Annotated in this window: 48 protein-coding genes and 1 tRNA gene (2 of these 49 running past the window's edge); 22 read left to right on the top strand and 27 right to left on the bottom strand. The window is 71.6% G+C overall.

The genetic code is table 11. From position 1 onward, the window contains the following. The 3 genes from ACZ5NH_RS20475 to polA all read right to left on the bottom strand — a co-directional run. Window positions 1-398 carry the 5' portion of a lytic transglycosylase domain-containing protein gene (locus tag ACZ5NH_RS20475; RefSeq protein ID WP_468777086.1) on the bottom strand. The gene continues 1,315 nt to the left of window position 1, outside the view, so the window shows 398 of its 1,713 coding nt (coding positions 1-398); the start codon lies at window positions 396-398; the stop codon falls past the left edge of the window. 618 nt (window positions 399-1,016) lie between these two features. Continuing rightward, a complete protein-coding gene (locus ACZ5NH_RS20470; protein WP_468777084.1) occupies window positions 1,017-1,463 on the bottom strand; it encodes a hypothetical protein in 447 nt (148 codons plus the stop codon). A gap of 286 nt (window positions 1,464-1,749) precedes the next feature. Continuing rightward, the gene (gene polA / locus ACZ5NH_RS20465; RefSeq protein WP_388621291.1) at window positions 1,750-4,476 is read right to left on the bottom strand and encodes a DNA polymerase I; all 2,727 of its coding nucleotides are present in this window, start codon (window positions 4,474-4,476) and stop codon (window positions 1,750-1,752) included. A gap of 180 nt (window positions 4,477-4,656) precedes the next feature. Here polA and ACZ5NH_RS20460 point away from each other — a divergent pair, with 180 nt between their 5' ends. The 8 genes from ACZ5NH_RS20460 to ACZ5NH_RS20425 all read left to right on the top strand — a co-directional run bounded on the left by ACZ5NH_RS20460 (window position 4,657) and on the right by ACZ5NH_RS20425 (window position 14,798). Then, complete coding sequence (locus ACZ5NH_RS20460; RefSeq protein WP_468777082.1) at window positions 4,657-6,969, top strand: FdhF/YdeP family oxidoreductase; 2,313 nt, start codon at window positions 4,657-4,659, stop codon at window positions 6,967-6,969. Window positions 6,970-7,030: 61 nt separating this feature from the next. Continuing rightward, window positions 7,031-7,522: a PaaI family thioesterase gene (locus ACZ5NH_RS20455; RefSeq protein ID WP_468777080.1), complete on the top strand. Its 492-nt coding sequence runs from the start codon at window positions 7,031-7,033 to the stop codon at window positions 7,520-7,522. A 125-nt stretch (window positions 7,523-7,647) separates the two neighbouring features. Beyond that, window positions 7,648-8,067 carry a hypothetical protein gene (locus tag ACZ5NH_RS20450; RefSeq protein ID WP_468777078.1) on the top strand — a complete coding sequence of 140 codons (420 nt, stop codon included), beginning with the start codon at window positions 7,648-7,650 and terminating at the stop codon, window positions 8,065-8,067. A gap of 920 nt (window positions 8,068-8,987) precedes the next feature. Beyond that, on the top strand, window positions 8,988-10,229 hold the full coding sequence (locus ACZ5NH_RS20445) for a branched-chain amino acid ABC transporter substrate-binding protein (RefSeq protein WP_388621298.1): 1,242 nt from the start codon (window positions 8,988-8,990) through the stop codon (window positions 10,227-10,229). A gap of 111 nt (window positions 10,230-10,340) precedes the next feature. After that, entirely contained in the window at window positions 10,341-11,273 is a 933-nt protein-coding gene (locus tag ACZ5NH_RS20440; protein ID WP_388621299.1) for a branched-chain amino acid ABC transporter permease, read from the top strand. A gap of 5 nt (window positions 11,274-11,278) precedes the next feature. Further along, complete coding sequence (locus tag ACZ5NH_RS20435) at window positions 11,279-13,120, top strand: branched-chain amino acid ABC transporter permease (RefSeq protein ID WP_468777076.1); 1,842 nt, start codon at window positions 11,279-11,281, stop codon at window positions 13,118-13,120. Between the two features lie 5 nt (window positions 13,121-13,125). Next, window positions 13,126-14,085, top strand: a complete 960-nt coding sequence (locus ACZ5NH_RS20430; RefSeq protein WP_388621303.1) for an ABC transporter ATP-binding protein — start codon at window positions 13,126-13,128, stop codon at window positions 14,083-14,085. After that, window positions 14,082-14,798, top strand: coding sequence for an ABC transporter ATP-binding protein (locus tag ACZ5NH_RS20425; protein ID WP_388621304.1), 717 nt, complete (start codon window positions 14,082-14,084; stop codon window positions 14,796-14,798). The genes ACZ5NH_RS20430 and ACZ5NH_RS20425 overlap by 4 nt, the downstream gene beginning before the upstream one ends. Before the next feature lie 60 nt (window positions 14,799-14,858). Here ACZ5NH_RS20425 and ACZ5NH_RS20420 read toward each other — a convergent pair whose 3' ends face one another. Beyond that, a complete protein-coding gene (locus ACZ5NH_RS20420; protein WP_468777074.1) occupies window positions 14,859-15,515 on the bottom strand; it encodes an ANTAR domain-containing response regulator in 657 nt (218 codons plus the stop codon). Between the two features lie 100 nt (window positions 15,516-15,615). Here ACZ5NH_RS20420 and ACZ5NH_RS20415 point away from each other — a divergent pair. Continuing rightward, window positions 15,616-15,690: transfer RNA gene (locus ACZ5NH_RS20415), tRNA-Leu, on the top strand. 81 nt (window positions 15,691-15,771) lie between these two features. Here the strand turns inward: ACZ5NH_RS20415 and pyk are convergent. From pyk to ACZ5NH_RS20380, 7 genes are all read right to left on the bottom strand, one after another. Next, entirely contained in the window at window positions 15,772-17,211 is a 1,440-nt protein-coding gene (pyk, locus tag ACZ5NH_RS20410; RefSeq protein WP_450980615.1) for a pyruvate kinase, read from the bottom strand. 135 nt (window positions 17,212-17,346) lie between these two features. Next, window positions 17,347-18,759, bottom strand: coding sequence for a lysine N(6)-hydroxylase/L-ornithine N(5)-oxygenase family protein (locus ACZ5NH_RS20405; RefSeq protein WP_468777072.1), 1,413 nt, complete (start codon window positions 18,757-18,759; stop codon window positions 17,347-17,349). Further along, complete coding sequence (locus ACZ5NH_RS20400) at window positions 18,756-20,132, bottom strand: pyridoxal phosphate-dependent decarboxylase family protein (protein ID WP_468777070.1); 1,377 nt, start codon at window positions 20,130-20,132, stop codon at window positions 18,756-18,758. Before ACZ5NH_RS20400 ends, ACZ5NH_RS20405 begins: the two co-directional genes overlap by 4 nt. 140 nt (window positions 20,133-20,272) lie before the next feature. Beyond that, window positions 20,273-21,103, bottom strand: coding sequence for an NAD(P)H-binding protein (locus ACZ5NH_RS20395; RefSeq protein WP_468777068.1), 831 nt, complete (start codon window positions 21,101-21,103; stop codon window positions 20,273-20,275). A 111-nt stretch (window positions 21,104-21,214) separates the two neighbouring features. Further along, window positions 21,215-23,728 (bottom strand): aminopeptidase N, encoded by a 2,514-nt coding sequence (gene pepN, locus ACZ5NH_RS20390; protein WP_468777067.1) that lies wholly within the window; start codon window positions 23,726-23,728, stop codon window positions 21,215-21,217. A gap of 254 nt (window positions 23,729-23,982) precedes the next feature. Continuing rightward, window positions 23,983-24,330 (bottom strand): chorismate mutase, encoded by a 348-nt coding sequence (locus ACZ5NH_RS20385; RefSeq protein ID WP_388621315.1) that lies wholly within the window; start codon window positions 24,328-24,330, stop codon window positions 23,983-23,985. A gap of 5 nt (window positions 24,331-24,335) precedes the next feature. Further along, window positions 24,336-25,253, bottom strand: a complete 918-nt coding sequence (locus ACZ5NH_RS20380; protein ID WP_468777065.1) for a helix-turn-helix domain-containing protein — start codon at window positions 25,251-25,253, stop codon at window positions 24,336-24,338. 150 nt (window positions 25,254-25,403) lie between these two features. Between ACZ5NH_RS20380 and ACZ5NH_RS20375 the strand changes: the two genes are divergently transcribed. Then, window positions 25,404-27,161 (top strand): glycoside hydrolase family 35 protein, encoded by a 1,758-nt coding sequence (locus tag ACZ5NH_RS20375; RefSeq protein WP_468777063.1) that lies wholly within the window; start codon window positions 25,404-25,406, stop codon window positions 27,159-27,161. Between the two features lie 58 nt (window positions 27,162-27,219). Further along, window positions 27,220-28,101, top strand: coding sequence for a hypothetical protein (locus tag ACZ5NH_RS20370; protein WP_468777061.1), 882 nt, complete (start codon window positions 27,220-27,222; stop codon window positions 28,099-28,101). A gap of 232 nt (window positions 28,102-28,333) precedes the next feature. On the opposite strand, the gene ACZ5NH_RS20365 is transcribed toward ACZ5NH_RS20370, so the two are convergent. Further along, a complete protein-coding gene (locus ACZ5NH_RS20365) occupies window positions 28,334-29,773 on the bottom strand; it encodes an MFS transporter (RefSeq protein ID WP_468777059.1) in 1,440 nt (479 codons plus the stop codon). A gap of 139 nt (window positions 29,774-29,912) precedes the next feature. On the opposite strand from ACZ5NH_RS20365, the gene ACZ5NH_RS20360 reads away from it, so the two are divergent. After that, the gene (locus ACZ5NH_RS20360) at window positions 29,913-30,395 is read left to right on the top strand and encodes a MarR family winged helix-turn-helix transcriptional regulator (protein ID WP_468777057.1); all 483 of its coding nucleotides are present in this window, start codon (window positions 29,913-29,915) and stop codon (window positions 30,393-30,395) included. Window positions 30,396-30,407: 12 nt separating this feature from the next. Here the strand turns inward: ACZ5NH_RS20360 and ACZ5NH_RS20355 are convergent, their stop codons facing one another. Both ACZ5NH_RS20355 and ACZ5NH_RS20350 read right to left on the bottom strand, forming a co-directional pair. Then, a complete protein-coding gene (locus ACZ5NH_RS20355) occupies window positions 30,408-31,019 on the bottom strand; it encodes a TetR/AcrR family transcriptional regulator (RefSeq protein ID WP_468777055.1) in 612 nt (203 codons plus the stop codon). 23 nt (window positions 31,020-31,042) lie between these two features. Continuing rightward, entirely contained in the window at window positions 31,043-31,768 is a 726-nt protein-coding gene (locus ACZ5NH_RS20350; protein ID WP_388621325.1) for a vWA domain-containing protein, read from the bottom strand. Window positions 31,769-31,903: 135 nt separating this feature from the next. On the opposite strand from ACZ5NH_RS20350, the gene ACZ5NH_RS20345 reads away from it, so the two are divergent. Both ACZ5NH_RS20345 and ACZ5NH_RS20340 read left to right on the top strand, forming a co-directional pair. Further along, window positions 31,904-32,770 carry a rhomboid family intramembrane serine protease gene (locus tag ACZ5NH_RS20345; RefSeq protein ID WP_388621327.1) on the top strand — a complete coding sequence of 289 codons (867 nt, stop codon included), beginning with the start codon at window positions 31,904-31,906 and terminating at the stop codon, window positions 32,768-32,770. A 55-nt stretch (window positions 32,771-32,825) separates the two neighbouring features. Further along, window positions 32,826-33,071, top strand: a complete 246-nt coding sequence (locus tag ACZ5NH_RS20340; protein ID WP_468777053.1) for a hypothetical protein — start codon at window positions 32,826-32,828, stop codon at window positions 33,069-33,071. A 158-nt stretch (window positions 33,072-33,229) separates the two neighbouring features. Here ACZ5NH_RS20340 and ACZ5NH_RS20335 read toward each other — a convergent pair whose 3' ends face one another. From ACZ5NH_RS20335 to ACZ5NH_RS20325, 3 genes are all read right to left on the bottom strand, one after another. After that, window positions 33,230-34,693: a glutamate synthase subunit beta gene (locus ACZ5NH_RS20335; RefSeq protein ID WP_388621331.1), complete on the bottom strand. Its 1,464-nt coding sequence runs from the start codon at window positions 34,691-34,693 to the stop codon at window positions 33,230-33,232. Beyond that, complete coding sequence (gene gltB / locus ACZ5NH_RS20330; protein WP_468777051.1) at window positions 34,686-39,278, bottom strand: glutamate synthase large subunit; 4,593 nt, start codon at window positions 39,276-39,278, stop codon at window positions 34,686-34,688. The genes ACZ5NH_RS20335 and gltB overlap by 8 nt, the downstream gene beginning before the upstream one ends. Window positions 39,279-39,736: 458 nt before the next feature. Next, a complete protein-coding gene (locus tag ACZ5NH_RS20325) occupies window positions 39,737-40,468 on the bottom strand; it encodes a VIT1/CCC1 transporter family protein (protein ID WP_468777049.1) in 732 nt (243 codons plus the stop codon). Window positions 40,469-40,727: 259 nt separating this feature from the next. Between ACZ5NH_RS20325 and ACZ5NH_RS20320 the strand changes: the two genes are divergently transcribed. Genes ACZ5NH_RS20320 through ACZ5NH_RS20290 form a run of 7 tightly spaced genes read left to right on the top strand, consistent with a single transcriptional unit; the run spans window position 40,728 to window position 48,475 of the window. Then, on the top strand, window positions 40,728-41,867 hold the full coding sequence (locus ACZ5NH_RS20320; RefSeq protein ID WP_468777047.1) for an ADP-ribosylglycohydrolase family protein: 1,140 nt from the start codon (window positions 40,728-40,730) through the stop codon (window positions 41,865-41,867). Next, window positions 41,864-42,982 (top strand): ADP-ribosylglycohydrolase family protein, encoded by a 1,119-nt coding sequence (locus tag ACZ5NH_RS20315; RefSeq protein WP_468777045.1) that lies wholly within the window; start codon window positions 41,864-41,866, stop codon window positions 42,980-42,982. The genes ACZ5NH_RS20320 and ACZ5NH_RS20315 overlap by 4 nt, the downstream gene beginning before the upstream one ends. A gap of 17 nt (window positions 42,983-42,999) precedes the next feature. Further along, window positions 43,000-44,193: an ADP-ribosylglycohydrolase family protein gene (locus ACZ5NH_RS20310; RefSeq protein ID WP_468777397.1), complete on the top strand. Its 1,194-nt coding sequence runs from the start codon at window positions 43,000-43,002 to the stop codon at window positions 44,191-44,193. Further along, on the top strand, window positions 44,181-45,563 hold the full coding sequence (locus ACZ5NH_RS20305) for an ADP-ribosylglycohydrolase family protein (RefSeq protein WP_468777043.1): 1,383 nt from the start codon (window positions 44,181-44,183) through the stop codon (window positions 45,561-45,563). The genes ACZ5NH_RS20310 and ACZ5NH_RS20305 overlap by 13 nt, the downstream gene beginning before the upstream one ends. Further along, on the top strand, window positions 45,560-46,453 hold the full coding sequence (rbsK, locus tag ACZ5NH_RS20300) for a ribokinase (RefSeq protein ID WP_468777041.1): 894 nt from the start codon (window positions 45,560-45,562) through the stop codon (window positions 46,451-46,453). Before ACZ5NH_RS20305 ends, rbsK begins: the two co-directional genes overlap by 4 nt. A gap of 13 nt (window positions 46,454-46,466) precedes the next feature. Next, complete coding sequence (locus ACZ5NH_RS20295; protein ID WP_468777039.1) at window positions 46,467-47,666, top strand: CaiB/BaiF CoA transferase family protein; 1,200 nt, start codon at window positions 46,467-46,469, stop codon at window positions 47,664-47,666. Further along, window positions 47,663-48,475: an HpcH/HpaI aldolase/citrate lyase family protein gene (locus ACZ5NH_RS20290; protein WP_388621346.1), complete on the top strand. Its 813-nt coding sequence runs from the start codon at window positions 47,663-47,665 to the stop codon at window positions 48,473-48,475. The genes ACZ5NH_RS20295 and ACZ5NH_RS20290 overlap by 4 nt, the downstream gene beginning before the upstream one ends. A gap of 76 nt (window positions 48,476-48,551) precedes the next feature. Here the strand turns inward: ACZ5NH_RS20290 and lgt are convergent, their stop codons facing one another. The 9 genes from lgt to ACZ5NH_RS20245 form a co-directional block, all read right to left on the bottom strand. Beyond that, window positions 48,552-49,532, bottom strand: coding sequence for a prolipoprotein diacylglyceryl transferase (gene lgt, locus ACZ5NH_RS20285; RefSeq protein WP_468777037.1), 981 nt, complete (start codon window positions 49,530-49,532; stop codon window positions 48,552-48,554). A 101-nt stretch (window positions 49,533-49,633) separates the two neighbouring features. After that, window positions 49,634-50,410 (bottom strand): DsbA family protein, encoded by a 777-nt coding sequence (locus ACZ5NH_RS20280; RefSeq protein WP_451556176.1) that lies wholly within the window; start codon window positions 50,408-50,410, stop codon window positions 49,634-49,636. 111 nt (window positions 50,411-50,521) lie between these two features. Further along, a complete protein-coding gene (gene trpA / locus ACZ5NH_RS20275) occupies window positions 50,522-51,340 on the bottom strand; it encodes a tryptophan synthase subunit alpha (protein ID WP_451556177.1) in 819 nt (272 codons plus the stop codon). After that, a complete protein-coding gene (gene trpB, locus ACZ5NH_RS20270) occupies window positions 51,337-52,620 on the bottom strand; it encodes a tryptophan synthase subunit beta (protein ID WP_388621353.1) in 1,284 nt (427 codons plus the stop codon). The genes trpA and trpB overlap by 4 nt, the downstream gene beginning before the upstream one ends. Before the next feature lie 117 nt (window positions 52,621-52,737). Then, window positions 52,738-52,926, bottom strand: a complete 189-nt coding sequence (trpM, locus tag ACZ5NH_RS20265) for a tryptophan biosynthesis modulator TrpM (RefSeq protein WP_388621355.1) — start codon at window positions 52,924-52,926, stop codon at window positions 52,738-52,740. A gap of 21 nt (window positions 52,927-52,947) precedes the next feature. Further along, on the bottom strand, window positions 52,948-53,757 hold the full coding sequence (gene trpC / locus ACZ5NH_RS20260; RefSeq protein WP_055708900.1) for an indole-3-glycerol phosphate synthase TrpC: 810 nt from the start codon (window positions 53,755-53,757) through the stop codon (window positions 52,948-52,950). A gap of 134 nt (window positions 53,758-53,891) precedes the next feature. Beyond that, entirely contained in the window at window positions 53,892-54,341 is a 450-nt protein-coding gene (locus tag ACZ5NH_RS20255; RefSeq protein WP_451004068.1) for a DUF2752 domain-containing protein, read from the bottom strand. Between the two features lie 127 nt (window positions 54,342-54,468). Beyond that, window positions 54,469-54,729 carry an HGxxPAAW family protein gene (locus tag ACZ5NH_RS20250; protein ID WP_468777034.1) on the bottom strand — a complete coding sequence of 87 codons (261 nt, stop codon included), beginning with the start codon at window positions 54,727-54,729 and terminating at the stop codon, window positions 54,469-54,471. Window positions 54,730-54,900: 171 nt separating this feature from the next. Continuing rightward, a complete protein-coding gene (locus ACZ5NH_RS20245) occupies window positions 54,901-55,539 on the bottom strand; it encodes a TIGR02234 family membrane protein (RefSeq protein WP_468777395.1) in 639 nt (212 codons plus the stop codon). 261 nt (window positions 55,540-55,800) lie between these two features. On the opposite strand from ACZ5NH_RS20245, the gene ACZ5NH_RS20240 reads away from it, so the two are divergent. After that, window positions 55,801-57,021 carry a S53 family peptidase gene (locus ACZ5NH_RS20240; protein WP_468777032.1) on the top strand — a complete coding sequence of 407 codons (1,221 nt, stop codon included), beginning with the start codon at window positions 55,801-55,803 and terminating at the stop codon, window positions 57,019-57,021. Between the two features lie 6 nt (window positions 57,022-57,027). On the opposite strand, the gene ACZ5NH_RS20235 is transcribed toward ACZ5NH_RS20240, so the two are convergent. Next, window positions 57,028-57,100, bottom strand: partial view of an anthranilate synthase component I gene (locus tag ACZ5NH_RS20235; protein WP_468777030.1) — the 3' portion only. The gene runs 1,406 nt beyond the window's last position; the window shows 73 of its 1,479 coding nt (coding positions 1,407-1,479); its start codon lies off the right edge, out of view; its stop codon occupies window positions 57,028-57,030.

The following is a 57,100-nucleotide window of genomic DNA, read 5'->3' as shown; positions in this document are numbered from 1 at the left end:
ACCTTGCCGATCGCGGCGAGCAGCTGCCAGGGCAGATTGCAGCCGGGCTTGGCGGACCGCAGTTCGGCCTCGGCCTTCTTGTAGGCGTCGAGGACCGTCGCCGGGATGCCGGCCTCGGCGTCGCCCTGGGCGACCGGGGTGCCGGTGGCGCTCGGCGAGGGGCTGGGATTCGGGCTGTTCAGCGGCGGCAGGTCCGTGTAGTACGGCGAGTTGCCGGTGGCGTTGCCGTCGGAGGTCGCGTCGGGCACGGGGGCGGAGGCGCCGGCCGTCGACTGTCTGCCGTGGTCCTCGCCGGGCACTCCCGGAGCCTGGGACGCGGACAGAGCCGCGACCGCCGCCGCGGCCACGGCGGTGGTCGCCGCCCCCTTGCGCAGCCGCCTTCCGAAATGCGCCGCCATCGAGTGAACCCCTCCCGTGGACTGCGTGAGTCCTTCTCCGTCTGTCTGCCTCGCACTGGTGTGACGGTTGACCCGGTGTTCCGGTTGCCCCTGTGGCGTCCTTCCATCCGTGCGACGTGTGTTCGGCGGTGTGCCTGCCAGGCACACCGCAGGTGACCCTACGACAACTTGCTTGAGGTCGGGACCCGTTCCCACCCGTTTTCACCGGTTGGCCAACTCCTGTTGTCGCGTACGCCCCACAAGCGGGTACCGGTCACGCTCGGCCATGCGGCGGCCGTTCGTGCCACGCGTCCGACATGCCCTGCTGAGCGACGAGTGTCCTGTCGGGTGGCGGGGAAGGGCACGTCCCGCCAACCGCTCCTCGCGCTGTTGCCCCGGGGTCGGCAGGGGCGGCCGGCCGTGGTGCCGCGCTGCGGTGCGGCACGCACGCGTGCACGCGGGGTCACGGTGGTGCGGAGGTACGTCTCCGCGGACGCGGCTGGTTCCGGCCGGCGGGGGCTGTGCACTGGCCGAGGCGGCGCGCCGCTGGGCGCTCATGGGTGCGCCGGAGCGGCCGTGGGATCCGGTGCCCACCGTGCGGCTTCGACGGGCGCCGGGCCGGTCCGTACGCCGTCGCGGTCAGGGGCCGGCGTCGGGGTCCGGTCCCGGACGGTCCTGGGCGTCTCGGTGATCGCGGTGATCCAGGTGATCCCGATGGGATGGCCGGTGCGGGCCGGGAGCGGCCGGCCGGTCGGTGAGGGACGCGACGAAGACGGTGAGGGTGCGCCGGGGGCGCGGTCTCGGGATCGCGGTGAGCGCGAGGGCGAGATAGCCGCGGGCGAGGTCGGCCCACTGGCGCCAGTCGGGGGCGCGGTCCACGGGGGCGGTCAGGCCGGTGAGTCTGTACCGGAGGTTCGTGGCGGCCCTGTGGACGGTCGCGGTCAGCTCGACGGGGATGCGGGCGGTGCTTGCGTCGGCCGCGAAGGCCGGGACCGGCGAGGCGGGCATGGCCTGCGCCGAGGCGGCGTCCGCCCAGGCCCGGGTGTCTGCCTCGGGCGTCCGGCGGTGAAGCATGCGTATACCCATGCCCGCAGTTTTGCGGCTGTGGGGGTGGGGGGCGTTTTGGCAGGGGCCACGTGAGTGACGGGGCCCTGCGGGGGTTCGGCCGACGTGCTCTGTGTGGGTGCCGGGTTCCTGTACTGGTGGGGCGGGGCGCGGGCGTGGACAGCGGTGGGTTCGGCACCGCCGGAGAGTGCCGGTGGGGCTGGGCGCCGTTGCGGTGGCGGAGGGGGCGTTGCGGCCGGGTCTTGGCTGCAACGCCCCCTCCGCCCGGGCGCCGCAGGCTGATGCCCCTCCGCCCGGGCGCCGCAGGCTAGTGCGCTGCCGACTCCCAGTCCGGGCCGACGCCGACCGAGACGTCCAGCGGGGCTCGGAGGTCGACGGCGTTGGACATCTCGTGGCGGACGATCCGCTCGGCCGCCGCGCGCTCGCCGGGGGCGATCTCCAGGACGATTTCGTCGTGGACCTGCAGGAGCATGCGGGACTTCAGGTCCGCTGCCCGCAGGGCGCTGTCCACCTTCAGCATGGCGATCTTGACGATGTCGGCGGCCGTGCCCTGGATGGGTGCGTTGAGGGCCATGCGCTCGGCGGCCTCCCGGCGCTGACGGTTGTCGCTGTTGAGGTCGGGGAGGTAGCGGCGGCGGCCGAAGAGGGTCGCCGTGTAGCCCGTCGCCCGCGCCTCGTCGACCGCCCGGCGGAGGTAGTCCCGGACGCCGCCGAAGCGCTCGAAGTAGGCGTCCATCAGGGCGCGCGCCTCGGCCGCCTCGATGTTCAGCTGCTGGGAGAGGCCGAAGGCGGAGAGGCCGTAGGCCAGGCCGTACGACATCGCCTTGATCTTGCGGCGCATCTCCGCGTCCACCGCGGTCGGCTCGACGCCGAACACCTGGGAGGCGGCCGTGGTGTGCAGGTCCTCGCCGGAGGTGAACGCCCGGATCAGGCCCTCGTCCTCGGAGAGGTGGGCCATCACGCGCAGCTCGATCTGGCTGTAGTCGGCGGTCATCAGGGACTCGAAGCCCTCGCCGACCACGAAGCCGCGGCGGATCGCCCTGCCCTCGTCGGTGCGGACCGGGATGTTCTGGAGGTTCGGGTCCGTGGAGGACAGGCGGCCGGTCGCGGCCACCGTCTGGTTGAACGTGGTGTGGATACGGCCGTCGCCCGCGATCGTCTTGATCAGGCCCTCGACCGTGACCCGCAGCTTCGCCTGCTCGCGGTGGCGGAGCATGATCACCGGCAGTTCGTTGTCGGTCTGGGCGGCGAGCCAGGCCAGCGCGTCGGCGTCCGTGGTGTAGCCGGTCTTGGTCTTCTTCGTCTTCGGCAGGGCCAGCTCGCCGAAGAGGACCTCCTGGAGCTGCTTGGGCGAGCCCAGGTTGAACTCGTGGCCGGCGGCCGCGTGCGCCTCCTTCACGGCCTGCTGCACGGCGCCCGCGAACGTCTGCTCCATCGCCTCCAGGTGCGCGCGGTCCGCCGCGATGCCGTGGCGCTCCATGCGGGCGAGCAGGGCGGAGGTGGGCAGCTCCATGTCGCGCAGGAGGTCGGCCGCACCGACCTCCTCCAGACGGGTGCCGAAGGCCTCACCGAGGTCGAGGACCGCGCGGGCCTGGATCATCAGGGCCTCGGCCTCGGCGCCGTCGTCCGCGCCGAAGGCGAGCTGGCCGTCGGCCGCGGCGGCGGGCGCCAGCTCGCGGTGCAGATACTCCAGGGACAGCGCGTCCAGGTCGAAGGAGCGACGGCCCGGCTTGACCAGGTAGGCGGCGAGCGCGGTGTCCATGGTCACGCCCTCGACGGACCAGCCGTGCTCGGCGAGGACGCGCATGGCGCCCTTGGCGTTGTGGAACACCTTGGAGCGGCCGGCGTCGGCCAGCCAGGCCGCGAACGCGTTCTCGTCGGCCTCGTCCAGCTCGGCCGGGTCGAACCAGGCCGCCGCTCCCCCGGCCGCCGCCAGGGCAATCTCGGCGACCGAGCCGGTGCCCAGCGCCCAGGTGTCGACGGTGGCGACGCCCAGGGTCTCGGCGCCGTGCTCGGCGAGCCAGGGGGCCAGCTCGCCGGTGCGCAGGATCTTGCCGTCCAGCTCCACGCCGTCGGTGGTGATCGGCGTGACCTCGGCCTCCTCGGCGCCGGGGTCGACGGCGAAGAGACGCTCGCGCAGGGACGGGTTGCGGATCTCCAGGGTGTCCAGGACCATCGTGACGGCCTTGCGGTCGTACGCGGCCCGCTCCAGGTCGGCGACCGCCTTGGGCAGCTCGACCTCCCGCTCCAGCTCGGTGAGGACGCGGTTGAGCTTGACCGACTCCAGGTGGTCGCGGAGGTTCTGCCCGGCCTTGCCCTTGACCTCGTCGACTCGCTCGACCAGCTCCGCGAACGAACCGAACTGGTTGATCCACTTCGCCGCGGTCTTCTCGCCGACGCCGGGAATGCCGGGGAGGTTGTCGGACGGGTCGCCGCGCAGGGCCGCGAAGTCCGGGTACTGGGCGGGCGTCAAACCGTACTTCTCGAAAACCTTCTCCGGGGTGAACCGGGTCAGCTCCGAGACGCCCTTGGTCGGGTAGAGCACGGTGATGTGGTCGGTGACCAGCTGGAAGGAGTCGCGGTCGCCCGTGACGATCAGCACCTCGAAGCCCTCGGCCTCGGCCTGGGTGGCGAGGGTGGCGATGACGTCGTCCGCCTCATACCCCTCCACGGCGAAGCGGGGCGCTTGCATCGCGTCGAGGAGCTCGCCGATCAGCTCCACCTGGCCCTTGAACTCGTCCGGGGTCTTGGAGCGGTTCGCCTTGTACTCGGTGAACCGCTCGGAGCGCCAGGTCTTGCGCGAGACGTCGAAGGCCACGGCGAAGTGCGTGGGTGCCTCGTCACGCAGGGTGTTGGCCAGCATCGACGCGAAGCCGTAGATCGCGTTCGTCGGCTGGCCGGTCGCGGTCGTGAAGTTCTCCGCGGGCAGCGCGAAGAACGCGCGGTAGGCCAGCGAGTGCCCGTCCATGAGCATCAGCCGGGGACGGGTACCGCCGGGGGTCTGGTCGGTCTTCTTCGATGCTGTCTCTGCCACGTCCCCGATCCTGCCACGCCGCACTGACACTCCGGTCCGGGACCGAGTGGAGGGCTGCGCAGGGTTGCCCTCGGTCACCGGGAGTGCCGGTGTTCTCGTATGCCCTCGGGCACGGTTGTCGGTGGCCCGTGGGAGGATCGGCACCGTACTTCTCACACGCAGTCGAAGGGGGAGCGTGCGATGGCGACGAAGCCGCCCAAGGGTGATCCGGTTCAGGACGCGCCGCAGGTCGCGGAGCCGAAGCACGCGGCGGCGGGGCTGCCCGCCATCGGGCACACGCTGCGCATCGCCCAGCAGCAGATGGGCGTGCGGCGCACGGCGCTGACCCTGCTGCGGGTGAACCAGAAGGACGGCTTCGACTGCCCGGGCTGCGCCTGGCCGGAGCCGGAGCACCGGCACAAGGCGGAGTTCTGCGAGAACGGCGCGAAGGCGGTGGCCGAGGAGGCCACCCTGCGCCGGGTCACCCCGGAGTTCTTCGCCGCGCACTCCGTGGCCGACCTGGCGACGAGGAGCGGGTACTGGCTGGGGCAGCAGGGCCGGCTGACACACCCCATGTATCTCGCCGAGGGCGGCACGCACTACGAGCCGGTCGGCTGGGAGCGCGCCTTCGACATCGTCGCCGAGGAGATCACCGCCCTCTCCTCCCCCGACGAGGCCGTCTTCTACACCTCGGGCCGCACCAGCAACGAGGCCGCGTTCCTGTACCAGCTCTTCGCCCGCGAGCTCGGCACGAACAACCTGCCGGACTGCTCCAACATGTGCCACGAGTCGTCCGGGTCGGCGCTCAGCGAGACCATCGGCATCGGCAAGGGCAGCGTCCTGCTGGAGGACCTCCACAAGGCCGACCTGATCATCGTCGCGGGGCAGAACCCGGGGACGAACCATCCGCGCATGCTCTCCGCCCTGGAGAAGGCCAAGGCGAACGGCGCGAGGATCATCAGCGTCAATCCGCTGCCCGAGGCCGGCCTGGAGCGGTTCAAGAACCCGCAGACCCCGCAGGGCCTGCTGAAGGGCGCCGCCCTCACCGATCTGTTCCTGCAGATCCGCATCGGCGGCGACCAGGCCCTCTTCCGCCTCCTCAACAAGCTCATCCTGGAGACGGAGGGCGCGGTCGACGAGGACTTCGTCCGTGAGCACACCCACGGCTTCGAGGAGTTCGCCGAGGTCGCGCGCGCCGCCGACTGGGACGAGACCCTGAAGGCGACGGGCCTCACGCGCGCGGAGATCGAGCAGGCCCTCGGCATGGCGCTCGCCTCGAAGCGCACCATCGTCTGCTGGGCCATGGGCCTCACCCAGCACAAGCACGCCGTCCCGACCATCCGCGAGGTGGTCAACTTCCTGCTGCTGCGCGGCAACATCGGCCGGCCGGGCGCGGGCGTGTGCCCGGTGCGCGGACACAGCAACGTCCAGGGCGACCGCACGATGGGCATCTTCGAGCGGCCCGCGCCCGCCTTCCTGGACGCGCTGGAGAAGGAGTTCGGGTTCGCGCCGCCGCGCGAGCACGGCTTCGACGTCGTACGGGCCATCCGCGCGCTGCGCGACGGCGAGGCGAAGGTGTTCTTCGCCATGGGCGGCAACTTCGTCTCCGCCTCCCCCGACACCGAGGTCACCGAGGCCGCGATGCGCCGGGCGCGGCTGACGGTGCACGTGTCGACCAAGCTCAACCGCTCGCACGCCGTCACGGGCGCGCGGGCGCTGATCCTGCCCACGCTGGGCCGCACCGAGCGGGACCTGCAGGCGAGCGGCGAGCAGTTCGTGACCGTCGAGGACTCGATGGGCATGGTGCACGCCTCGCGCGGGCGGCTGGCGCCGGCGAGCCCGCGGCTGAGGTCCGAGCCCGCGATCATCTGCGGCCTCGCGCGCCGCGTGCTCGGCGAGAGCAGCGTCGTGCCGTGGGAGGAGTTCGAGAAGGACTACGCCACGATCCGTGACCGCATCGCGCGCGTGGTCCCCGGCTTCCAGGACTTCAACGCGCGCGTGGCCCGGCCGGGCGGCTTCGCCCTGCCGCACGCCCCGCGCGACGAGCGCCGCTTCCCGACCGCCACCGGCAAGGCCAACTTCACGGCGGCGCCGGTGGAGTACCCCGAACTGCCCGAGGGCCGGCTGCTGCTGCAGACCCTGCGCTCGCACGACCAGTACAACACCACGATCTACGGCCTGGACGACCGCTACCGGGGCATCACGGGCGGCCGCCGGGTGGTGCTGGTGCACCCCGAGGACGCGCTGGCGCTCGGGTTCGCCGAGGGGTCGTACGTCGACCTGGTGAGCGAGTGGAAGGACGGCGTGGAGCGGCGGGCGCCCGGTTTCCGCATCGTGCACTACCCGACGACCCGGGGCTGCGCGGCGGCGTACTACCCGGAGACGAACGTCCTGGTCCCGCTCGACGCGACCGCCGACACCAGCAACACCCCGGCCAGCAAGTCCGTGGTCGTACGTCTCGAAGGTCACACCGCGCAGGCGCAGGCCCGTCTGGAACAATCGGCGACCGACTGAGCGTTTGCTCAGCCAGCAGACAGCCGCAGCAGACAGCTGTACGACGAACGGAGCCGGGCCCATGGGCGAGCAGCAGCAGGTGAGATTCCCGCAGGAGGTCATCGACGAGTACGCCGCGCTCGGTGTCGACCTGCCCGCCCTGTTCTCGGCCGGGCATCTGGGCACACGGATGGGTGTGCAGATCCTGGAGGCCTCGGCGGAGCGGGTCGTCGGGACCATGCCGGTGGAGGGCAACACCCAGCCGTACGGCCTGCTGCACGGCGGCGCCTCCGCGGTGCTGGCGGAGACGCTCGGCTCGGTCGGCGCCATGCTGCACGGCGGCAGCTCGAAGATCGCGGTCGGCGTGGACCTGAACTGCACGCACCACCGCGGGGCCCGCTCGGGACTGGTGACGGGTGTGGCCACGCCGGTGCACCGGGGCCGTTCGACGGCGACGTACGAGATCGTGATCAGCGACGAGCAGGGCCGCCGGGTGTGCAGCGCCCGGCTGACCTGCCTGCTGCGGGAGGCCCGGCCGGGCGACGCGGCGCAGGTACCGCCCACGGCGGACTGACCGGCTCCCACGGGACCGCTGCCCAGGCGCGTACTGACCAGCCGGCACCGGTCCGCTGCCCCCGCCGGCCGAACAGCCGGCACCGGACCGTTGCCCCCCGCCGCCCCTCCCCTTAGCTTCTGCTCATGGGACGGCGAGGGGACCCCCGGCTGGGGGTGAGGTTCCTGGTGCTCGGGCCGGTGCTGCCGGCACTTCTGTGGACGGCGGCGTGCGACGGGCCCGCCGCCCCGGGAGCAGCTGCCCGCTCCTCCCCCTCGGAGACCTCCTCCCCCTCTCCTTCGAAGACCTCCGCCGCCGACCTGTGCACCCGCCTCGTCGCGCACTGGTCCCGCGAGGTGCTCGACGGCGGCACCTACGGCGACTACCAGTCGATGGGTTTGTCCAACGGGGAGTACGAGATCCTGCGGGACGTCGTGGAAGCGGCGCGCGCCGTGAGGGGGCGACAAGGCGACGCGTCCGCAGGCAAGTTGATCGGCCGTCAGGCGCGCGCGGCCTGCGCCGAGCGCTATCGCCATGGCGCTCCGACCGAAAGCCCCTGGCAATGAGCGGCATCGGTCCCGTGGAGCCCGGCGAGGGCACACATGCGTGGGACGCCCGGCACCCGGCAGCCCCGACTCCCGCTCTTGGACGCCGGATTCGCTCGGTCCTGGCAACCCGTTGCGTCCGCCACCGGCGCGCCGCCCTCGCGTTCACCGCGGCGGCCGTCCTTTTGGCCGCCGGCGGCTATCTCTACGTCACCCGGCCACAGAAGCCGCCACCACCCCCGGCGCCCTACCCCGCCCAGGCGGTGGTGGTGGAATATGTGGGCGGCCGGGCGACTCCGGCGGGCGCCCCGCCCCGCAGTTTCAGCTTCGCTGTGCTACTGAGCGTGGAGTCGGGGCCGCCGGTCACTGTGGCCCGGGTGAGCCAGCCGTACGCGGGACTTTCGCTGGTGACGGACCCGCGAACACCGTTCCGGACAAAGGCAGGTTACGACCGCAAGATCACGATAACCATGCACGTGACACGGTGCGGAAAACTACCTGTGGACGCCGGACTTCCTTTCCTGAATGTAACTCTGCGTAATACGCGCGCAATGCAGATACAGAGCTACATCCTCGGTCCGCGCTACGCGCAACACCTCTCCCAGGCTTTGAAAGTCGCCTGCAGCAACAGTGCCACGTCATCACCAAAACCCTTGAGACGCCTGAATTGATCATGGTGAGTCCTGCGGGTTCTCACATTGCGGACGGCGCGAATCGGCCGTAATTCCACCCTATCCCCCACCGCGCACCGCTCTGCATTACGTCGTGTCATAACAAGAGCGTCACAGCCTTGGTCAGACCCTCCTCCACGTTCCCCGCACGCGCTTAGAGTCACGGCCAGTCACCGCGCCCTCGGATCGCCTCTTGGCTCGTCAATTCGGGCAGGCGCGCGGCTCGACCGTTTCCAGGGGGGAACGGTCGTCCTGGGGAAAGGACTGATCGTGCGTCAACGTTCGCTCATCGCCATCACCGCCGCGCTGGCAGCGGGAGCACTCACCCTCACGGCCTGCGGTTCGCGCGACAGCGGCGGAAAGGGCTCGGACTCCGGCAAGGGCGGTGGCACCACCGTCACCATCGGCGTCGACGCCCCGCTGACCGGCGACCTGTCCGCGCTGGGCCTGGGCATCAAGAACTCGGTGGACCTCGCGGTCAACACCGCCAACAAGAAGAACTACGTCAAGGGCGTCACCTTCAAGATCGAGGCCAAGGACGACCAGGCGCAGCCCTCCTCGGGCCAGTCGAACGCCACCGCGTTCGTCGGCGACAACAGCGTCCTCGGCGTGGTCGGCCCGCTGAACTCGTCCGTGGCCCAGTCGATGCAGAAGGTCTTCGACGACGCCAAGCTGGTCGAGGTCTCACCGGCCAACACCAACCCCGCCCTGACCCAGGGCACCAACTGGCAGACGTCGAAGTCGCGTCCGTACAAGTCGTACTTCCGCACGGCGACCACGGACGCCATCCAGGGCCCCTTCGCCGCCCAGTACGTCTACAACACGGCCAAGAAGACCAAGGTCTTCGTCATCGACGACAAGAAGACCTACGGCGCCGGCCTCGCCGCCACCTTCACCGACGAGTTCAAGAAGCTCGGCGGCAAGATCGTCGGCACCGAGCACATCAACCCCGACACCAAGGACTACTCCGCGGTCGCCACCAAGGTGAAGTCCTCGGGCGCCGACGTGGTCTACTACGGCGGCGAGTACCCGCAGGCCGGTCCGCTCAGCAAGCAGATCAAGTCGGCGGGCGCCAACGTCCCGCTGGTCGGCGGTGACGGTATCTACGACCCCACCTTCATCAAGCTCGCGGGCAGCGCCGCCACCGGCGACCTCGCCACCTCGGTCGGCGCCCCGGTCGAGACCCTGGCCTCCGCCAAGCAGTTCGTCGCCGACTACAAGGCGGGGGGCTACAAGGAGGACTACGCGGCCTACGGCGGCTACTCCTACGACTCGGCCTGGTCGATCATCGAGGCCGTGAAGAAGGTCGTCGACGACAACGGCGGCAAGCTGCCGTCCGACGCCCGCGCGAAGGTCACCGCCGCGATGCAGAACGTCTCCTTCGACGGTGTGACCGGCAAGGTCTCCTTCGACGAGTTCGGTGACGCGACCAACAAGCAGCTCACCGTCTACAAGGTCGACGGCGGCGCCTGGAAGGCTGCCCAGTCCGGCACCTACACCCCCAGCAGCTGACCCACACCCGCATCCACAGAGCCGCGCGGGGCGCTGTTCCACTGGCGCCCCGCGCGTCCTCGCATCCGGCCCCATCCGTCGAAGCTTTCCGAACCTCTCGGAGGACATGCGGTGAACGAACTGCCGCAGCAGCTGGTCAACGGCCTGCTACTGGGATCCATGTACGGGCTGGTCGCCATCGGCTACACGATGGTCTATGGCATCGTCCAGCTCATCAACTTCGCCCACGGCGAGATCTTCATGACCGGCGCCTTCGGCGCGCTCACGGTCTACGCGTACATACTGCCGGACGGCACCTCGATGTGGGTCGCCCTGCCCCTCATGCTGGTGGGCGCGGTCCTGGTCGCCGTCCTGGTCGCCGTCGGAGCGGAACGGTTCGCCTACCGCCCCCTGCGCACCGCCCCCCGTCTCGCCCCCCTCATCACCGCGATCGGCCTCTCCCTGGCCCTGCAGCAGGCGGTGTGGGCCTGGTACCCCCAGGCGAAGTCCGCCCGCACCTTCCCGACGATTCCGGGCGGGCCCTTCGACATCGGCAACGTCACGATCCAGACCGGTGACATCTTCCTGGTGATCGCGGCCCCGCTCAGCATGGCCTTCCTCGCCTACTTCGTGATGCGCACCCGTACCGGCCGTGGCATGCAGGCCACCGCCCAGGATCCGGACACCGCGAAGCTGATGGGTGTCAACACCGACCGGATCATCGTGATCGCGTTCGCCCTCGGCGCCGCCTTCGCGGCCGTCGGAGGCGTCGCCTACGGCCTCAAGTACGGCCAGATCGACTTCAAGATGGGCTTCCTCCTCGGTCTGAAGGCCTTCACCGCGGCCGTCCTCGGCGGCATCGGAAACATCTACGGCGCCATGCTCGGCGGTCTCGTCCTCGGTGTGGCCGAGGCCCTGTCCACCGCCTACATCGCGGACATCCCCGGCATGGACAAGTTCGGCAGCCAGTCCTGGGCAGACGTCTGGGCCTTCGTACTCCTCATCCTCGTACTGCTGTTCAGGCCGCAGGGCCTGCTCGGCGAACGCGTCGCGGACAGGGCGTGACACCGATGACCACACAGACCACCGCATCCGAGACCCCCGAGACGCCCGGCACCCCGAGCGCACCCCCCGCCGCCCCGTCCGGCCTCATCGGTCTGCCGGCCCCGCTCGGCAGGGCCCTCGCCACCGGCGGCGGCGCCCTCGCGATCGTCTCCACGTTCCTCTCCTGGACCTGGACCGCCGACTTCCCCGGTGACCTCACCGTCTACGGCTACCCGGGCGGCCTGCAGGTCCTGGTGCTGATCGGAGGCATCCTCACCACCCTGTTCGGCCTCGCCTCCTACGGCGTCAAAGGCCTCGGGTGGCTGACGCCCGGAAGCGCCGACGCGGCCCTGAAGCTGACCGCGCTCGGTACCTTCGCCACCGCCTGGTACACCGTCATCGCCATCAGCGACGAGCTCGGCGGCCTGGTGAACCTGGAGCCCGGCGGCTTCGTCGTGGCCGTCGCCACCCTGGCCGCCCTGCTCGGCGCGCTGGCCCTGCCGTTCGAGCGGCCGGAGCCGGACCTCGCCGACCCGGACGACCGCGGCTGGGACCTGTTCCGCCACAACTCCCGGCAGAAATGGAACATCTTCAAGGCGGCCTTCGTCGCCAAGGCCCCGGAGCCGGCGCGCACACTGCCGGCCTACGCCGAGATCCTCGTCATCGTCGCGGCCATGGCCGTGGGCCTGTGGGTCTTCAGCTACGGCGTCAGCACACCGTACGACGAGCTGTTCATCGGCTTCCTCATCACCGCCGGCTTCGGCTTCGCCGCCCTCTCCAAGGCCGGGCTCGTGGCCCGGGTCTCGGCGATCACCGCGAAGCACCGCACCGTCACCATGATCGGCGCCTTCGTCGCCGCCGCGGCCTTCCCCTTCACCCAGTCCAACGACCAGTACGCGACGATCGGCGTCTACATCCTGATCTTCGCGACCGTCGCGCTGGGCCTGAACATCGTCGTCGGCCTCGCCGGCCTCCTCGACCTCGGTTACGTCGCCTTCCTCGGCGTCGGCGCCTACACCGCCGCCCTGGTCTCCGGCTCGCCGTCCTCACCGCTGCACGTGCAGTGGCCGTTCTGGGCCGCGGCGCTGCTCGGCGCGGTCGTCGCCATGATCTTCGGCGTCGTCATCGGCGCCCCGACCCTGCGACTGCGCGGCGACTACCTGGCCATCGTCACCCTCGGCTTCGGTGAGATCTTCCGCATCACCGTCCTCAACATGGACGGCACCTCGGGCCCCGACGTCACCAACGGCTCCAACGGCATCTCCTCGATCCCGAACCTGAACATCCTCGGCTTCGACTTCGGCCAGGAGCACCAGATCCTGGGCACCACCATCGGCCGGTTCGCCAACTACCTGCTGCTCATGCTGATCATCACGCTCATCGTGGTCGTGGTGTTCCGGCGCAGCAGCGACTCCCGCATCGGCCGCGCCTGGATCGCCATCCGCGAGGACGAGACCGCGGCGCTCGCCATGGGCATCAACGGCTTCCGGGTCAAACTCATCGCCTTCGCGCTGGGCGCCTGCCTGGCCGGTCTCTCCGGCTCCGTCCAGGGCCACGTCACCTACACCGTGACCCCGGAGCAGTACCAGTTCGCCTACGCCGTACCGCCCAACTCGGCCTTCCTGCTGGCCGCGGTGGTCCTCGGCGGCATGGGCACCATCGCCGGTCCGCTGGTCGGCGCGTCCCTGCTGTACCTGATCCCGGCCAAGCTGCAGTTCCTGGGCGACTACCAGCTCTTCGCCTTCGGCGTCACCCTGATCCTGCTGATGCGCTTCCGTCCGGAGGGTCTCATCCCCAACCGGCGCCGCCAGCTCGAATTCCACGAAGAAGCCGAAGCACCCGCCGTCCTCACCAAGGCAGGGGCCTGACCACGATGACTACCGACACCACCACCACGGACGCCGTCCCCGGCGCCTCCGCGCCCGGCGAGGTCGTGCTCGACGCCCGCGGCGTGACCATGCGCTTCGGTGGCCTCACCGCCGTACGCAACGTCGACTTCACCGTCCACAGCGGCGAGATCGTCGGTCTGATCGGCCCCAACGGCGCCGGCAAGACGACCTTCTTCAACTGCCTGACCGGCCTGTACGTGCCCACCGAGGGCGAGGTCCGCTACAAGGGCCAGGTACTGCCGCCGCAGTCCTTCAAGGTCACCGCGGCCGGCATCGCCCGCACCTTCCAGAACATCCGGCTGTTCGCGAACATGACGGTCCTGGAGAACGTCCTCGTCGGCCGGCACACCCGCACCAAGGAAGGCCTGTGGTCCGCGCTGCTGCGCGGCCCCGGATTCCACCGCGCCGAGCAGGCCTCCCGCGAACGCGCCATGGAACTCCTGGAGTTCGTGGGCCTGGAGAAGAAGGCCGAGCACCTCGCCCGCAACCTCCCCTACGGCGAGCAGCGCAAGCTGGAGATCGCCCGCGCGCTCGCCAGCGAGCCCGGTCTGCTGCTGCTCGACGAACCGACGGCCGGCATGAACCCGCAGGAGACCCGGGCCACCGAGGAACTGGTCTTCGCCATCCGGGACAAGGGAATCGCCGTCCTCGTCATCGAGCACGACATGCGCTTCATCTTCAACCTCTGCGACCGCGTGGCCGTCCTGGTGCAGGGCGAGAAACTGGTCGAGGGCGACAGCGCCACCGTCCAGGGCGACGAACGCGTCATCGCGGCCTACCTCGGCGAGCCCTTCGAGAACGCGCCCGGCGACGAAGAGGTGGCCGAGGTGGAGGCCGCCGAGGCCAACGCCGAGGCCGGTGAGGCAGCCGAGTCTGCCGAGTCTGTTGAGGCGGACGCCGAGACCACGACCGACGCCGCGCCCGGCAAGGAGAACGACCGATGACCGCACTGCTCGAAGTGGAGGACCTGAGGGTCGCCTACGGCAAGATCGAAGCCGTCAAGGGCATCTCCTTCAAGGTCGAGGCCGGTCAGGTGGTCACCCTCATCGGCACGAACGGCGCCGGCAAGACCACCACCCTGCGCACGCTCTCCGGCCTGCTGAAGCCGGTCGGCGGACAGATCCGGTTCAACGGCAAGTCGCTGAAGAAGGTCCCGGCCCACCAGGTGGTCTCCCTGGGCCTCGCCCACTCCCCCGAGGGGCGGCACATCTTCCCGCGCATGACCATCGAGGACAATCTGCGCCTCGGCGCGTTCCTGCGCAGCGACAAGCCCGGCATCGAGAAGGACATCCAGCGCGCCTACGACCTCTTCCCCATCCTCGGCGAGCGGCGCAAGCAGGCCGCGGGCACCCTCTCCGGCGGTGAGCAGCAGATGCTGGCGATGGGTCGTGCCCTGATGTCCCAGCCGAAGCTGCTCATGCTGGACGAGCCGTCGATGGGCCTGTCGCCGATCATGATGCAGAAGATCATGGCGACGATCGCCGAGCTGAAGTCCCAGGGCACGACGATCCTGCTGGTCGAGCAGAACGCCCAGGCGGCGCTCTCGCTCGCCGACCAGGGCCATGTCATGGAGATCGGCAACATCGTCCTGTCCGGCACGGGGCAGGACCTGCTGCACGACGAGTCCGTCCGCAAGGCCTATCTGGGCGAGGACTGACCCGTACGACGGCAAAGGCCCGCGCCCCCTTCTCCGGGGCACGGGCCTTTGCCGTACAGGTCAGCCCTTCTTGGCCGCCTTCTTCTCCTGGTTGTCCGCGATGACCGCCTCGGCGACCTGCTGCATCGACATCCGCCGGTCCATGGAGGTCTTCTGGATCCAGCGGAACGCGGCCGGTTCGGTCAGGCCGTACTCCGTCTGGAGGATCGACTTCGCGCGGTCGACCAGCTTGCGGGTCTCCAGGCGCTGGGTGAGGTCGGCGACCTCCTGCTCCAGCTGCTTCAGCTCGGTGAAGCGCGAGACGGCCATCTCGATGGCCGGGACGACATCGCTCTTGCTGAACGGCTTGACCAGGTAGGCCATGGCGCCGGCGTCCCGGGCGCGCTCGACGAGGTCGCGCTGCGAGAAGGCGGTGAGCATCAGCACCGGCGCGATGGAATCCTCGGCGATCTTCTCGGCCGCGGAGATGCCGTCGAGCTTCGGCATCTTCACGTCCAGGATGACCAGGTCCGGCCGGTGCTCACGGGCCAGCTCCACGGCCTGCTCACCGTCCCCGGCCTCGCCGACGACGGTGTACCCCTCCTCCTCCAGCATCTCCTTGAGGTCGAGCCGGATCAGGGCCTCGTCCTCGGCGATGACGACACGGGTCGTCAGCGGAGGCACGTGCGACTTGTCGTCGTCGGGCGCGTCTACGGGCTGGGGCGACTCGGCGGTCACGGGGGCTCCTCGTTCAGGGCAGGGGTACTGCTGACAAGAGCCTACCTAGCTACGGTATGGTGGACGCGCGGAGGGTCGGGGGAAACCTTGGATTCTGCGAGCCCCGGTAGCCCAATTGGCAGCAGGCAACGGATTCAAAACCCGTACAGTGTCGGTTCGAGTCCGACCCGGGGCACTTTTCCTTGGATTCCAAGGTCAGGCTTCCGGTGGGCCCCTCAGGATGAGGGGCTCTTTTTCATGCCCTCAGGCTCTCTTCTCATGCCTTCGGGCTGTCGTCCTCCCCGATGTGATGCACCCGGACCATGTTGGTCGAGCCGGAGACGCCGGGCGGGGAGCCGGCCGTGATCACCACCACGTCGCCCTTCTCGCAGCGGCCGTACTTGAGCAGCAGTTCGTCCACCTGGTCGACCATGGCATCGGTGGAGTCGACGTGCGGGCCGAGGAAGGTCTCGGCGCCCCAGGTGAGGCTGAGCTGGGAGCGGGTGGCCGGTTCGGGGGTGAAGGCCAGGAGGGGGATCGGGGAGCGGTAGCGGGAGAGACGGCGGGCGGTGTCGCCCGACTGGGTGAAGGCCACGAGGAACTTGGCGCCCAGGAAGTCGCCCATCTCGGCGGCCGCGCGGGCGACCGCGCCGCCCTGGGTGCGCGGCTTGTTCCGCTCGGTCAGCGGGGGCAGGCCCTTGGCGAGCATGTCCTCCTCGGCCGCCGCGACGATCTTCGCCATGGTGCGCACGGTCTCGACCGGGTACTTGCCGACGCTGGTCTCGCCGGAGAGCATCACCGCGTCGGTGCCGTCGAGGACCGCGTTGGCCACGTCGGAGGCCTCGGCGCGGGTGGGCCGGGAGTTGTCGACCATGGAGTCGAGCATCTGGGTGGCGACGATGACCGGCTTGGCGTTGCGCTTGGCGAGCTTGACCGCGCGCTTCTGCACGATCGGCACCTGCTCCAGGGGCATCTCCACGCCCAGGTCGCCGCGCGCGACCATGAGTCCGTCGAAGGCGGCGACGATGTCGTCGAGGTTGGCCACGGCCTGCGGCTTCTCGACCTTGGCGATCACCGGGAGGCGGCGGCCCTCCTCGGCCATGATCCGGTGCACGCCCTTGGCGTCGTCGCCGCTGCGGACGAAGGAGAGCGCGATGACGTCGAAGCCGGTGCGCAGCGCCCAGCGCAGGTCCTCCTCGTCCTTCTCGGACAGGGCGGGGACGGAGACGGCGACGCCGGGGAGGTTCAGGCCCTTGTGGTCGGAGATCACGCCGCCCTCGACCACGAGGGTGTGGACGCGCGGGCCGTCGACGGCGGTGACCTCCAGGCAGACCTTGCCGTCGTCGACGAGGACGCGCTCGCCGGGGGTGATGTCGGCGGCGAGGCCGGCGTAGGTGGTGCCGCACTGGTGGCGGTCGCCCTCGACGCCCTCCTCGACGGTGATGGTGAAAGTGTCGCCGCGTTCAAGGAGTACCGGCCCTTCGGCGAAACGGCCGAGCCGGATCTTCGGGCCTTGAAGGTCGGCGAGAATGCCGACGCTGCGACCGGTTTCGTCGGCCGCCTTGCGCACTCGCCGGTAGCGCTCCTCGTGTTCGGCGTGGGTGCCGTGGCTGAGATTGAACCGGGCCACGTCCATTCCGGCGTCGACCAGTGCCTTGATCTGGTCGTACGAGTCGGTGGCGGGCCCCAGAGTGCAGACGATCTTTGCTCGGCGCATACGTCGAGCCTAGGCCTTACCCGTGGGTAGAGAATCGGCCCCACATGACCACTCAACAACCTTTGAGTAAAGGGTCATTGACAAGTGTTGAATTGTGCGACCACTCGCTCCGATGAGCGAATTCCACCCGTGCGGTCACCTTCCCTCGATCAGGGGAGTGAGGTGCTGCCCGTGCCGGGACTGTGGCACTCGGTGCCGGTCCTCCTGGAGGCCGAAGGTGGTGAAGGCCGTTCGGGGGGCCGGCGGGTACGGCTCCTTTCCGGTGAGCGAGTTGAGGATGGTGGCGCTGCGCCAGGCGGTGAGGCCGAGGTCGGGCGCGCCCACGCCGTGGGTGTGCAGTTCGGCGTTCTGGACGTACACCGAGCCGGTCACGGACGGGTCGAGGACGAGCCGGAAGTCCTCGTCGATGCGCAGGCGTTCGCTGCTGTCGCGGCGGAGGTAGGGGTCGAGCCCGGCGAGGAGGCGGCCGAGCGGGCGTTCGCGGTAGCCGGTGGCGAGGACGACGGCGTCGGTCGTCAGCCGGGAGCGGCTGTCCTGCTGGAGGTGTTCCAGGTGCAGCTCGATCTTGGAGTTGGCGACGCGGCCCGCCGTGCGGACCCGGACGCCCGGGGTGAGGACGGTGTCGGGCCAGCCGCCGTCCAGGGTGCGCCGGTACAGCTCGTCGTGGATGGTGGCGAGGGTGCCGGCGTCGATGCCCTTGTGGAGCTGCCACTGGGCGGCGACCAGCCGGTCCCGGACGGGCTCGGCGAGGGCGTGGAAGTATCGGGTGTAGTCGGGGGTGAAGTGCTCCAGGCCCAGCTTGGAGTACTCCATCGGCGCGAACGCCTCGCTGCGGCCGATCCAGTGCAGCTTCTCCTGTCCGGCGGGGCGGTGCCGGAGCAGGTCGAGGAAGACCTCGGCACCGGACTGTCCGGAGCCGACGACCGTGACGTGCCCGGCGGCGAGGATGTCGGAGCGGTGGTCCAGGTAGTCGGCGGCGTGGACGACCGGCACGCCGGGGGCGTCCACCAGCGGCCTGAGCGGAGTGGGCACATAGGGCGCGGTGCCGACGCCCAGGACGACATTGCGCGTGTGGGTACGGCCCAGGGCTTCGGCCTCGCCCTCGGCGTCGAGCTGGGTGAAGTCGACCTCGAACGCGTCCCGTTCGGGGTTCCAGCGCACGGCGTCGACCTGGTGGCGGAAGTGCAGCCCGGGCAGGCTCTGTGCGACCCAGCGGCAGTAGGCGTCGTACTCGGCGCGCTGGATGTGGAAGCGCTCGGCGAAGTAGAAGGGGAAGAGCCGCTCGCGGGTCCTGAGGTAGTTCAGGAAGCTCCATGGGCTGGTCGGGTCGGCGAGGGTCACCAGGTCGGCCAGGAACGGCACCTGGATGGTGGCGCCCTCGATGAGCAGGCCGGGGTGCCAGTCGAAGCCGGGGCGCTGTTCGTAGAAGACGGCGTCGAGTTCGGTGAGCGGGTGGGCGAGGGCGGCCAGCGAGAGGTTGCACGGACCGATGCCGATGCCGACCAGGTCACGGGGGGACGTGGGCTCGTGGCGTGGGGGGTTGGTCATGCGAGGGTGCCTTCTTCGACGAGTTTCAGGAGCTGGGCCAGGTCGTCCGGCCGGGTGTGGGGGTTGAGCAGGGTGGCCTTGAGCCAGAGGCGGCCGTCGAGCCGGGCGCGCCCGAGGACGGCCCGGCCGTCGTGCAGCAGCCTGCGGCGTACGGCGGCCACGGCGGCGTCGGCGGCGTCCGTGGGCCGGAACAGGACGGTGCTGATCACGGGCTGGTCGTACAGCTCGAAGCCGGGGTGCTCCTCGACCAGCTCGGCGAACCCGCGCGCATGGGCGCAGACTTGGTCGATGAGTGCGCCCAGTCCGGTGCGGCCGAGGGTCTTCAGGGTGGCCGCGATCTTGAGGACGTCCGGGCGGCGGGTGGTGCGCAGGGAGCGGTCGAGCAGGTCGGGGAGTCCGGCCTCGGTGTCGTCGTCGGCGTTGAGGTAGTCGGCGCGCTGGTGGAGGACGGCGAGTTCGGCGGGGCGGGCGACGGCGAGGAGGCCGGCGGCGACCGGCTGCCAGCCCAGCTTGTGCAGGTCGAGGGTGACGGTGTGGGCGGCTTCCAGACCGGCGAGTTTCCCCCGGTGCCGGTCGCTGAGGAGCAGGCCGCCGCCGTAGGCCGCGTCGATGTGCAGGCGGGCGCCGTGCGCGGCGCACAGGCCGGCGATCTCGGGCAGCGGGTCGATCAGGCCGGCGTCGGTGGTGCCGGCGGTGGCGGCGACCAGCAGCGGGCCGGAGAGCGTGGTGAGGGCCTCGTCGAGCGCGGCGACGTCGAGGGTGCCGCCGGCCGCCGGGACGACGACCGGGTCGGGCAGGCCGAGGAGCCAGGCGGCGCGCGGCAGCGAGTGGTGGGCGTTGGCCCCGCAGATCACCTGCACACTGCCGCCGTGTGCCTCGCGGGCGAGCAGCAGGGCGAGTTGGTTGGACTCGGTGCCGCCGGTGGTCATGAGGGCGTCGGCGAGCCCGGCGGTGTGGGCGAGGGCGCGGGTGACGGCGGCTTCCAGGGCGGAGGCGGCCGGGGCCTGGTCCCAGGAGTCCAGGGAGGGATTGAGGGCGCTCACGGCGAGGTCGGCGGCGGTGGCCACGGCGAGCGGCGGACAGTGCAGATGGGCCGCGCACAGCGGGTCGGCGGGGTCGGCGGCGCCCTCCGCGAGGGCGTGTACGAGGTCGCGCAGGGCGGCGGGGTCGCCGTGGTCGGGAAGCACGTCCCCGAGCACGTCGGCGACACGGGCGGCGACGGCCTGCGGTCCCCCGCCGGGCAACGGGCCGCCCCGCGCCCGGGCGCCGGCCGCGAGCGCGTCGAGGACGGTGCCGAGGAGGGGGCGCAGGGCGGCCGGGCCGTGCGGGCCCGAGGCGAGGGGCGGCGTGCGCAGAGGTTCTTGATCGCTCATCGGCTGTCCCTCCGCTCATGGGCCGACCCCGGCTTCCGGCTTTACGGGACCTCGGGCTTTCAGCTTGTACCGGAAGCGCCCTGTGTGTCCCGAAAGCTCAACGATCGGAACCCGAAAGTGGGTACGGCGGAAGAACGTGCTCAGGCCTTTCCGCCGAAGTCCTCCGCGTGGTCCCGCGCCCACTGGGCGAACGTGCGGGCCGGAACGCCGGTCAGCTTCTCCACCGTGTCGGTGATCTCCGGCGGTACGCCCACCGTCTCCTCGAAGGTCTGCAGGAGCCGTTCGAGCATGTGCGGCGGGACGTGCGGGAACAGCTCGGGGCCGGCCTCGCGGGGGTCGGTCTCCACGAAGGTCAGCTCCTTGCCGACGGCCGCGCCGATCGCCGCGACCTGTCCGGCGTTGGTGATCGCCGCGGGACCGGTCAGCCGGTGCACGGCGTTCTCGTGTCCGCCGTCGAGCAGCACCCGCTCGGCCACGGCCGCGATGTCGTCCTCGTGGATGGGTGCGGACAGCCCGTCCGCGAACAGGCCCCGGACGGTGTTCCCGGCGCGGATCTGCGGCACCCACTGCAGGGCGTTGGTGGCGAAGGCGTTGGGCCGCAGGAAGGTCCAGTCGAGCCCACTGGCGCGGATCTGCTGTTCCGCGGTGGCGTGCATGACGTGGATGGGGTGGGTCTCGTCGGCGCCCTCCTGGACGATGCCGCTGGAGAGCAGCACGACGTGCCGTACGCCGTGGGCGCGGGCGGCCTCGAGGAGGTCGGGCGTGCCCGCCTGTGCGTACAGGAAGAGGGCCGTCGCCCCGCCGAACAGGGCGGCAGGGTCGTCCGGCCGGAACCGGACCACCTCGGCGCCGGCGGGCAGGGCGGCCCGCTGCGGGTCGCGGGTGAGCGCCCGCACGGGCCGGCCCGCGGCGAGGAGACGGTCGACGAGGGCACGGCCGACATTGCCGGTTGCGCCGGTCACTACGATCACGGAAGGTTCCTCCGAAGGCTCGGCTGATCGTTCCTGACAGCTCGAGCCTAGGGGGACGATCCGGACCGCGGCATCGTCGGCGGGTACCAGCCGCGCCCTGCGCCGGCGGACCTACTCCGCCCGTGCCGCCTGCGCCTCCTCCGTCTGCGCGCCGCGCACCCGCAGGGCGCGGGCCAGGTCGTCGAGGCGGTCGGCGAGGGTGCGGCGCAGGGCGGGGGTGGGGTCGGCGTCGCGCAGACAGGCCTCGCCGAGGCGCACGTTCTCGGCGTCGACGGCGTGGGCGGGGAAGGCCCAGCGGCCGACCGCCTGCGCGATGGCCGGGCCCCGGCGGGCGCTGACGGCGACCGCGTCCGAGTAGAAGCGCGGCACGTACTGCCGTACCAGATCGGCCTGTTCGGGCTGCCAGAAGCCCTGGGCGGTGGCCGTGAAGAGGTAGTTGGACAGGTCGTCGCCGGCGAACATCGCCTCCCAGGCCGTCCGCTTTGCCTCGGGGTCGGGCAGGGCGGCACGGCAGCGGGCGGCGCCCTCCTGGCCGGTGGCGCTCGGGTCGCGCTCCAACTCGGCGGCGATGGCGGCCTCGTCGGTGGCGCCGAGCACGGCGAGCCGGCCGAGGATGCGCCAGCGCAGCTCGGGGTCGAGTTCCGGCCCGCCGGGCACCGTGCCGTCGGCGAGCCAGGCGGCGATGGTGTCGGGGTGGGCGGCCACGGAGATCAGGTGCCGTACCGCGATCAGGCGCAGGCCCGGGTGATCGCCGTCCTCGGTGCGCCGCAGCAGGTCGCGGCAGAGCGCGGTGAGGGTCGCGAGGGCGGCCGGACGGTCCTCGGGCCTGAGGTACTGGTCGGCGATCTGTCCGGAGGCGAAGGCGAGGACACCCTGGACCAGGGCGAGGTCGGTCTCCCTCGGGAGGTGGGCGCGGGCCGTCTCCAGGTAGGCGGCGGGCGCCAGTTCGCCGTCGCGTACGGCGTCCCTGAGGGCGTTCCAGACGACCGCGCGGGTGAGCGGGTCGGGCAGGCCCGACAGGCCGGCGCGGACCGTCTCGAAGGACTCGGTGTCGAAGCGGACCTTGGCGTAGGTGAGGTCGCCGTCGTTGAGCACGAGCAGCGCGGGGCGCTTGCCGATGGGCTGCGGGGCGGTCTGGGGGACGTCGAGGTCGAGGCGCTCGCGCAGCACCAGCCGGCCCTCGTCGGCGACGTCGTGGTCGTACAGGCCGGCGGTGAGGCGGTGCGGGCGGCTGCCCGTGCGGTCGACGGTCAGCGCACAGGTTCCGTCGGCGACGGCGACGACGGGGGTGAGCCGGTCCACGCCGGTGGTGCGCAGCCAGCTGTCGGCCCAGGCGGGCACGTCGCGCTCGGTGGCGGAGGCGAGGGAGTCGATGAAGTCGGCGAGGGTGGCGTTGCCGAAGCGGTGCCGGGCGAAGTGGGTGTTGATACCGGCGAGGAAGTCCTTCTCGCCGAGCCAGGCGGCGAGTTGGCGCAGCGCGGAGGCGCCCTTGGCGTAGGAGATGCCGTCGAAGTTGAGCAGCGCGGAGGCCGTGTCGTCGACCTTCTCGGGGGCGACCGGGTGGGTGGTGGGCCGCTGGTCGGCGTCGTAGCCCCAGGCCTTGCGGGTGACGCCGAACTCGGTCCAGGGGCCGGTGAAGCGGGTGGCCTCGGCGGTGGTCTGGTAGCCCATGTACTCGGCGAAGGACTCGTTCAGCCAGATGTCGTCCCACCACTTGAGGGTGACGAGGTCGCCGAACCACATGTGGGCCATCTCGTGGGCGATGACCATGGCGCGGGTCTCCCGCTCGGCGTCGGTGACGGCGGAGCGGTAGACGAAGTCGTCGCGGAAGGTGACCAGGCCCGGGTTCTCCATGGCGCCCGCGTTGAACTCGGGGACGAACGCCTGGTCGTAGGAGTCGAAGGGGTACGGCTCCTCGAACTTCTCGTGGTAGCGGTCGAAGCACGCGCGTGTGACGTCGAGGATCTCCTCGGCGTCGGCCTCCAGGTGGGGCGCGAGGGAGCGGCGGCAGTGGATGCCGAAGGGCAGTCCGCGGTGCTCGGTGCGCACCGAGTGCCAGGGGCCGGCGGCTACGGCGACGAGGTAGGTGGAGATCAGCGGGGTGGGCGCGGCCTGCCAGACGCCGTCGGCGCGCTGTTCGGTGATGCCGTTGGCGAGCACGGTCCAGCCCTCGGGCGCCCTCACGCAGACCTCGAAGACGGCCTTGAGGTCGGGCTGGTCGAAGGCGGCGAAGACGCGCTGGACGTCGTCCATGAACATCTGGGTGTAGACGTACGTCTCGCCGTCGCTGGGGTCGGTGAAGCGGTGCATGCCCTCGCCGGTGCGGGAGTAGCGCATGGCCGCGTCGACGCGCAGCTCGTGCTCCCCGGCGGACAGGTTCTTCAGCGCCAGCCGGCCGTCGTCGAGCGACTCGGGGTCGAGGGGGTCCCCGTCGAGCGTGACGGCGCGCAACTCGGCGGGCTTCAGCTCCACGAACGTGTCCCCGGCGGACCGCGCGGTGAACCGGATCACAGTGCGGGAGTCGAAGGTCTCGTCCCCGGTCGTGAGGTCCAGTTCGACCGTGTAGCGGTGGACGTCGAGGAGCTGTGCTCGGAGCTGCGCTTCATCGCGCGTGAGTACGGACATGCAGGCCATGCTGCCTGATCGCGCTGACAGCGCACAGGGGGTGGGCGGGTTCACGACATATGTCCGGCTCACCACCCCGCGCCCCGGCTGCCCTGCCTGCCCCCTCGCCCTCCCGCCACCGACTCCCCCTGGCCGGGCTGGGCTGGTCTCCGCGCACTCCAGACCATTCCTGTCCACTCCGGGCTCGTTCCTGACCGCCCGTGCCGCCAGCGGGCCCCGACCCTCCGCGCCCGCCGACCGGTCCCCGTCCGGGGTCAGTCGTCCGTCTGCTGTCCGTTGGCGGTGTCCTCGGCGATGCGCTCGTGGTGGCGGATCACCTCCGCGATGATGAAGTTCAGGAACTTCTCGGCGAAGGCCGGGTCGAGCTTGGCGTTCTCGGCGAGGCGGCGCAGTCGCGCGATCTGGCGGGCCTCGCGGGCCGGGTCCGCGGGCGGCAGTTGGTGCACGGCCTTGAGCCGGCCGACCTGCTGGGTGGCCTTGAACCGCTCGGCGAGCAGGTGTACGACGGCCGCGTCGATGTTGTCGATACTGTCGCGCAGCCGCTCCAGTTCCTGGCGGACCCCGGGGTCCACGTCACCGGTTCCGGTGTTGCTGGTGGTCATGCAGGTCACCCTATGGGTTCCCCGGGCCGGCCCTCCGGGCTGTCCGGAGAGTGGATCATAGGCGGATCGTCCGGTTCCGGTACGCGGTCGCTCCAGCCGCCGGGCACACTGCGGCCCTGCTGGGCGCGGAAGCGGACCGGAGCGAGGCCCACCCGGCGGGTGAACAGCCGCGAGAAGTACGCGGGGTCCTCGTAGCCGACGCGGCGCGCGACGGCGGCGACCGGCAGTTCGGTGGCGGCGAGGAGTTCCTTGGCACGGCCGAGGCGGATGCCGAGCACGTAGTCCTTGGGGCTGCAGCCCGCGGCCCGGCGAACGGCACTGCGCAGCTCGGCGGCGGTCATGCCGTGCACGCGCGCGTGGTCGGCGACGCTCATCGGCGTGCAGGCGTCCCGCGCGAGTGCCTGGAGCACCTGGTCGCCGTCCGGGGCGAGGTCGGCGCGGGCGCGGCGCAGGGCGACGAGGAGTTCGTGCACGGCGGCGCCGGTCTCCACCTCCAGCAGCGGGTTGCCGCGGCGGGCGGCGCGGGCGATGCGGGCGACCACCGCCCGGGGCCCGGCGGCGTCGGAGAGCGGTACGACGGGCCGCTCGGGTTCGATGTAGCCCAGCTCGGTGTACGTCGTGGTGGCGGGCCCGGCGAAGTCGACGAAGCCCTCGTCCCAGCCGGTGTCCGGATCGGGCGCGTAGTGGTGGGTCACGCCGGGGGTGAGCCAGAGCAGCGCGGGCGCGATGACGGTCGTACGGCGGCCGTCGGCGCCCCGGTACCAGCCACGGCCCGCGCTGATCACGACGGCCACGTGGTGATCGAGGGCGCGCGGGCCGACCGTGGGCAGCGCGCCGTGCTGGAGGCCCACGCCGAGGCAGACCAGACCGAGGCGGTGATGAGCGGGGCCGGGGCTGAAGAACCGCATCCAAGTCCGGTACATCGGTGCTCCTCCCGGGCGTGCTGAGATGCGGAGTTCTGTCCAAACGATTCGTCCAGACGATTGGCCAGACGACTCGGCCAGACGATTTGTCCAAGCAGCGCCGATCTTCGTCCATGGCGCCGGCCGCCGGAAGAGATGAGGCTTGGGCGCATGAGCGAGTTCACGGTGGGGGAATCCGACTTCCTGCTGGACGGGCGGCCGGTGCGACTGCTGTCCGGGGCGCTGCACTACTTCCGGGTGCACGAGGGTCACTGGCGGCACCGGCTGGCGATGCTCCGGGCGATGGGCCTTAACTGCGTGGAGACGTACGTTCCCTGGAACCTGCACCGGCCGGCCCCGGGCGGCTACCGGGACGTGCAGGCGCTCGGCCGCTTCCTGGACGCGGTCCGGGAGGCCGGGATGTGGGCGATCGTCCGGCCGGGCCCCTACATCTGCGCCGAGTGGGAGAACGGCGGACTGCCGCCCTGGGTGACGGGCGAGCCGGGCACGCACGTGCGCACGCGTGACGAGCGATATCTGTCCCACGTGGAGCACTGGTTCCACCATGTGACGCACGAGATCGCGCCCCGGCAGATCGACCGCGGCGGCCCGGTGATCCTGGTGCAGGTGGAGAACGAGTACGGCAGTTACGGCAGTGACACCGGCTATCTGGAGGCGCTGGCCGGTCTGCTGCGCGCCAGGGGGATCACGGTGCCGCTGTTCACCTCCGACGGCCCCGAGGACCACATGCTGACCGGCGGTTCGCTGCCCGGGGTGCTCGCCACGGTGAATTTCGGCTCCCACGCGCGCGTGGCCTTCGAGACGCTGCGCCGCCACCGCCCCGAGGGCCCGCTGATGTGCATGGAGTTCTGGTGCGGCTGGTTCGACCACTGGGCCGGCGAGCATGTCGTACGGGACCCGGAGCAGGCCGCCGGGGCGCTGCGGGAGATCCTGGAGTGCGGGGCGTCGGTGAACCTCTACATGGCGCACGGCGGCACGAGTTTCGGTGGCTGGGCGGGTGCCAACCGGGGCGGCGGCGAACTGCACGAGGGCCCGCTGGAGCCGGACGTGACCTCCTACGACTACGACGCCCCCGTGGACGAGTACGGCCGCCCCACCGAGAAGTTCTGGCGCTTCCGCGAGGTGCTGGCAACGCACCACTTTGGGCCACTGCCCGAACTACCGCCGATGCCCGCCCCGTTGGGCCGCCCGGCGGAGGTGACGCTGGACGCCTGGGCGCCCCTGGCCGACGTCCTGGAGGCGCTGGGCGGCGCGGAGAGGGTCGCCCCCCTGCCGCCCACCTTCGAGGAACTGCACGTCACCCGGGGCCTGGTGCGCTACGAGGTGGACGTGCCCGGCCCCCGGCAGCCGTACCCGCTGACGCTGCGCGGGCTGCGGGACCTCGCGGTGGTGTACGTCGACGGCGAGCGGGCCGGGGTGCTCACCGAGGAGGAGCCACGACTGAAGGAGCCCGTCGCGGGCCCCGCGCGCGTGGAGCTGTGGGTGGAGTCCCTCGGGCGGGTGAACTACGGGCCGCGGTTCGGGGAGGCGAAGGGGATCACCGGCGGGATCCTGCACGAACGGCAGTTCCTGCACGGGGTACGCGCGCGTGGGCTGGATCTGTGCGCGTTCGAGGACGGTGTGGACGCGGTGCGGTTCGGCGCGCTGCCGGATGAGGGCGCACCGGGGCTGTACCGGGGCACCGTCACGGTCCACGGGGCCGGGGACGCCCGGCTGGAGCTGCCCGGCCGGACCCGCGGGTTCGTCTGGATCAACGGCTTCAACCTGGGCCGCTACTGGTCGGTGGGCCCCCAGCGGTCCCTGTACGTCCCCGGACCGGTGCTGCGGGAGGGCGAGAACGCGGTCTGGGTCCTGGAACTGCAGGACACGGACCCGGACCGCCCGGCACCCCGTCTCCTGCCCGTGTGACCAGCGGCCCGTCCCGCCTACAGTGGAGAGGGGTTCCGGCGTCTTTGGGGGTGCGGACGTGGCGAACGGCGGACCGGTCCAGCACGGCTACCCGCACCTGGAGACGGTGCGGGCCGCCATCACCGCGCTGTACAGGCGCCTGTCCTACGACACCGTCCAGACCTTCTCGACCAGCGTGCTCCCCGCCGACGTGGCCTTCTGCGACACCGACGACCTGCATCTGGGCGCGCAGCGGGTGGCCCGCGAGATCGTGCGGCACTTCCGGCTGCCGGATGCGCGGCTGATCGTCGGCTTCCGGGAGATGACCCACGCGGCGAACGTCGAACTGGCGGCGGGCCCCGAGTACTTCGTGGAGCTGAACGACCGTTTCCGCACCCATCGCCGGGACATCGGCGCGGCGCTCGCGCACGAGGTGGCGCACGTGTATCTGCATCGCCTGGACCTCTCCTTCCCCGCGACGCCGCAGAACGAGATCCTGACGGACACGGTGACGACGTATCTCGGTGCGGGCTGGCTGCTGCTGGACGCCTTCCGGGAGGACGCGGTCTCCTCGCAGAAGCTCGGCTATCTCACCCCGGAGGAGTTCGGTTACGTCCTGGCCAAGCGGGCGCTGCTCTTCCAGGAGGACCCGTCGGTGTGGTTCACCAGCCCGCAGGCCTACGACGCGTACGTCAAGGGCATGGCCCTGGCCCGCCGGGACGAACAGCAACCGCCGCTGACCGGGGCCGGCTGGGCGGGGCGGCGCCGCTATGCCCACGACCGCCGCCACGCCTTCGTCGTCCAGCCGACGGCCCCCTACGCCTTCTCCCCCGACCCCGCCGGCCACCTCCGTGTGACCTTCCCCTGCCCGACCTGCCACCAGCGGATCCGGATGCCGGTGAAGGGGCGGGTACGGGCGCGGTGCGGTTTGTGCCGGACGGTACTGGAGTGCGACACGTAACTTCACGGCACCACTGGGGGCTCCCGTCCCCAGACCCCCGGCCTCGCCCACCCACCACCTGACTCGGTCGGCCGAGAGGCTCAGGACCCGACTCGGTCGGCCGAGAGGCTCGGCGCAAGGCGCGGTCAGCGGGGGCCCGATGCCCTCGACCTCGCCTTCCAGCCGACCGGGTCGGGTGATCGGGTGGGCAAGCGGGGGTCTGGGGACGGGAGCCCCCAGGTGGCCCGGTGTGTCAGCCGAGGTTCTCGGCCGCCGCTCGTCGAGGAAGCGCCGCGCACAACCCACCGCACACCACGAACGCCCCCACGACCCACGGCATCGCGTCCCCCAACGCCCCGGTCATCCCCCTCCCGACGGCGCCGAAGAACACCGTGCCGACCACGGCGGCCCCCACCGCTCCCCCGAACTGCTGAGCCGTCGAGAAGATCCCGGACGCCCCGCCGGCCAGATCCCCCGGCACCGCCGACAGCACCACGTTCACCAGCGGCACCACCAGGAACCCGAGCCCGGCACCGGCGACGACCAGCCCCGGCACCAGCGGCCACGCCCCCGCATGCACGGCCGGCGCGCCGTCGACCACGGACCACACCCAGCCGAAGCCGCCCGCCATCAGCAGCGCCCCGGTGCCGAGCACCAGCCGCCCGTACCGTACGGCAAGCCCGTCCGCGGCGGGCGCGCTGAGGAAACCGCCGACCGAGAAGGCCACCGTCACCAGCCCGGCCTGCATCGGCGTGTACCGCTCACCGGCCTGCAGCCAGACCGCGAAGACCAGGAAGAAGCCCTGCATGCCGATGGAGAACAGCAGCTGGACGAGCACGCCCACGGAGAACACGGGGAGCCGGAAGGCGCGGGCGGGCAGCAGGGGCACCGTTCCGGGGCGGTGCCGCCGGGCCTCGTACACCCCGAGTCCCACGACCGCCGCCGCCCCTGACCCGAGGCACAACCAGCCCCACAGCGGCCAGCCGTTCTCCCGGCCCTGGACCAGGGGCAGCACGATCGCGACCAGGCCGCCGGCCAGCAACAGGCTGCCCAGGACGTCCGGCCGGCCCGCCGACCGCTCGCGGGTGGCCGGGACCAGCAGCAGCCCGGCGACGAAGGTCGCCACGGCCACCGGCACGTTCACCAGGAACACCGAGCGCCAGCCCCAGCCGAACAGATCGGCGTCCGTGAGCACCCCGCCGAGCAGCAGCCCGACGGCGGAGGCGAACCCGGCGACGGCGCCGTACATCCCGAAGGCGGCCCCGCGCTCCTTGCCCTGGAAGAGGGTGCGGAACGAGCCGATCACCTGCGGCACCAGCACGGCGGCGAGCACGCCCTGCACCGCGCGTGCCGCGATCAGCTGTCCCGGCGACTGAGCGATCCCGCAGGCGAGACTGGCCAGTCCGAAGCCGGCCGTACCGGCGAGGAAGAGCGGGCGGCGGCCGATTCGGTCGCCGAGGTGGCCGGAGACGATCAGGGCGGCGGCGAAGCCCAGCAGGTAGGCGGAGACCGTCCACTGCAGGTCGCTCGGCGAGGCGTGCAGATCGCGGCTGATCGACGGCACGGCCACGTTGACGATCGTGGTGTCCAGCAGATCCATGAGCGCCGCGATCATCATCACGACGGCCGCGGCCCAGCGTCGCGGATGGGGTTGCGCCGTGGTGGCGGCGGGGTCGGTGAGCGTTGCGGACATGGAGGACTCCTCAGCTCCTCGGCAGCGGATGTCGAACGGCCGAATTTATTTCGTTCGGCCTAACGAAAGAGTTGCACCGACACCACCCCCTCCGCAAGTCGTTAGTTCGACCGAACGAAATTCTTGTTAGCCTGGGGGCATGGCCAAGGCAGACGAGAAGCGGGACGAGGCGGCGCGGTCCGAGACGCTGGCGCAGCTCATGGAGGTGGGCCGGGTCCACAGCGGGGTCACGGTGATGTTCCACTCGGCCGTCGCCGCCAAGCAGGGGCTGAACGCGACGGAGGAGAAGACCCTGGACCTCCTCCAGCGGCACGGCCCGCTCACCGCGAAGGACCTCGCCGAGCTGACCGGACTCGCCCCCGCCTCGGTCACCGGACTGATAGACCGGCTGGAGGCCAAGGGCTTCGTCCACCGGGTCAAGCACCCGACGGACAAGCGCCGGGTGCTGGTCGAGCTGAACCAGGAGAAGATCGCCGAACTCGCCGGGTTCTTCGAGGACTGGGCACGGGACGTCGTCGAGGCCTGCGAGGAGTTCAGCACGGACGAGCTGCGGACCGTCATCCGCTTCCTGTCCGTCATGAGCGAGCGCCAGCGCACCGCCGCGGCCCGCCTGACCGGCTGAGCGTGCGGCGCGCTATGCGCGTACGGCGATCCCGTCCAGCACCATCGACAGATACTGGCGGGCGATCTCCTCGGGGCCGTGCCCGCCGCCGGGCCGGTACCAGGAGGCGGCCACCCAGACGGTGTCGCGCACGAAGCGGTAGGTGAGGCGGACGTCGAGGTCGGCGCGGAAGACATGCTCGGCGACCCCGCGTTCCAGCGTGCCGAGCCATGCCTTCTCGAACCGGGCCTGCGACTCGGCGAGGAACGCGAACCGTTCCTGGGCGACGAGTTGCCTGCTCTCCTTCTGGTAGATCGCTACGGCGGCGCGGTGCCGGTCGATCTCCCGGAAGGACTCGGTGACGAGCGCCTCCAGCGTCTCGCGGGGCCCGAGCCCGGAGCCGAGGACGGTGTCGTAGCCGTTCCACAGCTCGTCGAGGAAGGTCCGCAGGATCTCCTCCAGCATCGACTCCTTGGAGTCGAAGTGGTAGTACAGGCTGCCCGCGAGCATCCCGGCGTGGTCGGCGATCCGGCGGACGGTGGTGGCGTTGTAGCCGTGCTCGGCGAAGACCTCGGCGGCGATGCCGAGGAGTTCACCGCGCCGGGCTGCCGCGGCGGTCACCGGGGGCTTCTTCTTGGTCGGCACGCACCGATTCTTTCAAACAGTCGTTAGGGAAACCGGACGATGCCCGCGGCGCGTGCGGCCGCCAGCCACCGCGGGAACTCGCCGACGAGCCGGTCGTACAGTTCGGCGTCCGAGACCCGCCGCGGGTCCTGGCCGGCGTGGAAGAAGCCGGCGTTGTCCACGATCCGCTTGTCCGGTACGGCCAGCTCGTCCAGCTTCCGCAGGAACTCGAACTGCCGGCTGCCCGGGTCGCCGAAGCCGACGAACTGCCAGAACAGCGGGAGCCCCGCCGCCTTGCACAGATAGCGTTCGGCGGCGAGCTTGTTGATCGGGCCGCCGTCGGTCTGGAAGACGACCAGGGCCGGGTCGGTGGCTCCGCTGTCCAGGTAGTGGTCGATGACGGCGTCCATCGCCAGGTGGTAGCTGGTCCTGCCCATGTGCCCGAGCCCGGCCACGATCCGCTCGACGCTGCCCTCGTGGTCGTCGAGGGCGATGTCGGTGATCGCGTCGACGTCCGTGGAGAAGAACACGACCGGCACCCGGCCGTCGTCGTCCAGGTGCGCGGACAGGCCCAGCACCCGGTCGGCGAGAGTCTGCACACTGCCGTCCGCGTAGTACGGCTTCATCGAGCCGGAGTAGTCGACCACCAAGTAGACGGCGGCGCGCAGCCCGTCCAGGCCGTGCTTGGTGAGCGACACCCCGGCGGACCGGTAGGCGCCGACGAGCGCGGGCGCGGTCTCCTCCACCTTGCGCAGACTGATCGCGGCCATGGTCCCCCTCGGATTTCCGGGAAGCATATGTGATCACTGAGCCCTGTTGTCGCTCCCGTCACACCAGTTCGCTATTTTGTTCGCCGCCGTCCCCACCGGCTCGCCCTGTCCCGATCTTCCTCCAAGGAGCCGGCCGTGACCGCCGAGTCCGCCGTCACCACCTGCTTTCGTCACCCCAAGGTGGAGTCCCACGTCCGCTGCACCCGCTGCGACCGCTATATCTGCCCGGACTGCATGCGCGAGGCGGCCGTCGGCCACCAGTGCGTGGAGTGCGTGAAGGAGGGCGCGCGGTCGGTCCGGCAGGCGCGCACGGCATTCGGCGGCCGGATCAGCACGGTACCGCTGGTGACCTATGTCCTCATCGGGCTCAATGTGCTCGCCTACCTCGCCGAGTTGGCACGGCCGTCCATCGAGGACCGCTTCGCCATGCTCGGCACCGTGCCCGCGGGCTATCTCCCGGAGGGCGTCGCGCACGGCGAGTGGTACCGGCTGCTGACCGGCGCCTTCCTGCATCTGACGCCCGGCGAGGGCACGTTCGGCATCACGCACATCCTGTTCAACATGCTCGCGCTGTGGAACATCGGCCGGGTGGTCGAGGCACAGCTGGGCCGGGTCCGCTATCTCGCGCTGTATCTGCTGTCGGCGCTGGGCGGCTCGGTGCTGGTGCTGCTGCTCGCCCCCACGTCCTTCACCGTCGGCGCGTCCGGCGCGATCTTCGGCCTGGGCGCGGCGTACTACGTGATGGGCCGTCGCCTCGGCTACGACATGCGGGCGGTCAACCAGTACATGGGCGGGCTGCTGGCCTGGCTGGTGATCTCCGCCTGGCTGACCTCCTGGCAGGCCCACCTCGGCGGCCTGCTCGCGGGCGGAGCGGTGACGCTGGCCTACGCGTACGCGCCCCGGGACGGCCGGCGCACCCTGGTCCAGGCGGGCGTGTGCGTGGCCCTGCTGGCGCTGCTGCTGGTGCTCACCTGGATGAAGGTGACCTCCCTGACGGCCTGAGCGCGCGCGGGAAAACCAGGTGTCCGGCCACCGAACCGACCGTACGCCTCCGGCCATGCCCGAGCCCCCGTGGTTCGTCATCGAACCGGAGGACGACGAAGAGTTCGAGTTCACCGACTACGACCGGACGATCAGCCAGCTGTACCGCAAGGATCTGGTGCCGCCGGGGCAGGCGGAGGAGCTGATCGCGGCCGGGCATGTGCACGGCCGTGGCTGGATCCAGACCGTCGGCCTGCCACGCCCACGCTGTACCAGCACATCCGCGGCGATCTGGGCAAGGCCGCTCTGCCGCCCGGGGTGAGGGCCGTCACCGAGCGCGGGCCCCTTACGGGCGTCTGGTACGAGTAGGCACGGCCCGCGGAAAAGCAACGACGCCTGCCCAGGCGTCCGGTCGGGGACAGGGCAGGCGTCGTCTGGTGTTCCGTACGCCGTTGTACGGGACGTCTATTCGTGGTGCCGTCAGACCGCCAGGGCGCGGTCGGTCGGGCGGATCGGGGCCGGCAGGTCGCTGGCACCGGTCAGGAACCGGTCGACACCGCGGGCGGCCGAGCGGCCCTCCGCGATCGCCCACACGATGAGGGACTGGCCGCGGCCGGCGTCACCGGCGACGAACACACCCGGCACGTTGGTCTGGAAGTCGGCGTCGCGGGCGATGTTACCGCGTTCGTCGAGCTCCAGGCCGAACTGCTCCACCAGGCCGTTCTCCCGGTCGGTGCCGGTGAAGCCCATGGCGAGGGTGACCAGCTGGGCGGGGATCTTGCGCTCGGTGCCCGGCTTGGAGGTCAGCTTGCCGTCCACGAACTCGACCTCGGCGAGGTGCAGCCACTGCACGTTGCCGTCCTCGTCGCCCTCGAAGTGGGTGGTGGAGGCGGAGTAGATCCGCTCGCCGCCCTCCTCGTGGGCCGAGGTGACCTTGTACAGGATCGGGAAGGTCGGCCAGGGCTGGTTGGTCGGGTGCCGCTCGTCGTTCGGGCGGGGCATGATCTCCAGCTGGGTGACCGAGGCAGCGCCCTGCCGGTGGGCGGTGCCCACGCAGTCCGCGCCGGTGTCACCGCCGCCGATGACGACGACGTGCTTGCCCTCGGCCGAGATCGGCGCGGTGACGTAGTCGCCCTCCTGGACCTTGTTGGCCAGGGGCAGGTACTCCATGGCCTGGTGGATGCCCTTGAGTTCGCGGCCCGGCACCGGCAGGTCGCGGGCCATGGTCGCACCGGCGGCGATCACGATCGCGTCGTAGCGCTTCTTCAGGTCGCGGGCGTTGATGTCGCGGCCGACCTCGACGCCGGTGCGGAAGCGGGTGCCCTCCGCGCGCATCTGCTCGATACGGCGGTTGATGTGCCGCTTCTCCATCTTGAACTCGGGGATGCCGTACCGGAGGAGGCCTCCGATGCGGTCCGCGCGCTCGTAGACGGCGACCGTGTGGCCGGCCCGGGTCAGCTGCTGGGCGGCGGCGAGACCCGACGGGCCCGAGCCGATGACCGCGACCGTCTTGCCGGACAGGCGCTCGGGGATCTGCGGGGCGACCGTGCCCGAGTCCCACGCCTTGTCGATGATGGAGACCTCGACGTTCTTGATGGTGACCGGCGGCTGGTTGATGCCGAGCACACACGCCGACTCACACGGAGCCGGGCAGAGGCGGCCCGTGAACTCCGGGAAGTTGTTCGTGGCGTGCAGGCGCTCCGAAGCCGCCGACCAGTCCTCGCGGTAGGCGTAGTCGTTCCACTCGGGGATCAGGTTCCCCAGCGGGCAGCCGTTGTGACAGAACGGGATGCCGCAGTCCATGCACCGGCTGGCCTGCTTGCTGATGATCGGCAGCAGGGAACCGGGGACGTAGACCTCGTTCCAGTCCTTGACGCGCTCACCGACGGGACGGCTCTTGGCGACCTCACGGCCGTGGTTCAGGAAGCCCTTCGGGTCAGCCATTGATCGCCGCCTCCATCATCTTCTCGGTGATCTCGGTCTCGGTCAGACCGGCTCGCTCGGCGGCGTCCTTGGCGGCGAGCACTGCCTTGTACGTGCTGGGGATGATCTTGCTGAACCGCGCCACGGCCTGCTCCCAGTCGGCGAGCAGCTTCTCGGCAACCGTCGAGCCGGTCTCCTCGGCGTGGCGGCGCACCACGTCGTGCAGCCACTGCTGGTCCGCCTCGTCCAGCGCCTCGACCGACCCGGCGTTGCCGGCGTTGACGTTGTCGCGGTCGAGGTCGATGACGTAGGCGACACCGCCGGACATACCCGCGGCGAAGTTGCGGCCGGTCGGGCCGAGGACGACCGCGCGACCGCCGGTCATGTACTCGCAGCCGTGGTCGCCGACGCCCTCGGAGACGACCAGCGCACCGGAGTTGCGGACACAGAACCGCTCACCGGTACGACCGCGCAGGAACAGCTCGCCGCCGGTGGCGCCGTAGCCGATGGTGTTGCCCGCGATGGTGGAGAACTCGGCGAGGTGGTCGGCGGCCCGGTCCGGGCGGACGACGATACGGCCGCCGGACAGGCCCTTGCCGACGTAGTCGTTGGCGTCGCCCTCCAGGCGCAGCGTGACACCGCGCGGCAGGAACGCGCCGAAGGACTGGCCGGCCGAACCGGTGAAGGTGATGTCTATGGTGTCGTCGGGCAGACCCGCGCCACCGAACTTCTTCGTCACCTCGTGGCCGAGCATGGTGCCGACCGTGCGGTTGATGTTGCGGATGGCGACCTGGGCGCGCACCGGCTGGGCCTCGGTCGCGTCGTTCGCGGCCAGGGCGTCGGCCGCGAGCTTGATCAGCTCGTTGTCCAGCGCCTTCTCCAGGCCGTGGTCCTGCTCGACCACCCGGTGGCGCACGGCGCCCTCGGGCAGCGACGGCACGTGGAACAGCGGCTCCAGGTCCAGGCCCTGGGCCTTCCAGTGGTCGACGGCGCGCTCGACGTCCAGCACCTCGGCGTGGCCGACGGCCTCCTCGATGGAGCGGAAGCCCAGCTCGGCCAGCAGCTCGCGGACCTCCTCGGCGATGAACTGGAAGAAGTTCACCACGTACTCGGCCTTGCCGGAGAAGCGGTCGCGCAGCGTCGGGTTCTGGGTGGCGATGCCGACCGGGCAGGTGTCCAGGTGGCAGACGCGCATCATCACGCAGCCGGAGACGACGAGCGGCGCGGTCGCGAAACCGAACTCCTCGGCGCCGAGCAGCGCGGCGATGATCACGTCACGGCCGGTCTTCAGCTGGCCGTCCGTCTGGACCACGATCCGGTCGCGCAGGCCGTTGAGCAGCAGGGTCTGCTGGGTCTCGGCGAGGCCGAGCTCCCAGGGGCCGCCCGCGTGCTTCAGCGAGGTCAGCGGGGAGGCGCCCGTACCGCCGTCGTGGCCGGAGATGAGCACCACGTCCGCGTGCGCCTTGGAGACACCCGCGGCGACCGTGCCGACGCCGACCTCCGACACCAGCTTCACGTGGACACGTGCCGCCGGGTTGGCGTTCTTGAGGTCGTGGATCAGCTGGGCCAGGTCCTCGATGGAGTAGATGTCGTGGTGCGGCGGCGGGGAGATCAGGCCGACGCCCGGAGTCGAGTGACGCGTCTTCGCGACCCACGGGTAGACCTTGTGGCCGGGCAGCTGGCCGCCCTCGCCGGGCTTGGCGCCCTGGGCCATCTTGATCTGGATGTCGTCCGCGTTGACCAGGTACTCCGAGGTCACACCGAAGCGGCCGGAGGCGACCTGCTTGATGGCGGACCGGCGCGCCGGGTCGTACAGGCGCTCCGGGTCCTCGCCGCCCTCACCGGTGTTGGACTTGCCGCCCAGCTGGTTCATGGCGATGGCGAGGGTCTCGTGCGCCTCCTTGGAGATGGAGCCGTACGACATGGCGCCCGTCGAGAACCGCTTGACGATCTCGCTCACGGGCTCGACCTCGTCGATGGAGATCGGCTGCCGGTCGGACTTGAAACCGAACAGGCCGCGCAGCGTCATCAGGCGCTCGGACTGCTCGTTCACGCGGTCCGTGTACTTCTTGAAGATGTCGTAGCGACCCGTGCGCGTGGAGTGCTGGAGGCGGAAGACCGTCTCCGGGTCGAACAGGTGCGGCTCGCCCTCGCGGCGCCACTGGTACTCGCCGCCGATCTCCAGCGCGCGGTGCGCCGGCGCGATGCCGGAGGCCGGGTAGGCCTTGGCGTGGCGGGCGGCGACCTCCTTGGCGATGACGTCGATGCCGACGCCGCCGATCTTGGTGGCGGTGCCGTTGAAGTACTTCTCGACGAAGGCCTCGTCCAGGCCGACGGCCTCGAAGACCTGGGCGCCGCGGTAGGAGGCGACGGTGGAGATGCCCATCTTCGACATGACCTTCAGCACGCCCTTGCCCAGGGCGTAGATCAGGTTCTTGATGGCCTTCTCCGGCTCCAGGCCGTTCAGGAAGGTGCCGGCGCGCAGCAGGTCCTCGACCGACTCCATCGCCAGGTACGGGTTGACGGCGGCGGCGCCGTAGCCGATCAGCAGGGCGACGTGGTGGACCTCGCGGACGTCGCCGGCCTCGACCAGCAGGCCCACGTGGGTGCGCTGCTTGGTGCGGATGAGGTGGTGGTGGACGGCCGCGGTGAGCAGCAGCGAGGGGATCGGCGCGTGCTCGGCGTCCGAGTGGCGGTCCGACAGGACGATCAGACGGGCGCCGTTCTCTATGGCGGCGTCGGCCTCGGCGTAGATCTCCTCGATGCGCGCGGCGAGGGAGTCGCCGCCGCCGGAGACCCGGTACAGGCCGGACAGGGTCGCGGCCTTGAAGCCGGGCATGTCGCCGTCGGCGTTGATGTGGATGAGCTTGGCCAGCTCGTCGTTGTCGATCACCGGGAAGGGCAGGGTGACCGAGCGGCAGGAGGCGGCCGTCGGGTCGAGCAGGTTGCCCTCCGGGCCCAGCGACGAGCGCAGGGAGGTGACCAACTCCTCGCGGATCGCGTCCAGCGGCGGGTTGGTGACCTGCGCGAACAGCTGGGTGAAGTAGTCGAAGAGCAGCCGCGGGCGCTCGGACAGGGCCGCGATCGGCGAGTCCGTGCCCATGGAGCCGATCGGCTCGGCGCCGGTGCGGGCCATCGGCGCGAGGATGACGCGCAGCTCCTCCTCGGTGTAACCGAAGGTCTGCTGGCGGCGGGTGACCGAGGCGTGGGTGTGGACGATGTGCTCGCGCTCGGGCAGGTCGACCAGCTCGATCTCGCCGGCCTCCAGCCACTCGGCGTACGGCTTCTCGGCGGCGAGGTTGGCCTTGATCTCGTCGTCCTCGATGATGCGGTGCTCGGCGGTGTCGACGAGGAACATCTTGCCGGGCTGCAGCCGGCCCTTGCGGACGACCTTGGCCGGGTCGATGTCGAGGACGCCGACCTCGGAGCCGAGGACGACGAGACCGTCGTCGGTGACCCAGTAGCGGCCGGGGCGCAGACCGTTGCGGTCGAGCACGGCGCCGACCTGGGTGCCGTCGGTGAAGGTGACGCAGGCGGGGCCGTCCCAGGGCTCCATCATCGTGGAGTGGAAGCCGTAGAAGGCGCGCCGGGCCGGGTCCATGGAGTCGTGGTTCTCCCACGCCTCCGGGATCATCATCAGCACCGAGTGCGGCAGCGAACGGCCGCCCAGGTGCAGCAGCTCCAGCACCTCGTCGAAGGAGGCGGAGTCGGAGGCGTCCGGCGTACAGACCGGGAAGACGCGGTCCAGGCCCTTGTCGCCGAACAGGTCGGAGACCAGCTGCGACTCGCGGGCGCGCATCCAGTTGCGGTTGCCCTGGACGGTGTTGATCTCACCGTTGTGCGCGACGAAGCGGTACGGGTGCGCGAGCGGCCACGACGGGAAGGTGTTCGTGGAGAACCGGGAGTGCACGAGCGCGATCGCGGAGGCGAAGCGGCGGTCGGACAGGTCCGGGAAGAAGGGCTCCAGCTGGCCGGTGGTCAGCATGCCCTTGTACACGATCGTGCGCGCGGACAGCGACGGGAAGTAGACACCGGCCTCGCGCTCGGCGCGCTTGCGCAGCACGAAGGCCTTGCGGTCCAGCGCGATGCCCTCGCTGGCGTGGTCGGCGACGAAGACCTGCCGGAAGACCGGCATGGTGGAGCGGGCGGTGGCACCCAGCAGCTCCGGGGCGACCGGAACCTCACGCCAGCCGAGGACCGCGAGACCCTCCTCGTCGGCGATCGTCTCGATCTGCGATACGGCCTCGGCGGTGCCGTCCACCGGCAGGAAGGCGATACCGACGGCGTAGGAGCCGGCGGCGGGCAGTTCGAATCCGGCCACCTCGCGGAAGAAGGCGTGGGGCACCTGGGAGAGGATGCCGGCGCCGTCGCCCGAGTCGGGCTCGGAGCCCGTGGCACCGCGGTGCTCCAGGTTGCGCAGCACGGTGAGTGCCTGTTCAACCAGGGTGTGGGACGCCTCGCCGGTGAGGGTGGCGACGAAACCGACGCCGCACGCGTCGTGTTCGTTGCGGGGGTCGTACATACCCTGCGCAGCAGGGCGAGCATCCATGAACGACCAGTTCTGGCCATTCGCGGAGTGCTGGGACGGCTGGCGCGGCGTACGCATCGGCTCTCCCGTCGTCGTCATCAGGCATGTGGCAGGTGCCGAGGGACGACGTTGGCCCTCTGCGTGATCTCAAAATTTCGTGCAGGTTACATGATGGGGTGGTTCCCAGGAAGCGGATACACCGTTCCAACATGCGGACACCACGGGGTCCGTGGCGTAGGTGCCGCGCCGGGGCGGCGGGGTGCCGCGCGTGGCGGCGGGACCGCACATGACGGTCTGGGTGCCGCGCGGTGGCGGCGAACGTGTGAGGGGGACCGGACGGACGAGATCGGTCGGATCGGCGTCCGGCGGCCCGATGGGGGGGGCGGGGGGAGCGTTGTCACTCACCCCGCGGGGGTGCGGCAGGCGTCATTGCCCACAGCGCTTACGGCTCATGCCCGGTGGTCACGCACTCGAAACCAGCGAGTAACGGGCCTTCGCGGCTACCTATGCGGCCCAACGCATAGGTACCGGCGGCGCTATCCTACGGCCGTTCCGATCAGGGTGCCCAGGGCGTACGTCACACCGGCCGCCGCACCGCCCAGCGCGAGCTGCCTGAGGCCGCTGTACCACCAGCTGCGCGCGGTCACCTTGGCCACCACGGCACCGCAGCCGAAGAGTCCGGCGAGGGCGAGCAGCACGGTGGGCCACAGCGCGCTCGCGCCGAGCAGGAACGGCAGCACGGGCAGCAGGGCACCGAGGGCGAAGGACCCGAAGGAGGAGACGGCGGCGACCAGCGGCGAGGGCAGGTCACCGGGGTCGATGCCCAGCTCCTCGCGGGCGTGGATCTCCAGGGCCTGCTCGGGATCCCTGGACAGCTGGCGGGCGACCTCCCGGGCCAGGGCGGGCTCCACACCCCGGGCGACGTACAGTGCCGCGAGCTCGTCCTCCTCGTCCTGGGGGTGCTTGCGCAGCTCACGGCGTTCGACATCGAGCTCGGCCTCGACCAGTTCCCGCTGGGAGGCCACCGAGGTGTACTCGCCCGCCGCCATGGAGAAGGCACCCGCCGCCAGCCCCGCGAGGCCGGTGATGACAATGGTCTGCTGGCTCACGGACCCACCGGCCACGCCGGTCATCAGGGCGAGGTTGGAGACAAGACCGTCCATGGCGCCGAAGATGGCGGGGCGCAGCCAGCCGCCGTTGACATCGCGGTGCGTGTGGTTGTCGCGGTGCGCTTCGTGCAGCGCGGCCTGGGTTTCGATGACGGCCATGCGGGCCCCCCGGATAGCTTAGCCAAAGCTAACTTTGGATGAGTTCTACTTTTCGACAACACTGAACCTACGTCCCTTCTTCCGCTCCCGCCAGCAAGGAAAGGCTGGGCTAACCTGCACCTTTACCGGTCTTTGCTCATCCGTGCATGATCTTGCTCAGATGCCAAGCGGGTGACTTCGAGCAGTGCGGGGGCTCGTGCGGCCGCATGCCGTGGCACACATCCGCAAAGCGCCTTCCTGGCCCCGAAGGAGTCCGCCCATGGCATCGATCGCCTGTACTCCCCCGGCCTCGGCGCCCGACGACGCCGCCGGTCTCCGGGACAGGGCCCGCGGGGCACTGCTCGGCCTGGCCGTCGGGGACGCGCTGGGAGCGCCGGCGGAGAACCTGAAGCCGTCCGAGATCCGGGCCCGCTGGGGCCGCATCACGGGCTATGTGGCCGAGGTTCCGTCCGGCACGGACGACACGGAGTACGCGATCTTCTCGGGCCTGCTGCTCGCCCGGCACGGCTCGGCGCTGACCCCGGCGCATGTGGAGGCGGCCTGGCACGAGTGGATCGCCGACCGGGCCGAGGGCCCCTTCCGGGGCGCGGGCTTCAGCGAGCGCGGCACGCTGGAGAACCTGCGCCGGGGTCTCGCAGCCCCGATCTCGGCCCAGCACCGGCACGCCTGGAGCGACGGTCTGGCCATGCGGGCGGCCCCCTTCGGGGTCTTCGCCGCGGGCCGCCCCGCCGAAGCGGCCCGGCTGGTGGCGATCGACGGTTCGGTGAGTCACGAGGGCGAGGGCATCTACGGCGGCCAGGCGGTCGCGGCGGGGGTGGCGGCGGCGATGACGGGCGCGCCGGTTCCGGTGGTGATCGCCTCCGCCCTGGCGGTGATCCCCGAGGACTCCTGGACGGCGCGCTCCCTGCGCCGGGCGGTGGCCGTCGCCCACCGCGGCGAACGCGCGGTCCGCTCCGCGGTCGTCATCGGCGGCTACCCCTGGACCGACCTCGCCCCCGAGGCGGTCGCCCTCGCCTTCGGCGCGTACGCGGCGGCCGACGGCGACTTCGGGGAGGCGGTCCTCACGGCCGTCAACATGGGCCGCGACGCGGACACGACGGCTGCGGTGGCCGGCGCCCTGTCGGGCGCGACCCACGGCGTCTCCGCGATCCCGCCCACCTGGTCCTCCGCCATCGGCCCGGCCCGGGGCCGCTGCCTGCCGTCCATGGCGGGCCACCACATCCTGGACGTGGCGGAGCTGCTGGTACCGGGGGAGGGCGGGAAGTGGGGGGTGGGGGTGGTGCTTCCGGGGGTGCTGCCGGAGTCAGGCGGGCGGGTGGCCGAGCGGGGGGCCAGGGAGCGGAGCCCCCTGGTTGGGGCGGGGAACTCCGGGCACCCGGACAGCGAGGTGCAGTCATGACAGCGCGCCGTATCGAGGGACTCCTGCTCGGCCTGGCCGCGGGCGACGCCGCCGGCTGGCCGGCCGCACGGCACCGGGCCAGCCGTATGCCCGAGTGGACCCGTCGCCTCACCCGCGAGCTGGACACCTTCGCCGAGCAGAACGCCACCACCACCCTTCCGGTACCGATCGCCCTCAACCAACCCCCCGACCCCCTCCGCCTCGGCCCCTCCGACGACGCCGAGTGGGCGGCCTTCGCCGCGGAGGCGGTGCTGCGGGCCGGCGACGACGACGCCCTCGGCGACCTCAGCCGGGAGCGCCGTACCCGCGCAGCAATCGACCTCACCTGGACCGCCGTGGCCGCGGAGGTCGCCGCCGCGGCGGAGCGCGCACCCGAGGTGGAGTCCGCCGTGCTCCCGTTGCGCGCCCGCATCTCCGTCCGCTCCGGCCTCGGCAACCTCGCCGCCGGCCTGCGTCCGCCCGCGACCGGCCACGACAACCCGCACTACTTCGACGACGCCGCCTGCGTCCGCGCCTGCGTGCTCGCCGTCGCCCACCCCGGCGACCCCGAACGCGCCGCCGCGCTCGCCGAGTTCGACGCCCGCTACACCCAGGACGGCGACGGCGTGCACGGCGCCCGTGCCATGGCCGCGGCCCTCGCGCTCGCCCTCGCCGACGCCGGGACGGACACCTGCGTGACCGCCGCACTCGCCGAACTCCCGCCCGACACCGAGATCGGCCGCAACGCCCGCCACGCGCTCGCCCTCGCCGAGGACGGCGATTCCGCCTTCGCCCTCGTCCCGCCCCTGGAGCACCAGATCGTCGACCACGTCTACAGCTACGGCATCGCCGCCGCCGAGACCGTCCCGGTCGCCCTCGCCCTGACCACCGCCGCCCGCGGCCGTATCGCCGAAGCCGTGCCCGCCGCCGCCTGCCTGTCCCGGGTCGCCGACTCGGCCCCGGCCCTCGCGGGCGCCCTCACCGGAGCCCTCGGGGGTGGCGCGGCCGTGCCGGAGACCTGGCGGGACGCCTGCCGCACCCTGTCCGGCTGCGTCCTGCCCCGTCTCAGCGGCACCGACCTGGTGGAACTCGCCGGACTCCTGGAAGCCGCGCAACCGGCCCGCCCAGGAGGATGATTCGGGGCATGACGCCCATGGAGTCCAAAGGACTCAAAGAAGACGAAAGCAGCCCACCATGCCCCCCCGGTCTGGACGACCGGATCACCGGCGCCCTCGTCGGAGCCGCCGTCGGCGACGCCCTCGGCGGCCCGGTCGAGGGGTACTCCCCCGACCAGATCGCCGAGCGCCACAGCGGCCGCGTCCACGGCGTCGTCGGCCCCTGGCACGGCGACGACTGGCGCACCGCCCGCCCCATCGCGCCCTACCACAAGGGCGACGGCCACGTCACCGACGACACCCTGATGACGCATGCACTGATCCGGGTGTACGCCCGCGTCCGCGACCACCTCGACGCGTACGCGATCGCCGACCACCTGGTCCCGGACCTGATGACGAACCCGCGCTGGATCCCGGAGCTGGAGACCGAGGCCCTGCCGCTGCACCGCCTCTTCCTCGCCGAGAAATGGCTCGTGGCCCGGCTGGCCTACGGTCACGCCGACCCCCGGGAGGCCGGCGTCGGCAACATCGTCAACTGCGGCGCGGCGATGTACACGGCCCCCGTCGGTCTGGTCAACGCCGCCAACCCGGCCGCCGCCTATGCCGAGGCACTGGACATCGCCGGTGCGCACCAGTCGTCGTACGGCCGTGAGGCGGCCGGTGTCCTCGCCGCGGCCGTCGCCGCCGCCGCGACCCCGGGCGCGACCCCGGACTCGGTCGTCACCGCCTGTCTGTCCCTGGCGAAGGACGGCACGCGCGAGGCGATCGAGAAGGTCTGCGAAGTGGCCCGCGGCCACAGGGACTTCGAGTCGGCGCTGGGGCCGCTGCGCGCGGCGGTGGCGCCGTACGACACCGTCGGCCCGGACTACCGCGCCCCCTCCCTGGCCGCCCGCCGTCCCTCCCGGCTGCACGCGATCGAGGAACTGCCCATCGCGCTGGGCATGGTGCTGGTCTCCGGCGGCGACTACCGGCACGCCGTCCTCGGTGCCGTCAACTACGGCCGCGACTGCGACTCGATCGCCACGATGGCCGGTGCCCTCGCGGGCGCCCTGGGCTCGCCCGTCCCGGAGGACTGGGCGAAGACGGTGGCGGAGGCCAGCCGGCTGGACCTGTGGGAGCCGGCCCGCACGCTGGCCGGGGTCGCGCGGGAGGTCTTCGAACGGGACGTGCGCCGGCGGCGCGCGCACGAGCGGGCGTTCATCGCCCTCGGAGGCTCCGCATGCTCCGACTGACCTGGGTCCAGCCGGAGGACCTGCTCGGCCACGAGCTGCGCCAGGCCCGCCTGGACGGGCGGGAGCCGTCGGCGATCGAGGCACGGTGGCGAGCGGCGGGCGGCCCGGACGCGCCGCCCCGGGCGGGCGCGTCCGCCCACGGCGTCTCGCGGTATCTGCGCCTCCTGGCCGAAGACCTCCTGGACGAACTGGCCGACCTTCCCAGCGGCTTGTCCCACGACGAGCCGACCGACCTGGCCCGCATCAAGTCCCTGTGCCCCAACTGGCCGGACCCGCCGGCGCGGGCGAGCGAAACCCACCCCCGGCCGGCCCCCACCCCGGCCGCCCTCGAAGCCGCCTGGCTCGGCCGGGCCATCGGGTGCCTCCTCGGCAAGCCCGTCGAAAAGCTCCCCCTCGACGGCATCCGTGCCCTCGCCCAGGCCACCGGCAACTGGCCCCTCACCACGTACTTCACGGCCCGCGGCATCCCCGAGGACCTCCTCGCCCAGTACCCCTGGAACCGCCGCTCCGCCCCCACCTCCCTCGCCGAGAACATCGACGGCATGCCGGAGGACGACGACCTCAACTACCCCCTCCTGAACCTTCTGCTCCTCCGTCGTCACGGCAGGACCTTCAGCACCGCCGACGTGGCCCGGCTCTGGCTGGACGAACTCCCGCCCGGCCGCACCTTCACCGCCGAACGCGTCGCCTGCCGCAACCTCCTCACCGGCATCGAGCCCCCGCACACCGCCCGCCACCGCAACCCCTTCCGCGAGTGGATCGGCGCCCTGATCCGCGCCGATGTGCACGGCTGGACCAACCCCGGCGACCCGGGCGCCGCCGCCGGACAGGCGCACCGCGACGCGGTCCTCACCCACACCGCCAACGGCGTCTACGCGGCGATGTTCACGGCCGCCGTCATCGCCACCGCCGCCACCGGAAGCCAGGACGTCCACACCTGTCTGCGCACCGGCCGCCGGGTGATCCCGCCCCGCTCCCGGCTCGCGCGGGCGATCGACCACGCCGTCCGACTGGCCGAGTCCCACGAGGACTTCGACGACGTCGTCGACGAGCTCCACGCCCGCTACTCCCCCGCCCACCACTGGGTGCACGCCATCCCCAACACCGCCCTGATCGCCGCCGCCCTCACCCACGCTGACGGCGACTTCACCGGCTCCGTCTGCCGTGCGGTCTCGGGGGGCCTGGACACCGATTCCGCCGGCGCCACGGCCGGCAGCATCGCGGGACTGCTCGCGGGCGACCCCGCCGCGCTCCCCGACCGCTGGCGGGCCCCGCTGAAGAACCGGCTCGCCACCACTGTCGCCGACTTCGACGGCACCGGCTTCGACACCCTCGCCCATCTCACCCACCTGGAGGCGACCCGCCCATGACCCACATCGTCGTCCTCGGCAGCACGAACATGGACCTCGTCACCTATGTCGCGAAGGCGCCGCAGCGCGGCGAGACCGTGACGGGGCGCGAGTTCCACACCATCCCCGGCGGCAAGGGGTCCAACCAGGCGATCGCCGCGGCCCGCGCCGGCGCCACCGTCTCGATGATCGGCGCGGTCGGCAACGACGCCTTCGGGCTGCGGCTGCGCGACATCCTCGAACACTCCGGCGTGGACACCGACTCTCTGCGCACGGTCGAGGGACCGTCCGGCACCGCGCACATCGTGGTGGACGACGAGGGCGCCAACTCCATCGTCGTCATCCCCGGCGCGAACGGCACCGTCGACCACCTCTCCCCCGGCGACGAGGGAGTGATCGCCTCCGCCGACGCCCTGCTGCTGCAGCTGGAGATCCCGCTGCGCGCGGTCGTGGCGGGTGCGCAGGCGGCGCGCCGACACGGGGTCCGTACGGTGCTCACCCCGTCCCCCGCCCAGCCGCTGCCGCCCGAACTCCTCGCCGCGACCGACCTGTTGGTGCCCAACGAGTACGAGGCGGTCACCCTCACCGGCCGCACCGACCCGCGCGAGGCCGCCGCCGCCCTGCTGGACCTGGTGCCGGAGGTGGCCGTCACCCTGGGCGCCACCGGCAGCCTGTATCTGGCCCGGGGCACCGAGCCGCTCGTGACGCCGGCGCCGAAGGTGACCGCCGTCGACTCCACGGGCGCCGGTGACACCTTCGTCGGCGCGCTCGCGGTGGCCCTCGCCGAGGAGAAACCGGTACAGGAGGCCCTGTCCTGGGCTGCGGCCGCCGCGGCGATCTCCGTCCAGCGGGCCGGGGCGTCGGTGTCGATGCCGTACCGCCCGGAGATCGACGCCCAGTTCACGGCGTGAGGTACGACGACGCATGAGTACGACGAATCCCCCGCCCCTGTCCGGTCTGCGGGTGCTGGACCTGGCGACCCTGTTCGCGGGCCCCATGGCCGCCACGCTGCTCGGCGACTTCGGCGCCGAGGTGATCAAGGTCGAGCATCCGGAGCGGCCCGACCCCTCCCGCGGGCACGGCCCGGCCAAGCACGGCGTCGGCCTGTGGTGGAAGGTGCTCGGCCGCAACAAGCGGACCATCACCCTGGACCTGTCCACGCCCGGCGGCCGTGCCACCCTGCTCCGGCTCGCCGCCACCGCCGACGTCGTGATCGAGAACTTCCGCCCGGGCACCCTGGAGAAGTGGGATCTGGGCTGGGCGGAACTGGCGGCCGCCAACCCCCGGCTGGTCCTCGCCCGGGTGACGGCCTTCGGGCAGTTCGGGCCGTACGCGCACCGTCCCGGCTTCGGCACCCTCGCCGAGGCGATGAGCGGCTTCGCCGCGATCACCGGCGAGCCGGACGCGCCGCCCACGCTCCCGCCCTTCGGGCTCGCCGACTCGGTCGCGGGCCTGGCGACCGCCTACGCCGTGCTCACCGCGCTGTCCGCACGGGAGCGCACCGGCGCCGGGCAGGTCGTCGACATGGCGATCATCGAGCCGATCCTGTCGGTCCTCGGCCCCCATCTCACCTGGTACGACCAGCTCGGCCATGTCCAGGAACGCACCGGCAACCGGTCCGCGAACAACGCCCCGCGCAACACCTACCGCACCGCCGACGGCCACTGGGTCGCCGTCTCCACCTCCGCGCAGTCGGTCGCGGAGCGGGTGCTGCGCCTGGTGGGCCGCCCGGAGCTGACCGAGGAACCGTGGTTCGCCACCGGCGCGGACCGCGCCGCGCACGCCGACGTCCTGGACCAGGCGGTCGGCTCCTGGATCGCCGCCCGCACCCGCGCCGAGGTCCTCGCGGCCTTCGAGAAGGCTCAGGCGGCCGTGGCCCCCGTCCAGGACGTCCGGGACGTCCTGGCCGACCCCCAGTACCAGGCGCTGCGCACGGTCACCACCGTCGACGACCCCGAGCTGGGCCCGCTGCGCATGCAGAACGTCCTCTTCCGGCTCTCCGCGACGCCCGGCGCGATCCGCTGGGCCGGCCGCCCGCACGGCGCGGACACCGAGGCCGTGCTCACCGAGCTGGGCCTCACCCCCGCCGAGCTGCGCGCCCTGCGCGAGGAGGGCGCCCTGTGACCCCGCACCCGCTCACCTGGCTCTACGTCCCCGGCGACCGCCCGCCCGTGGTGGCCAAGGCGCTGGCCGCGGGCGCCGACGTGGTGGTGATCGACCTGGAGGACGCGGTCGCCCGGGACCGCAAGGAGCACGCCCGTGCGGCCACGGCCGAGCTGCTCACCGACCCCCAGCCGGTCCCGGTCCACGTCCGGGTCAACGCCTCGGACAGCCCCTGGGCCGCGGCCGATCTGGCGGCCCTCGCCGCGCTTCCCGGCCTGGCGGCCCTGCGGCTCCCGAAGGTGACCGGTCCGGCCGAGATCAGGCAGGTCGCCGCCGCCACCCCTGTGCCGCTGTACGCGCTGCTGGAGTCGGCCCTCGGCATCGAGCACGCGCACGCCATCGCCACCGCCCACCCCGCCCTGCGGGGCATCGCCCTCGGCGAGGCGGATCTGCGGGCCGACCTGGGGGTACGGTCCGACGCGGGCCTCGACTGGCCGCGCTCCCGGGTGATCGTCGCCGCCCGCGCGGCCGGCCTCGCCCCACCCCCGCAGTCGGTCCACCCCGACATCCGCGATCTGGACGGCCTCGCCGCCTCCTGCGCCCATGGCCGCTCCCTCGGCTTCCTGGGCCGCGCGGCCATCCATCCCCGGCAGCTCCCGGTGATCGAACGGGCCTACCTGCCCACCCCGGCGGAGATCGAACACGCGGAGACGGTCCTGAAGGCAGCCGCGACGAAAGAGGGCGCCCAGGCCCTCCCGGACGGCAGATTCATCGACGCGGCGGTGGTGGCGATGGCCCACCGCACCCTGTCCCTGGCGGCGAGAGCCTGACCTTTCTCCCCCGCCCGCACGCGCCGAGGGCGCCCGGAACGAACTCCGGGCGCCCTCGGCGTCGTAAGACCAGCGGTCAGCTCTTCTTGGTCGCCGACTCGGCCTCGCCCTTCGCCTCCGCGGCCTCCGCGGCTTCCACGGCCTCCGGCTCGGCATTGTCCTCGGGCTTGTCCTCGGGCTTGTCCTCAGCCTTGTCCTCGGCCTCGTCGGCAGCTTCCGTACCGTCGGCCGGACCCTCGGCGACACCGGGCTCGACCACCGCTTCCCTGCCCGGCCGCTTCTTGGACGACACCACGATGTACGTCACCGCCAGCAGGAACACGATCAGCGCGGTCCAGTCGTTCAGGCGGAGGCCCAGGATGTGGTGCGCGTCGTCCACGCGCATGTACTCGATCCAGCCGCGGCCCACGCAGTAGGCCGCGACGTAGAGGGCGAAGGCGCGGCCATGGCCGAGCGTGAAGCGGCGGTCGGCCCAGATGACCAGGAGAGCCACGCCGATGCACCACAGCGACTCGTACAGGAAGGTCGGGTGGTAGTAACCCGGCACCCGGCCGCCCTCGGAGGAGGTGATGTGCAGGGCCCAGGGAACATGCGTCTCACGGCCGTACAGCTCCTGGTTGAACCAGTTGCCCCAGCGGCCGATGGCCTGCGCGAACGCGATGCCGGGGGCGACGGCGTCGGCGTACGCCGGCATCGGGATGCCCCGGCGCCGCGCGCCGATCCACGCGCCGAGCGCGCCGAGCGCGATCGCGCCCCAGATACCCAGGCCGCCCTGCCACACCTTGAAGGCGTCCACCCAGTCACGGCCCGGGCTGAAGTACAGCTCGTAGTCCGTGATCACGTGGTAGAGCCGGCCGCCGACCAGACCGAACGGCACAGCCCAGACCGCGATGTCGGCGACGGTACCGGCCCGCCCGCCGCGGGCGATCCAGCGCTTGTTGCCGAGCCAGACGGCGACGAAGACGCCGATGATGATGCAGAAGGCGTAGCCGCGCAGCGGGATGGGGCCGAGATACAGCACCCCGCGCGACGGGCTGGGAATGTAGGCAAGTTCCATGGCAAGTCCGACGCTACCGTGCCGGGCCGTGGTGACGGCAAGCAGCCCGGCTACGGGTCCATAACGGGGGCGTGAGAAAACGGGCGGCGGAAGCAAGATCCTTACCGACGGTTGGCCGCCTCCACCATCTGCTTGAGCTTGGCCGGGGTCATGCCCTGCTGCGGGTAGATGCTCTTGCCGTCGAGCAGGACCGTGGGCGTGGAGTTGAGACCGCTGGTCTGGAAGGCCTTGTGGGACTTGTTGACCCAGCTGTCGTGGGTGCCGTCCTTGACGCACTTCTGGAACGCGGGGGTGTCCAGGCCACCGACCTTGCCGGCCAGGTCGATCAGCTTGGCGTTGTCCGCGAACGCGTCGTCGGTCTCCTTGGGCTGGTTCGCGTACAGCACGTCGTGGTAATCGCGGAACTTTCCGGCGTCCTGGGCGCAGGCCGCGGCGTTGGCGCCGCGCAGGGAGCCGGTGCCGCCGAGGTTGCCGTCGATCAGCCGGACCAGGTGGTACTCGATTCTGAGCTTGCCGGAGTCGGCCAGTTCGTGGAGCGTCGGGCGGTAGGCGGTCTCGAAGGCCTGGCAGGCCGGGCAGCGGACGTCCTCCCAGACGGTGAGCGTCGACTTGGCGCCGTCCTTGCCGACCGGGACGGCAAGGCTGTCCTTGCCCTGCGCGCCCGAGGGCGCCACGACCGGGCCCGCCTTCTCGCTGCTCTTGTTCTTGCCGGCGTTCGCGGCGAGCACGCCGATCACCGCCGCGAGGCCGAGGACGCAGACGATGCTCACGCCCACGATCAGCGTGCGCCTCCGCTTCTCCGCGGCCTTCTGCTTCTCACGCTCGACCGCCAGCCGCTCCCGGGCGGTGCGCTTTCCGTCACGGTTCTTCTCGCTCACACCCCCAGAACGAACCGGGGAGGCGCAGCGCGCCTCCCCGGTCCCAGGTCCACCCGTTCGGGTGAGCGAATGTTCTGACGGGGGTGTTCTGATAGGGAAAGTGACCTGCGGTTACGCCTCTCCGCGCACGCCCTTCGCCAGCTCCCCGGCCAGCTCGCGGACCCCCTCCAGGCCCGCCGCGTGGTCGGGGGCGTCCAGCATCCGCTTCACGAAGGCCGAGCCGACGATGACGCCGTCGGCGAAGCCGGCGACCTCGGCGGCCTGAGCGCCGTTGGAGACGCCGAGCCCGACGCAGACGGGCAGCCCGGTGCCGGTGGCGCGGGTGCGCTCGACCAGGTTCTGGGCCTGCGCGCCGACGGATTCGCGGGTGCCGGTGACGCCCATCAGCGAGGCCGCGTAGACGAAGCCGCTGCCCGCCGCGGTGATCTGGGCGAGCCGCTCGTCCTTGCTGCTCGGCGCCACGACGAACACGGTCGCGAGGCCGTGCTTCTCGGCGTGCTCCCGCCACAGCGCCGACTCCTGGACGGGCAGGTCGGGCAGGATGCAGCCCGCGCCGCCCGCCTCGGCCAGCTCGGCGGTGAACCGCTCGACGCCGTAGCGGTCGATGGGGTTCCAGTAGGTCATGACGAGCACCGGCTTCCCGGTGGCCTCATACGCCTCACGGACCGTGCGCATGACGTCGGCGATCTTGACGCCGCCGCGCAGGGCGATGTCGTCGGCGGTCTGGATGACCGGGCCGTCGAGGACGGGGTCGCTGTGCGGCAGTCCCACCTCCACCACGTCCGCCCCGCCGCCGAAGACGGCCTTGATCGCCTCGATGCCGCCGTCCACGGTCGGGAACCCGGCCGGGAGGTAGGCGATGAGCGCGGACCGGCCCTCGGCCTTGGCGGCGGCCAGGGTGTCCGACAGCAGCTGGATCTTCCCGCTCACTTGGCGTCCCCCTCGATCTCGGCGGTGTCGGCTTCGTCGGCGGCCACCTCGGCGTCGGTGTCGTACAGGCCGAAGTAGCGGGCGGCGGTGTCCATGTCCTTGTCGCCGCGGCCGGACAGGTTGACGACGATCAGGCCGTCCTTGCCCAACTCCCTGCCGACCTCCAGGGCGCCGGCGAGGGCGTGGGCGCTCTCGATGGCCGGGATGATGCCCTCGGTGCGGGACAGCAGACGCAGCGCCTGCATGGCCGCGTCATCGGTGATCGCGCGGTACTCGCCGCGGCCGGAGTCCTTGAGGTAGGAGTGCTCCGGGCCGATGCCCGGGTAGTCCAGACCGGCCGAGATGGAGTACGGCTCGGTGATCTGGCCCTCGTCGTCCTGCAGGACGTACGAGCGGGAACCGTGCAGGATGCCCGGCTCGCCGGCGGTCAGGGTGGCCGCGTGCTCACCGGTCTCGATGCCGTGCCCGGCCGGTTCGCAGCCGATGAGCCGGACCCCCTCGTCGGGGATGAAGGCGTGGAAGAGGCCGATGGCGTTGGAGCCGCCGCCGACGCACGCGATCGCGGCGTCGGGCAGGCGCCCGGCGCGCTCCAGGAGCTGGCGGCGGGCCTCCACGCCGATCACTCGGTGGAAGTCGCGGACCATGGCCGGGAAGGGGTGCGGGCCGGCGACCGTACCGAACAGGTAGTGGGTGTGGTCGACGTTCGCCACCCAGTCGCGGAACGCCTCGTTGATGGCGTCCTTGAGCGTGCGGCTGCCGGACTTCACCGCGACGACCTCGGCGCCGAGCATGCGCATGCGGGCCACGTTCAGGGCCTGGCGCCTGGTGTCGACCTCGCCCATGTAGATGGTGCAGTCGAGGCCGAACAGGGCGCAGGCGGTCGCGGTCGCGACGCCGTGCTGGCCGGCCCCGGTCTCCGCGATCACGCGCGTCTTGCCCATCCGCTTGGTCAGCAGCGCCTGACCGAGGACGTTGTTGATCTTGTGGGAGCCGGTGTGGTTGAGGTCCTCGCGCTTGAGGAACACGCGAGCGCCACCCGCTTCCGCGGCAAAACGCGGGACCTCGGTGAGGGAGCTGGGGCGGCCGGTGTAGTTGACCATCAGGTCGTCGAGTTCCCGGGCGAACTCGGGGTCGTGCTTGGCCTTGTCGTACTCCACGGCGACCTCGTCCACGGCGGCGACGAGGGCCTCCGGGATGAACTTGCCGCCGAACGCGCCGAAGTAGCCTTCGGCGCTGGGGACTTGACCCTGTGGATCAGGGAAGAAAAAGTTGCTGGGCATGCCGAAACCTCACGGTGAGTGCGTGTGAAAAGACACTATTCGCCGTGGGGGCGGGGATTTGTCCTTTGACTGCGGGCCGTCAGTGGCTTGTCGCGCCCGCGCGGCGGTAGCCGCAAATCAAACAGAGCCCCGCGCCCCTTGGGTTGGCTGCTGCCATCGCATGCCGTTGACCTGCCCGGGCTCATCGCCGATGACGTACCGCACCCTGCGGCCGTGGACGCGCCTCGCCGGGGCGCGGCAGCCCCTTGGGCGGCAGCCGCGCGCCAGGCGGGCGTACCGGTCGACGGTCGTCACGGTGAGAGTCATCGGGGTCAGCCTACCGAATGATCAGCTCCGGCCGTGCCGCAGCGCGGGGTGCTCCCCCGCGGCGACCAGGTCGGCGACGGCGGTCTTGGGGTCGCGCCCGGTGACCAGGGACTCGCCGACCAGGACCGCGTCGGCGCCGGCGTTGGCGTAGGCGATCAGGTCGTGCGGGCCACGGACACCGGATTCGGCGACCTTGACGATGTGGTCGGGGATCTCCGGCGCGACCCGCTCGAACGTGCCGCGGTCCACCTCAAGGGTCTTGAGGTTGCGCGCGTTGACGCCGATGACCTTGGCGCCCGCGTCCACGGCCCGCTCGACCTCGTCCTCGTCGTGCACCTCGACGAGCGGGGTGAGCCCGATCGACACCGCGCGCTCGATCAGCGACTCCAGGGCCGGCTGGTCCAGGGCGGCCACGATCAGCAGGGCGAGGTCGGCGCCGTACGCCCGGGCCTCCCACAGCTGGTACGACGTGACGATGAAGTCCTTGCGGAGCACCGGGATGTCCACGCGCGCGCGGACGGCCTCCAGGTCGGCCAGCGAGCCGCCGAAGCGGCGCTGTTCGGTGAGGACGGAGATGACGGCCGCGCCGCCCGCCTCGTAGTCCGCGGCGAGCCCGGCCGGGTCGGCGATCGCCGCCAACGCGCCCTTGGAGGGGCTGGAGCGCTTGACCTCGCAGATCACCTTGACGCCGTCGCCCTTGAGCGCGGCCACCCCGTCCTTGGCGGCGGGAGCCTTGGCCGCGCGCTCCTTGAGCTCGTCGAGGCTGACGCGTGCCTGCCGCTCCGCGAGGTCGGCACGGACTCCGTCGATGATCTCGTCGAGCACACTCACGCGAGCGGCCCCCTTTCAGACGGTGGTTCCTTCAGGTTTTGAAAACCCGTGGTCATTGCGATGGTATCCGCAGGAGCGCGGAGCCCTCGCATCCGGTGGACGCCGGTCCCACTACCTGGACCTCCACTATGTGATCAAGGGTGCAGCCAGCCGCCCGAGGGCAGGTTCCGGACAGCCGTGAACACCAGCAGCAGCGCACCGAGCGCCCACAGGTGCGCCGGCCGCGGATCGAGCCGCACCGGCCGGCCGCGCACGGCGTGCACCACCCATACGGTCCACAGCACCGCGAAGCCCAGGTAGGCGGCCACGCCCAGCGCGTTGTCCCGCAGCGCGGTGAGCAGGTCGCCGTGGACGAAGGCGTGGGCGCTGCGCAGTCCGCCGCAGCCGGGGCAGTACAGGCCGGTGATCCGGTACAGCGGGCAGACCGGGTAGTGGCCGGGCTCGTTCGGGTCGACGGCGCCCACGTAGGCGAAGGCCCCGGCGACGGCCGCGAGGAGCCCCGCCGGGACGGCGAGGCGCCGCCACACCGGGCCGGCGGGCGCGGTACGGGCGACGAGCGGGAACGGACGGCTCTCGGCGTTCACCCGATCATTGTCCTCCGCGGTCCGGCGGCACGCGCGTCCGGCCACCGGAATCCCCTGGACACCGCGAGGGGCGGCCCGCACCCTCCGCGGGTGCCGGGCCGCCCCTCGGGGATGCGGTGTCCGGGCTTCAGCTCTCCGCGCCGGCCGGCTCACGGGTCGCGAGGGGGGCACCGCTCAGCTGGAGAGGGACCTGCTTCTGGCCCATGCCCATGGCGCGCATGATGCCGCCGACCACCGCGCCGCCGAGGATCAGCACCATGCCGGCCCAGAAGCCGACCGGCTGGGCCATCACCATGAAGGCGCCCGCGACGCAGAAACCGATGAAGGAAATGATGACACCGGTCCAGGCGGCCGGGGTGTGACCGTGGCCGTGGCTGCTGCCCGCCATGTCTGTGCTCCTCGTTGCTGTGTACGTGTCCCAGAAGAGCGGCGTACGTGTCGTACGGCTCCGAGCCCGACCGTCACTGTCCGAGCCGGACGCTCGTCGTCCATTGTCCCGTACGCGCGCCCGTGCCGGACGCGGGGGTGGCGTCTGGTTCGCCACACCCGGGCCCTCGGTTCAGGTCCCGGTGGGGTCCTCTCCCCGGTCCAGGGCCTTCCAGATCTCCTCGGGCCGTTCCGGGTCGACCGGGCGGGCCTTGCGGCGCGGGCGGTCGGTGCCGCGCTCGTAGCGGCCGGACATGGCGGGCCACAGGTTGCCGTAGCGCAGCGCCAGCAGGCCGGCCAGCAGGATCAGCAGTCCGCCGGCGGCCGCGACGTAGGGCCAGCCGGTGTGGCTGAGCGCGGCGACGGTGGCCGAGGTGTCGCCGCTCGCCTGTGCGGCCTTCTCGTCCAGCGCCGAGCTGTCGGAGGCGGACACGAGCGCGGCGGCCATGATGCCGGCGCCGGACAGCGCGAGCAGCCCGGCGACGACCAGCCGGCCGGCCCTGCGGACGGCGAAGACGGCGACGAGCGCGGCGAGGCCCACTATGGCGAGGGCCGCGGGGACGCCCGTGATGTCGCTGCCCTTGGCGGTCAGCGGGAACGCGCCGCCGGCCACCGTCGCGGTGCCCTCGGCCCAGCGCTGCCGGGTGGCGAGCAGCGCCACGGCCGCGCCGAGCGCACCGCACAGGAGGGCCACGGCGAGGCTCCGCCGGCCGGAGCGGACGGGCTCGGCGGCTTCGGTACGAGGGTGAGGAACAGCAGTCACGCACTCCACTATCGCCTGAACCCCGTGCGAACCGTCACCCGGGTCCGTCAAGCCATGGGTGGGTCGAGTTTCGGCCATGATCCGCTCACGAACCGCACATGAACGTCCCAGGAACCGCAAAGGAACGTTCGCAGTTCAACATCCATCTTGTTGACGTGGCCCCGCCATCCGTACGTTCTGCGCCACCGCGGCACGACACCACACGCCGTGGTGGCACTCGCGCACCCCCCACAGCCCTTCCCGGTTCACCCACCTCGCGGAGGACGTACGTTGCGCAGAACCGCTTCCCTCACCGCCGTGGCCACACTCGCCACGGCCGCCCTCGCCCTGGCCGCCCCGGTCGGCCAGGCCGCCCAGGCCACCGCCTCCTCGTCCCACGGCGTCGCCGTCGCGCATGCCTGCGGCGCCCCGACGCAGAAGGGCGAGATGGCCTGCAACGCCCTCAAGGTCACCTCGGGCACCCCGAAGTCGGCGCACGCCGAGAGCGATCAGACCGCGGCCGCCGCGCCCTCCGGCTACGGCCCGGCCTCGCTGCAGGCGGCGTACAACCTGCCCTCCGCGAGCGGCGGTTCGGGACAGACGGTGGCGATCGTCGACGCCTACGACGACCCGAACGCCGAGTCCGACCTCGCCGTCTACCGCTCCCAGTACGGCCTGTCCGCCTGCACGACCGCCAACGGCTGCTTCAAGAAGGTGGACCAGAACGGCGGCACCAAGTACCCGCGCGGCAACTCCGGCTGGGCCGAGGAGATCTCCCTCGACCTCGACATGGTCAGCGCGGCCTGCCCGAACTGCAAGATCCTGCTGGTGGAGGCGAGTTCCTCCAGCATGACCAACCTGGGTACGGGCGTGAACACCGCGGTCCGGCTGGGCGCGAAGTTCGTCTCCAACAGCTACGGCGGCTCCGAGTCCGCCAGCGACGCGACCTACGACTCCTCCTACTTCAACCACCCGGGTGTCGCCATCACCGTCTCCTCCGGTGACAACGGCTACGGCGTCGAGTACCCGGCGGCCTCGAAGTACGTGACGGCGGTGGGCGGCACGTCCCTGAACACGGCCTCCAACTCGCGCGGCTGGACGGACACGGTGTGGAGCGGGGCCGGCTCCGGCTGCTCCGCGTACGACGCCAAGCCCAGCTGGCAGAAGGACTCCGGCTGTGCGAACCGCACGGTCGCGGACGTCTCGGCGGTCGCCGACCCCAACACCGGTGTCGCGGTGTACGACACCTACGGGCAGGGCAGCGGCTGGATGGTCTTCGGCGGCACCAGCGCCTCCTCCCCGCTGATCGCGGCGACCTACGCGCTGGCCGGCGCCCCGTCCGCCGGCTCCTACCCGGCGTCCTTCCCGTACGCGCACACCTCGGCGCTGAACGACGTCACCAGCGGCTCCAACGGCAGCTGCGGCGGCTCGTACCTGTGCACCGGCACCACCGGGTACGACGGGCCGACCGGGCTCGGCACCCCGAACGGCACCGCCGCGTTCACCGGCTGAACTCCCCTATGAGTTGAGCCTGTTGGCCGTGTGCACCGCGCGGAGGACCGCCGCCGCCTTGTTGCGGCACTCCTGGTCC

This window comes from Streptomyces sp. NPDC031426 (genome assembly GCF_055581585.1).
The sequence above is the reverse complement of the archived record's forward strand: the minus strand, read 5'-3'. Positions and strand labels throughout refer to the sequence as shown.

What these genes read in the sequence shown, in the direction of transcription:
- ACZ5NH_RS20470 (WP_468777084.1), bottom strand. Translation starts at nt 1,463, where the DNA reads ATGGGTATACGCATGCTTCACCGCCGGACGCCCGAGGCAGACACCCGG.
- ACZ5NH_RS20460 (WP_468777082.1), top strand. Translation starts at nt 4,657, where the DNA reads ATGGCGACGAAGCCGCCCAAGGGTGATCCGGTTCAGGACGCGCCGCAG.
- ACZ5NH_RS20455 (WP_468777080.1), top strand. Translation starts at nt 7,031, where the DNA reads ATGGGCGAGCAGCAGCAGGTGAGATTCCCGCAGGAGGTCATCGACGAG.
- ACZ5NH_RS20450 (WP_468777078.1), top strand. Translation starts at nt 7,648, where the DNA reads ATGGGACGGCGAGGGGACCCCCGGCTGGGGGTGAGGTTCCTGGTGCTC.
- ACZ5NH_RS20435 (WP_468777076.1), top strand. Translation starts at nt 11,279, where the DNA reads ATGACCACACAGACCACCGCATCCGAGACCCCCGAGACGCCCGGCACC.
- ACZ5NH_RS20430 (WP_388621303.1), top strand. Translation starts at nt 13,126, where the DNA reads ATGACTACCGACACCACCACCACGGACGCCGTCCCCGGCGCCTCCGCG.
- ACZ5NH_RS20425 (WP_388621304.1), top strand. Translation starts at nt 14,082, where the DNA reads ATGACCGCACTGCTCGAAGTGGAGGACCTGAGGGTCGCCTACGGCAAG.
- pyk (WP_450980615.1), bottom strand. Translation starts at nt 17,211, where the DNA reads ATGCGCCGAGCAAAGATCGTCTGCACTCTGGGGCCCGCCACCGACTCG.
- ACZ5NH_RS20405 (WP_468777072.1), bottom strand. Translation starts at nt 18,759, where the DNA reads ATGACCAACCCCCCACGCCACGAGCCCACGTCCCCCCGTGACCTGGTC.
- ACZ5NH_RS20400 (WP_468777070.1), bottom strand. Translation starts at nt 20,132, where the DNA reads ATGAGCGATCAAGAACCTCTGCGCACGCCGCCCCTCGCCTCGGGCCCG.
- pepN (WP_468777067.1), bottom strand. Translation starts at nt 23,728, where the DNA reads ATGTCCGTACTCACGCGCGATGAAGCGCAGCTCCGAGCACAGCTCCTC.
- ACZ5NH_RS20385 (WP_388621315.1), bottom strand. Translation starts at nt 24,330, where the DNA reads ATGACCACCAGCAACACCGGAACCGGTGACGTGGACCCCGGGGTCCGC.
- ACZ5NH_RS20380 (WP_468777065.1), bottom strand. Translation starts at nt 25,253, where the DNA reads ATGTACCGGACTTGGATGCGGTTCTTCAGCCCCGGCCCCGCTCATCAC.
- ACZ5NH_RS20375 (WP_468777063.1), top strand. Translation starts at nt 25,404, where the DNA reads ATGAGCGAGTTCACGGTGGGGGAATCCGACTTCCTGCTGGACGGGCGG.
- ACZ5NH_RS20365 (WP_468777059.1), bottom strand. Translation starts at nt 29,773, where the DNA reads ATGTCCGCAACGCTCACCGACCCCGCCGCCACCACGGCGCAACCCCAT.
- ACZ5NH_RS20360 (WP_468777057.1), top strand. Translation starts at nt 29,913, where the DNA reads ATGGCCAAGGCAGACGAGAAGCGGGACGAGGCGGCGCGGTCCGAGACG.
- ACZ5NH_RS20350 (WP_388621325.1), bottom strand. Translation starts at nt 31,768, where the DNA reads ATGGCCGCGATCAGTCTGCGCAAGGTGGAGGAGACCGCGCCCGCGCTC.
- ACZ5NH_RS20340 (WP_468777053.1), top strand. Translation starts at nt 32,826, where the DNA reads ATGCCCGAGCCCCCGTGGTTCGTCATCGAACCGGAGGACGACGAAGAG.
- ACZ5NH_RS20335 (WP_388621331.1), bottom strand. Translation starts at nt 34,693, where the DNA reads ATGGCTGACCCGAAGGGCTTCCTGAACCACGGCCGTGAGGTCGCCAAG.
- gltB (WP_468777051.1), bottom strand. Translation starts at nt 39,278, where the DNA reads ATGCGTACGCCGCGCCAGCCGTCCCAGCACTCCGCGAATGGCCAGAAC.
- ACZ5NH_RS20325 (WP_468777049.1), bottom strand. Translation starts at nt 40,468, where the DNA reads ATGGCCGTCATCGAAACCCAGGCCGCGCTGCACGAAGCGCACCGCGAC.
- ACZ5NH_RS20320 (WP_468777047.1), top strand. Translation starts at nt 40,728, where the DNA reads ATGGCATCGATCGCCTGTACTCCCCCGGCCTCGGCGCCCGACGACGCC.
- ACZ5NH_RS20315 (WP_468777045.1), top strand. Translation starts at nt 41,864, where the DNA reads ATGACAGCGCGCCGTATCGAGGGACTCCTGCTCGGCCTGGCCGCGGGC.
- ACZ5NH_RS20310 (WP_468777397.1), top strand. Translation starts at nt 43,000, where the DNA reads ATGGAGTCCAAAGGACTCAAAGAAGACGAAAGCAGCCCACCATGCCCC.
- ACZ5NH_RS20305 (WP_468777043.1), top strand. Translation starts at nt 44,181, where the DNA reads ATGCTCCGACTGACCTGGGTCCAGCCGGAGGACCTGCTCGGCCACGAG.
- rbsK (WP_468777041.1), top strand. Translation starts at nt 45,560, where the DNA reads ATGACCCACATCGTCGTCCTCGGCAGCACGAACATGGACCTCGTCACC.
- ACZ5NH_RS20295 (WP_468777039.1), top strand. Translation starts at nt 46,467, where the DNA reads ATGAGTACGACGAATCCCCCGCCCCTGTCCGGTCTGCGGGTGCTGGAC.
- lgt (WP_468777037.1), bottom strand. Translation starts at nt 49,532, where the DNA reads ATGGAACTTGCCTACATTCCCAGCCCGTCGCGCGGGGTGCTGTATCTC.
- trpB (WP_388621353.1), bottom strand. Translation starts at nt 52,620, where the DNA reads ATGCCCAGCAACTTTTTCTTCCCTGATCCACAGGGTCAAGTCCCCAGC.
- trpM (WP_388621355.1), bottom strand. Translation starts at nt 52,926, where the DNA reads ATGACTCTCACCGTGACGACCGTCGACCGGTACGCCCGCCTGGCGCGC.
- ACZ5NH_RS20250 (WP_468777034.1), bottom strand. Translation starts at nt 54,729, where the DNA reads ATGGCGGGCAGCAGCCACGGCCACGGTCACACCCCGGCCGCCTGGACC.